The 57,671-nt window shown below is 49.3% G+C and carries 48 protein-coding genes and 4 tRNA genes (2 of these 52 cut by a window edge); 36 read left to right on the top strand and 16 right to left on the bottom strand.

Annotation, left to right across the window (positions count from 1 at the left end; all coding sequences use genetic code 11):
* The 9 genes from HPS53_RS08905 to HPS53_RS08945 all read left to right on the top strand — a co-directional run.
* A protein-coding gene (locus HPS53_RS08905) for a hypothetical protein (RefSeq protein ID WP_172205746.1) crosses the window boundary here: on the top strand, window positions 1-298 show its 3' portion. The gene continues 152 nt to the left of window position 1, outside the view; only the last 298 of its 450 coding nucleotides appear in the window; its start codon lies off the left edge, out of view; the stop codon is at window positions 296-298.
* A complete protein-coding gene (locus HPS53_RS08910; protein ID WP_172205747.1) occupies window positions 279-650 on the top strand; it encodes a hypothetical protein in 372 nt (123 codons plus the stop codon). Before HPS53_RS08905 ends, HPS53_RS08910 begins: the two co-directional genes overlap by 20 nt.
* An 83-nt stretch (window positions 651-733) precedes the next feature.
* A complete protein-coding gene (locus HPS53_RS08915; protein ID WP_172205748.1) occupies window positions 734-1,084 on the top strand; it encodes a hypothetical protein in 351 nt (116 codons plus the stop codon).
* Window positions 1,085-1,321: 237 nt separating this feature from the next.
* The gene (locus tag HPS53_RS08920; protein ID WP_172205750.1) at window positions 1,322-1,681 is read left to right on the top strand and encodes a hypothetical protein; all 360 of its coding nucleotides are present in this window, start codon (window positions 1,322-1,324) and stop codon (window positions 1,679-1,681) included.
* A gap of 34 nt (window positions 1,682-1,715) precedes the next feature.
* Window positions 1,716-2,222 (top strand): hypothetical protein, encoded by a 507-nt coding sequence (locus HPS53_RS08925; RefSeq protein ID WP_104370071.1) that lies wholly within the window; start codon window positions 1,716-1,718, stop codon window positions 2,220-2,222.
* Between the two features lie 7 nt (window positions 2,223-2,229).
* Entirely contained in the window at window positions 2,230-2,571 is a 342-nt protein-coding gene (locus HPS53_RS08930) for a hypothetical protein (RefSeq protein ID WP_104370070.1), read from the top strand.
* A 387-nt stretch (window positions 2,572-2,958) separates the two neighbouring features.
* Window positions 2,959-3,786 (top strand): glycerol acyltransferase, encoded by an 828-nt coding sequence (locus tag HPS53_RS08935; RefSeq protein ID WP_172205752.1) that lies wholly within the window; start codon window positions 2,959-2,961, stop codon window positions 3,784-3,786.
* Window positions 3,787-3,845: 59 nt separating this feature from the next.
* Window positions 3,846-4,847, top strand: coding sequence for a GNAT family N-acetyltransferase (locus HPS53_RS08940; protein WP_172205820.1), 1,002 nt, complete (start codon window positions 3,846-3,848; stop codon window positions 4,845-4,847).
* On the top strand, window positions 4,844-7,438 hold the full coding sequence (locus HPS53_RS08945; RefSeq protein ID WP_172205754.1) for a hypothetical protein: 2,595 nt from the start codon (window positions 4,844-4,846) through the stop codon (window positions 7,436-7,438). Before HPS53_RS08940 ends, HPS53_RS08945 begins: the two co-directional genes overlap by 4 nt.
* A 69-nt stretch (window positions 7,439-7,507) precedes the next feature.
* Here the strand turns inward: HPS53_RS08945 and dgt are convergent, their stop codons facing one another.
* Window positions 7,508-8,845 (bottom strand): dGTP triphosphohydrolase, encoded by a 1,338-nt coding sequence (dgt, locus tag HPS53_RS08950; RefSeq protein ID WP_104370092.1) that lies wholly within the window; start codon window positions 8,843-8,845, stop codon window positions 7,508-7,510.
* A 317-nt stretch (window positions 8,846-9,162) separates the two neighbouring features.
* On the opposite strand from dgt, the gene dut reads away from it, so the two are divergent.
* The 4 genes from dut to HPS53_RS08970 all read left to right on the top strand — a co-directional run bounded on the left by dut (window position 9,163) and on the right by HPS53_RS08970 (window position 13,966).
* Window positions 9,163-9,600 (top strand): dUTP diphosphatase, encoded by a 438-nt coding sequence (gene dut / locus HPS53_RS08955; protein WP_172205756.1) that lies wholly within the window; start codon window positions 9,163-9,165, stop codon window positions 9,598-9,600.
* 76 nt (window positions 9,601-9,676) lie between these two features.
* Entirely contained in the window at window positions 9,677-11,500 is a 1,824-nt protein-coding gene (locus HPS53_RS08960; RefSeq protein WP_172205758.1) for a tetratricopeptide repeat protein, read from the top strand.
* Window positions 11,497-12,345 carry a DUF4292 domain-containing protein gene (locus tag HPS53_RS08965; RefSeq protein ID WP_172205760.1) on the top strand — a complete coding sequence of 283 codons (849 nt, stop codon included), beginning with the start codon at window positions 11,497-11,499 and terminating at the stop codon, window positions 12,343-12,345. Before HPS53_RS08960 ends, HPS53_RS08965 begins: the two co-directional genes overlap by 4 nt.
* 46 nt (window positions 12,346-12,391) lie before the next feature.
* Window positions 12,392-13,966 carry a murein hydrolase activator EnvC gene (locus tag HPS53_RS08970; RefSeq protein WP_172205762.1) on the top strand — a complete coding sequence of 525 codons (1,575 nt, stop codon included), beginning with the start codon at window positions 12,392-12,394 and terminating at the stop codon, window positions 13,964-13,966.
* Between the two features lie 70 nt (window positions 13,967-14,036).
* Here the strand turns inward: HPS53_RS08970 and HPS53_RS08975 are convergent, their stop codons facing one another.
* Window positions 14,037-15,083 carry a M20 family metallo-hydrolase gene (locus HPS53_RS08975; RefSeq protein ID WP_172205763.1) on the bottom strand — a complete coding sequence of 349 codons (1,047 nt, stop codon included), beginning with the start codon at window positions 15,081-15,083 and terminating at the stop codon, window positions 14,037-14,039.
* A 651-nt stretch (window positions 15,084-15,734) separates the two neighbouring features.
* On the opposite strand from HPS53_RS08975, the gene HPS53_RS08980 reads away from it, so the two are divergent.
* The 4 genes from HPS53_RS08980 (at window position 15,735) to HPS53_RS08995 (ending at window position 19,534) form a co-directional block, all read left to right on the top strand.
* Window positions 15,735-17,540, top strand: a complete 1,806-nt coding sequence (locus HPS53_RS08980) for a long-chain fatty acid--CoA ligase (RefSeq protein WP_104370061.1) — start codon at window positions 15,735-15,737, stop codon at window positions 17,538-17,540.
* A gap of 44 nt (window positions 17,541-17,584) precedes the next feature.
* Window positions 17,585-18,706: a peptide chain release factor 2 gene (prfB, locus tag HPS53_RS08985; protein WP_172205765.1), complete on the top strand. Its 1,122-nt coding sequence runs from the start codon at window positions 17,585-17,587 to the stop codon at window positions 18,704-18,706.
* Window positions 18,707-18,868: 162 nt separating this feature from the next.
* Window positions 18,869-19,006, top strand: coding sequence for a hypothetical protein (locus HPS53_RS08990; protein ID WP_172205767.1), 138 nt, complete (start codon window positions 18,869-18,871; stop codon window positions 19,004-19,006).
* Window positions 19,007-19,018: 12 nt separating this feature from the next.
* On the top strand, window positions 19,019-19,534 hold the full coding sequence (locus HPS53_RS08995; protein WP_172205769.1) for a CYTH domain-containing protein: 516 nt from the start codon (window positions 19,019-19,021) through the stop codon (window positions 19,532-19,534).
* On the opposite strand, the gene HPS53_RS09000 is transcribed toward HPS53_RS08995, so the two are convergent.
* Window positions 19,479-19,871: a VanZ family protein gene (locus tag HPS53_RS09000; protein ID WP_172205771.1), complete on the bottom strand. Its 393-nt coding sequence runs from the start codon at window positions 19,869-19,871 to the stop codon at window positions 19,479-19,481. The two genes, HPS53_RS08995 and HPS53_RS09000, sit on opposite strands and share 56 nt — an antisense overlap.
* A 108-nt stretch (window positions 19,872-19,979) precedes the next feature.
* On the opposite strand from HPS53_RS09000, the gene HPS53_RS09005 reads away from it, so the two are divergent.
* From HPS53_RS09005 to priA, 4 genes are all read left to right on the top strand, one after another.
* On the top strand, window positions 19,980-21,341 hold the full coding sequence (locus HPS53_RS09005; RefSeq protein WP_104370057.1) for a sodium-dependent transporter: 1,362 nt from the start codon (window positions 19,980-19,982) through the stop codon (window positions 21,339-21,341).
* Between the two features lie 40 nt (window positions 21,342-21,381).
* Window positions 21,382-22,362, top strand: coding sequence for a helix-hairpin-helix domain-containing protein (locus tag HPS53_RS09010; protein WP_371741824.1), 981 nt, complete (start codon window positions 21,382-21,384; stop codon window positions 22,360-22,362).
* 3 nt (window positions 22,363-22,365) lie between these two features.
* Complete coding sequence (locus HPS53_RS09015; RefSeq protein WP_172205775.1) at window positions 22,366-23,559, top strand: anaerobic sulfatase-maturation protein; 1,194 nt, start codon at window positions 22,366-22,368, stop codon at window positions 23,557-23,559.
* 182 nt (window positions 23,560-23,741) lie between these two features.
* A complete protein-coding gene (priA, locus tag HPS53_RS09020) occupies window positions 23,742-26,018 on the top strand; it encodes a primosomal protein N' (RefSeq protein ID WP_172205777.1) in 2,277 nt (758 codons plus the stop codon).
* A gap of 233 nt (window positions 26,019-26,251) precedes the next feature.
* Here priA and HPS53_RS09025 read toward each other — a convergent pair whose 3' ends face one another.
* On the bottom strand, window positions 26,252-27,760 hold the full coding sequence (locus HPS53_RS09025) for an OmpP1/FadL family transporter (protein WP_172205779.1): 1,509 nt from the start codon (window positions 27,758-27,760) through the stop codon (window positions 26,252-26,254).
* 751 nt (window positions 27,761-28,511) lie between these two features.
* Between HPS53_RS09025 and HPS53_RS09030 the strand changes: the two genes are divergently transcribed.
* The 3 genes from HPS53_RS09030 to HPS53_RS09040 all read left to right on the top strand — a co-directional run bounded on the left by HPS53_RS09030 (window position 28,512) and on the right by HPS53_RS09040 (window position 33,428).
* Window positions 28,512-30,560, top strand: coding sequence for an HD family phosphohydrolase (locus tag HPS53_RS09030; protein ID WP_104370090.1), 2,049 nt, complete (start codon window positions 28,512-28,514; stop codon window positions 30,558-30,560).
* Between the two features lie 139 nt (window positions 30,561-30,699).
* The gene (gltX, locus tag HPS53_RS09035; protein WP_172205781.1) at window positions 30,700-32,217 is read left to right on the top strand and encodes a glutamate--tRNA ligase; all 1,518 of its coding nucleotides are present in this window, start codon (window positions 30,700-30,702) and stop codon (window positions 32,215-32,217) included.
* On the top strand, window positions 32,217-33,428 hold the full coding sequence (locus HPS53_RS09040; RefSeq protein ID WP_172205783.1) for a 3-deoxy-D-manno-octulosonic acid transferase: 1,212 nt from the start codon (window positions 32,217-32,219) through the stop codon (window positions 33,426-33,428). Before gltX ends, HPS53_RS09040 begins: the two co-directional genes overlap by 1 nt.
* A 221-nt stretch (window positions 33,429-33,649) precedes the next feature.
* Here HPS53_RS09040 and HPS53_RS09045 read toward each other — a convergent pair whose 3' ends face one another.
* The gene (locus tag HPS53_RS09045; protein ID WP_104370051.1) at window positions 33,650-34,198 is read right to left on the bottom strand and encodes a gamma carbonic anhydrase family protein; all 549 of its coding nucleotides are present in this window, start codon (window positions 34,196-34,198) and stop codon (window positions 33,650-33,652) included.
* A gap of 34 nt (window positions 34,199-34,232) precedes the next feature.
* A complete protein-coding gene (locus tag HPS53_RS09050; protein ID WP_172205785.1) occupies window positions 34,233-34,835 on the bottom strand; it encodes an epoxyqueuosine reductase QueH in 603 nt (200 codons plus the stop codon).
* 286 nt (window positions 34,836-35,121) lie between these two features.
* Between HPS53_RS09050 and HPS53_RS09055 the strand changes: the two genes are divergently transcribed.
* Window positions 35,122-35,496 carry a thioesterase family protein gene (locus HPS53_RS09055; RefSeq protein WP_104370049.1) on the top strand — a complete coding sequence of 125 codons (375 nt, stop codon included), beginning with the start codon at window positions 35,122-35,124 and terminating at the stop codon, window positions 35,494-35,496.
* Between the two features lie 79 nt (window positions 35,497-35,575).
* Here the strand turns inward: HPS53_RS09055 and HPS53_RS09060 are convergent, their stop codons facing one another.
* On the bottom strand, window positions 35,576-36,568 hold the full coding sequence (locus HPS53_RS09060) for a malate dehydrogenase (RefSeq protein ID WP_104370048.1): 993 nt from the start codon (window positions 36,566-36,568) through the stop codon (window positions 35,576-35,578).
* Window positions 36,569-37,035: 467 nt separating this feature from the next.
* Here HPS53_RS09060 and HPS53_RS09065 point away from each other — a divergent pair, with 467 nt between their 5' ends.
* From HPS53_RS09065 to HPS53_RS09075, 3 genes are all read left to right on the top strand, one after another.
* A complete protein-coding gene (locus HPS53_RS09065) occupies window positions 37,036-38,838 on the top strand; it encodes an aminopeptidase P family protein (RefSeq protein ID WP_172205787.1) in 1,803 nt (600 codons plus the stop codon).
* 308 nt (window positions 38,839-39,146) lie between these two features.
* Window positions 39,147-42,110, top strand: a complete 2,964-nt coding sequence (locus HPS53_RS09070) for a TIM-barrel domain-containing protein (RefSeq protein WP_172205789.1) — start codon at window positions 39,147-39,149, stop codon at window positions 42,108-42,110.
* Between the two features lie 99 nt (window positions 42,111-42,209).
* Window positions 42,210-44,399, top strand: a complete 2,190-nt coding sequence (locus HPS53_RS09075) for a glycoside hydrolase family 3 C-terminal domain-containing protein (protein ID WP_172205791.1) — start codon at window positions 42,210-42,212, stop codon at window positions 44,397-44,399.
* Between the two features lie 154 nt (window positions 44,400-44,553).
* On the opposite strand, the gene HPS53_RS09080 is transcribed toward HPS53_RS09075, so the two are convergent.
* From HPS53_RS09080 to HPS53_RS09120, 9 genes are all read right to left on the bottom strand, one after another.
* Complete coding sequence (locus HPS53_RS09080; RefSeq protein WP_172205793.1) at window positions 44,554-46,341, bottom strand: hypothetical protein; 1,788 nt, start codon at window positions 46,339-46,341, stop codon at window positions 44,554-44,556.
* 61 nt (window positions 46,342-46,402) lie between these two features.
* A complete protein-coding gene (locus HPS53_RS09085; protein ID WP_172205795.1) occupies window positions 46,403-46,651 on the bottom strand; it encodes a hypothetical protein in 249 nt (82 codons plus the stop codon).
* Between the two features lie 162 nt (window positions 46,652-46,813).
* Window positions 46,814-48,556: a lipopolysaccharide assembly protein LapB gene (locus HPS53_RS09090; protein ID WP_104370042.1), complete on the bottom strand. Its 1,743-nt coding sequence runs from the start codon at window positions 48,554-48,556 to the stop codon at window positions 46,814-46,816.
* 137 nt (window positions 48,557-48,693) lie between these two features.
* Window positions 48,694-48,834 (bottom strand): hypothetical protein, encoded by a 141-nt coding sequence (locus tag HPS53_RS09095; RefSeq protein WP_172205797.1) that lies wholly within the window; start codon window positions 48,832-48,834, stop codon window positions 48,694-48,696.
* Window positions 48,835-48,841: 7 nt separating this feature from the next.
* Complete coding sequence (locus HPS53_RS09100; protein ID WP_172205799.1) at window positions 48,842-49,672, bottom strand: leucine-rich repeat protein; 831 nt, start codon at window positions 49,670-49,672, stop codon at window positions 48,842-48,844.
* 6 nt (window positions 49,673-49,678) lie between these two features.
* Window positions 49,679-49,858, bottom strand: a complete 180-nt coding sequence (locus HPS53_RS09105; protein ID WP_172205801.1) for a hypothetical protein — start codon at window positions 49,856-49,858, stop codon at window positions 49,679-49,681.
* A gap of 75 nt (window positions 49,859-49,933) precedes the next feature.
* Window positions 49,934-50,848 carry a hypothetical protein gene (locus tag HPS53_RS09110; protein ID WP_172205803.1) on the bottom strand — a complete coding sequence of 305 codons (915 nt, stop codon included), beginning with the start codon at window positions 50,846-50,848 and terminating at the stop codon, window positions 49,934-49,936.
* Between the two features lie 22 nt (window positions 50,849-50,870).
* On the bottom strand, window positions 50,871-53,192 hold the full coding sequence (locus tag HPS53_RS09115; protein WP_172205805.1) for a C25 family cysteine peptidase: 2,322 nt from the start codon (window positions 53,190-53,192) through the stop codon (window positions 50,871-50,873).
* A gap of 74 nt (window positions 53,193-53,266) precedes the next feature.
* Entirely contained in the window at window positions 53,267-54,514 is a 1,248-nt protein-coding gene (locus tag HPS53_RS09120; protein WP_172205807.1) for a T9SS type A sorting domain-containing protein, read from the bottom strand.
* 1,040 nt (window positions 54,515-55,554) lie between these two features.
* Here HPS53_RS09120 and rpsU point away from each other — a divergent pair.
* The 8 genes from rpsU to tuf all read left to right on the top strand — a co-directional run.
* Window positions 55,555-55,746, top strand: coding sequence for a 30S ribosomal protein S21 (gene rpsU / locus HPS53_RS09125; protein WP_104370089.1), 192 nt, complete (start codon window positions 55,555-55,557; stop codon window positions 55,744-55,746).
* An 81-nt stretch (window positions 55,747-55,827) separates the two neighbouring features.
* Entirely contained in the window at window positions 55,828-56,715 is an 888-nt protein-coding gene (locus tag HPS53_RS09130; protein WP_172205809.1) for a tyrosine-type recombinase/integrase, read from the top strand.
* A 23-nt stretch (window positions 56,716-56,738) separates the two neighbouring features.
* Window positions 56,739-57,038: a ribosome hibernation-promoting factor, HPF/YfiA family gene (hpf, locus tag HPS53_RS09135; RefSeq protein WP_104370036.1), complete on the top strand. Its 300-nt coding sequence runs from the start codon at window positions 56,739-56,741 to the stop codon at window positions 57,036-57,038.
* Between the two features lie 99 nt (window positions 57,039-57,137).
* A tRNA-Thr gene (locus HPS53_RS09140) sits at window positions 57,138-57,211 on the top strand.
* 32 nt (window positions 57,212-57,243) lie between these two features.
* Window positions 57,244-57,326: transfer RNA gene (locus tag HPS53_RS09145), tRNA-Tyr, on the top strand.
* Between the two features lie 24 nt (window positions 57,327-57,350).
* Window positions 57,351-57,423 (top strand) — tRNA-Gly (locus tag HPS53_RS09150).
* A 7-nt stretch (window positions 57,424-57,430) separates the two neighbouring features.
* Window positions 57,431-57,502 (top strand) — tRNA-Thr (locus HPS53_RS09155).
* Between the two features lie 47 nt (window positions 57,503-57,549).
* Window positions 57,550-57,671 carry the beginning of an elongation factor Tu gene (gene tuf / locus HPS53_RS09160; protein WP_104369375.1) on the top strand. Its footprint extends 1,066 nt past the window's final position, so 122 of the gene's 1,188 nt are visible here — the first part of the coding sequence; its start codon is at window positions 57,550-57,552; its stop codon lies off the right edge, out of view.

Below are 57,671 nucleotides of genomic sequence, written 5' to 3' on the forward strand. Positions count from 1 at the left end.
GGCACATGACACCTATAATAGAACAGTAGATTCCTCTTTGTATAACGTCGATGATCCTGTTCTTGCATCAGAAATGAAGTATAGGGCAAGTAAGGTGTTTCATGAGTCACTGATGGATGTTTTTACGGAAAAACAGCGTAATAGATATATAGAGGTCACATCTGCTCCCGAGGTGCGTATGAAGGCTGATTATAAAGTCGGACTTTTGCGGGAAAGTAATAAATATTCAGAAAGAGAACTTGAAGCGAAGCGTACGGCTATATATAATTATATGATGAGTGAGAAAAACCGGCCGTGATCCATTGTCAGATGGTGTAAGTCCTGATGATATTGGCAAATTCATTGAATCCGAGTTTGATTCTTATCAAGTAGATACCAAAGAAGAAATTAAAAAAGCAATAGATAACAATAATTGTGTGTTAGGTACGATTGAAAATTCAGTAGGCTACCACGAAGTTTTGATAATAGGATATAAAGAAGACGATGATGATAAAGATGAAGGAAGCAAAACTGACAGCTCAAATGATGATGATAAGAAAGATAAGGAAGAAGGAGAATTTATATATGTAGATCCAGGAACTGGTGATTATGAAAATGGAGATTATGAAGATTTCCATTTTAAAAAATATGCAGTAAAAAGTATTAAATAATAAAAACAAGTATTATGAAGTTATTGTATTTTATTTTTATGTGTTTACTTACGTGTATTCCGGCCATAGGGCAAAGTTTTTCAGTGTCTCAGTTAAAGGATATTGTGTGGCTTCGCACGTCGCCGAAAACAGACTATGTCTTTAAAATAAAATTCACGGATACGGAATTACAGACTACGGAAATCAATGAACACACGGGTAAGACGTGGATTTTTAAATATCCATATTATATGTCTGACGTGCGAACTGATGATTTTGACTCCACGATGGTTGGAAAGGATACGAAAGGGGAGTTTATATTAAGATTATCGAATGGGAAAGTTCATATAGTCAGGATATTAGGAGTGTCAAAAGATTCCTTGACTGTCGTGTTCGAACTGCGTAAAGGATTTATCGGTGGTGATACAATTATGAAGTTTGAACGTGAGGAATAGACATGCATTAAGTCCGTTTTGTCTGGCGTTATATAGTTTAAACATTGAAATGTAGTATTGTAATATGATGGTATACCAACGTGTGAATATAGTATTTAACGTGAGTTCGACGAACTCACGTTATTTTATAATAGGAAGTGGGAGAAAATAGTAATAACAAAAAACTTTTAGTATTATGAGAAGACTATTTAATCGCATTTTTTTTCAGTTACCATTATTGGGGTATTGGCATTTTGTGTGAGTTGTAGTAATGACGAAGAGTTTTGTAATGAATATGTTGGTACAGATGAGCCAAAAGTAAACCAATCGACACTTATTAGTACCTTGCAGGACTTAAATGCGCAAATCTTGGAGTCTGATGAGACACGTGGTTTTCGTGATTGGTCCACAAAAGAAAAATTAGCAGTTGCACATGCAGATGTTGCCGGTATGGCTGCCGGAGGAAAGGATGGCTGTGTATTGGGTGCTAAATTGGGAACAGTGTTGGATAGTCCAATCACTGGAGGAGTTTTTGGCGCTTTTTTGGGGCGGAGTAATTGGGGGTGCATATTCTTCTTGGTTGGCATCTCCGAATACACGAGCAATCCCAAGTCTTAACGTTCCCGGATGTAGCTTTATGGCTAATGAATGTATGATATTAGTAAAAGAAGATTTGTCAGTCAATACAGCGGCTGTTATTGTAAAAGATGATAAGATATTAGAAAGGTTGAATGTTGATGAAGAACTTTTAGAACGGGTTAATCTTGATGAAGAATGTTTGACAGTAGGCAGTATTCATAATATTCTTTTATCTTCATTAGATGGTTCTGTTGTTGTTGATTCTAATGTAAAAAATGAAAGTTTAAATATTTATTGTGATAAACTTCTTAATTCGAAAGAATTTATAAATGAGTGTAAATGGGTGGGAGAAAGTGTTAATGCTGGAACTTTATCTGATGATTTAGTAAATAGTGTTATTTCTCTTTTTAATGATGTCTGTTTAAAAAGCTCTGCAACATCACTAGATGTTGTTTATATAATAAATGAGTATGTTAGGGTAGTTGATGCAACGGACGAACTGACGGACATAGAAAAGAAATGTGTAAAGTACGGTCTTGCAACAGCTTTATATAGCTATCAATATTGGGGCGTGATATAGAATTAATATGAAGTACTTAAAAGTAAATATAGTATTTAATACAGCTCTTTTACTGTGGGCGTTGTCTCCTGTATTTGAAAAGAATGATTTTATATTTTACGCCACGTCATTATTGAGTGTTGCTCTGGCATTGTTTTGGATAGGTGTAATGACTGTTTCTGCTGTAAAACACAAAGATTCTATTTTAGATAGAATTTTGGGTAATACTGATAATGATATGTACACCATTGTGATTCTTCTTTGCGGCGCGTTGGTTCAGTATATAGAAGGTACTCGACCGATGCTCTACCTCTGGTCGACACTGCTTGTGATTGCTGTCATCAACTTCTTTTGGCGGGTAAAGAGATAAAGGTAATTGGAACGATAGAATGGAGAAACTTTGTTGATGGCGATTAATAGGACGTGTTTTAAACGAGATACAATACATTCTTGGGAAAATTAATGGTGATTATGCTTCGTTTATTGAATTTGGCGTAATAATCCGATGAAAATAATCTTGCGGTATCGGTAAGTTGTATGCGGTTTGGTGGTACGATTGCCGGTACTGCAATTCTATTGTGACCGAATGATAAATCGAGCAGTTCTCGTTACGGCAACAACATGTTGGGCAGGTTGATAGGCTGCAAATAAACAATAATGACGATAATAATAAATAATGTAGCCTGTTTCTTGACATTTTATTAGCTATTATCAAAGATTTGTTTTACTTTTGCAGTTTGTTAGCATGTAGAGAGAAATGAAACAGATTACGGAGAAAACCATTGACATCGATAGCATACTGCGCGAGAAAATGGGAGCGAAGGCGAAATTCGTGCCGGCTCCGTTCGTGCGCTGGCTCCGCCATATCATACATCAGGACGAAGTGAACCGCTATCTGTGGGAGAGCCGTCACCTCAGCGGGACGGAGTGGCTCGAAGAGTGCGTGCGCTATCTCGACATGACACTCATAGTGGACGGAATGGAAAACCTGCCCGATAAGGATGACGGCAGGCTGTATACGTTTGTGAGCAACCACCCGCTCGGCGGTGAGGACGGTGTGGCTCTCGGGGCGATAATAGGTCGGCACTACGACGGACGCTTCCGTTATCTGGTCAATGACCTGCTGATGAATCTGCCGGGACTTGCACCTGTATGTATTCCGATAAACAAGACGGGCAAGCAGAGCCGCAATTTTCCGGCAATGGTGGAGAGCGGTTTCAGGAGCGACAACCACATGCTTATGTTCCCTGCGGGGATATGTTCGAGGAGGAGGAAGGGCGAGGTGTGCGATGTGGAGTGGAAGAAGACTTTCGTGGTGAAGAGCGTCGAGTATAAACGGGATGTGGTCCCGATACGTTTCGGCGGTGAGAACTCCGATTTTTTCTACCGGTTGGCAAACTTCTCGGACAGGTATGTGAAGAAGGTTAACATAGCGATGCTCTTCCTCGTTGACGAGATGTACAAGAACGCGCACAAGACTTTCCGTGTGGCGATAGGCAAGCCGATTCCATGGCAGACGTTTGACAAGAGCCGCACGCCGGCGCAGTGGGCGCAGTATGTTAAAGATAAAGTATACGAGCTTTGAAAAGCTGCAACGTGATAATTATTGAAAAAGAGAGAGACAAGAAACTGATTAAACCGGAAATGGAACAGGAAATAATAAGACCGATAGACAAAGAGGTGCTCAAAAGCGAGCTTACGCCGGAGAGACAGCTCCGCATGACAAACAAGAGCAATAACGAGATATACATCATCGATGCCCACAACGCCCCCAACGTGCTGCGCGAGATAGGCCGTTTGCGTGAGATCGCATTCCGTGAGGCGGGCGGCGGTACGGGAAAACCGCTTGATCTCGATGAGTTTGACACGATGGAGAACTGCTATAAGCAGCTTATCGTGTGGAATCCGGAGGCAGAGGAGATTATCGGCGGATACCGGTATATACTCGGCAAGGATGTGGATGTGGACGAGAAAGGGCAGCCTGTATTGGCCACGAGCCACATGTTTCATTTCTCCGAGAAGTTCATGCGCGATTATATGCCATACACCATAGAGTTGGGACGCAGTTTCGTGTCACTCGGTTATCAGAATACGAGCAAGAACGGCTCTAAGAGCCTCTTCGCTCTCGACAATCTGTGGGACGGCCTCGGGGCGCTCACCGTAATACAGCCCGACGTCAAGTATTTCTTCGGCAAGATGACGATGTATCCCTCTTACATACGTAAAGGCCGCGACATGATTCTATATTTCCTGAAAAAGCATTTTGAGGACAAGGATAATCTCGTGATGCCGATGAAACCGCTGATTATAGAGGAAGATCCCGCTGAGTTGGATGCGCTTTTCTGCGAGGAGTCATTTAAGGAGGATTATCGTATACTCAACCGTGAGGTGCGTCGGCTGGGATATAACATACCACCGCTTGTTAACGCTTACATGGGGCTCAGTCCTACGATGAAACTGTTCGGCACGGCAATAAACTATGGTTTCGGTGATGTGGAAGAGACCGGTATTCTGATTGCTGTCGATGAAATTCTCGACCAGAAGCGGGTGCGGCATATAGACTCGTTCATAAAGGAGCATCCGGAGGCACTCGCCATAACGAGCGGTGCCAATAAGGTTATATATAAGGAAAAGGTAGGGGCGTGATGTGCGTTTGGCCGGTGGCAGTCCGTATGTTCAGGCGTTTCATGACGTTTCTGGCGGTCACTGCGCTGCTTGTCACTGTCATTCCTGTTTTCTCTGCCGACTATAAAGCTTACCGGTCGCTCGACAGTTCGGACCCGATAATCTTTTTGGGAGACAGTATTATATATGGCGGCCGCACGATAACACTCGGCGAGCGTACCATATTTGTAGACCCGAGGCTTGACAATGCCTTGGCGGATAATTACCGATACGTTTATAATTCAATACGGGATGCGGTGGCGCATCTTGTCGACGGGACGGAGAATGACCCCATGCGGGTGCTCTTCGCTCCCGGAGTATATTGGGTGGACGATCCCGACACACCGGCGGTTGTGACAGGGAAATACGGCAGGGAGCCGTTCGGAATGGTGATAAGATGTGAAAATCTCCATTTCATCGGACTCACGAGGGATGCCCGTAATGTGGTACTAGCCTCTCAACGAGGCCAGACACAGGGCGCGGTCGGTAATTTTACGATGTTCGATTTTCATGGTGACGGACTGCGGGTGAGCAACCTTACCATGGGCAATTTCTGTAATGTTGATCTCGATTTTCATCTTCTTCCGTCGCTCGGACGCAAGAAGCGGTCCGCGACCATAACACAGGCTCATGTGGCTTACTGTCATGGTGACCGTGTGGTGGCTCGCAATGTCAGGTTTATAAGCAGGCTGAATATGAACCCTCTCAATGGGGCAAGGCGCATATTGTTCGACCGTTGCCACATGGAGTGTACCGATGACGCGCTGACCGGAAACGGGGTATATCTCAAATGTACCCTGTCGCTTTACGGGCAGAAGCCGTTTTACACTACCCATAGGTGCGGGGCGGTGTTTCTCGACTGTGATTTCACTGCCGGCGGTTCCAATAGGGATATGGTTTTCTGTAAAGCTCCCGGTCAGGTTACGCTTGTGAATTGCAGGTATCATACAGGTGATTCGGTTTATGTCGGGTGGACAAACTACCCCGAGACGTGGCAGAGATGCTATCAGGCGGGATTTACTATGAACGGCAATCCGTATAAAATAGGTGCCCGTAACCCGGAAAATACCGTTGAAATGGATGATTTGCCGCTTTTGTCCGCTTTTTATGAGGTATGCGGCGGAGATACGGTATATAATGTGTACAATCTTTTGCGGGGCGATGATGACTGGGACCCGACGGGTATCAGGGGTATGGTGGGATGCGGCAACATGGGCACGGCCCTCGTGTTGAACCGTAAAATGGCTTCGATTGTCACCGGAGGCGGCTCCATTTGTCTCTCTGCCGAGGTTATGAGGCACGGTGGTTATGAATTGTTGAAAGAGTCTTCTGATAGCAATGAGAACATACATTGGCGTGTACGGCCTGGCTTTGAGGATATGGTGGAATTATCGTCTTATGATGGCGACTCAATAACGGTGACACCCCGGAATAATACCGATGAAACGGCGGTTTTTTACATAGAGGCATATACCGATTGCGGTTTGCGCGGAGCTGTGGGCGTCAGCGTAAGTCCGTCGGTTCTTCCACCTCCTGATTTCGTGGGAAATACTCGGTTGACGATGAAAGGCGGAATGCTTGTCGCTGATTATACTCTCGGTTTGTGCGGCAGAAAAGACGAGTCTCTTGTCACATGGTACCGTTGTGTGGATGGCAGGAAGAACGGTGCCATACCGGTTAAAGTGAGCCGTGGGCGTGTCCCGGAGCGCTCGTACAGGCTGACGACGGCGGATAACGGATATTTCATAATGGCACGTATAGAGCCGAAGCACCGGCGTAGCGAGGCGGGGAATGCAGTCGATCTGATTATGAAAAGAGCGGTGAAACCGTCGGATTTTGGAGAAACGGATATTTCACGGACCGGGGGGTCGGATATATACGAGACAGATTTCCGCACGTTTCCGACCGTAAATCAGGTTCGGGTAATACCCGGATTCTGGACTGTCGACGGGTATAAGCCGGCTGATACCGCTGAATTTCCATGGACGTTTGATACGGATAAAGACATGTGGGCCTATGGACGAGGGTTTAACGGTGCGGTCGGTGAAGGGCTGTTGCAGGCTCAGCGCGGTGCGAGACTGATGTATACTCCTGTTAACGGACATTACGGGGATATGTCGTTGACACTTCAAGTCGATCCCACCAAGACTGCGGGTCAGGGTTTCGGAAGCGCCACGGGGCAATATATGGATATTTGTTTGAAATTTGATACGCGCACGCTGACAGGCTACGGGCTTAGGATAATACGCACGGTGAAGCATGCCAAGGCAGTGGATTTCATGCTTGTGGAATATGCCGGTGGTACCGTAACGCCGCTTACAGACCCTGTTTCGGCTATATGTTATCGTACGGGCTGCACGATAGAACTGCGGATGAGGGGTGGCAGTCTTGCCGCGCATGTGGAAACGTCGACCGTATTGCCGTCAAATTCGGGACTGGCCACTGTCGTGGACCTGTCGGCTACGGTGACTCCTAACGCTTTCGGCGGAGCGGCCATACAGCATACAGGTACTTGCGGTGAGAGTACGACAATGCTTCATCGCCTCAAAATAGAATGGTTTGGCCCGGGATGAACAGGAATGTCAATGCGGCAGTTTCCGTCTCATGCCGTATATCGGTATCGGGCGGATTTTAAACCGTTGTCAGATGATAGGCAGGCTTATTCCGCTTATCTTTTGATAAACGTCGAGTGCGTATACGTCCGTCATGCCGCTGATATAGTCTATCACCGCCATCAGCCTTGTCTCTATGTCGTTCGCCTTTATTTCATATTGGCTGCTGACCCTGTCTATCAGTTGCTTGGAGTAAAACCTGTCCGGGTGTGCGGCCGCCTCGATCATCTGTTCCATTAGTGTTTCCATTATTTTGTAACCCGATAGCTCAACGTCAAGTACAGGTTTGCTGCGGTAAATCTTGTTCTTTGATATTCTTGAACATAGCGTATAGGCGTCACGTTGACGGTCTGATATATGGTCTATGAGGCAACCGGTGAACTCCCCTGAGAGTATTTCGTCCTCATGCTCCACGAACGCTTTCACGCATTCGCGTTCCAGTGTTCCTATCACGCATGCCCTTATGTATACTATTTTCTCGTTGTCGTCTGTCAGCTGTTCTTCCTCTATGCGGCTAAGGATTTTATTCTTGTCCGTTTCGTCGAAGAAACCCAGAAGCAGTTCGATTGTTTCCTCAAATGAAAGAATCATCAGTTTGTTCGCATCCTCTATGTCCATGATCTCATAGCAGATGTCGTCAGCGGCCTCTACGAGATATACCAGCGGATGACGGGCATATCTTAATGGCTCTCCCGGTCCTGACAAGCGTTTTATCCCCATTTCATCGGCAATTCTTTCATATATCTCTTTCTCTGTATTGAAGAAGCCGAACTTGCCGTGCCGTCCTGCCGCTGATGCCTCGAAAGGGTATTTCACGATGGCGGCGAGTGTGGAATACGTCATCACGAAACCACCGTTGCGTCTTCCTCGGAATCGGTGTGTGAGCAGCCGGAAGGCGTTTGCGTTGCCTTCAAAGTGGGTTATGTCTTCCCATAGCTTGCTGTCTACTTCCGCCTGGAGGCGCTTTCCACTGCCTTCCGTGAAAAACGACTGTATGGCTTTCTCGCCGGAGTGCCCGAAAGGAGGGTTGCCAAGGTCGTGAGCGAGGCATGCCGTGGATACAATCTGCCCTATTTCGTTTATCATCGAGTCTTCCAGTTCCGGATGAATACGCAGCAACTCACGTGCCACATCGTTTCCGAGAGACATGCCCACGCTTGCCACTTCAAGGCTGTGCGTGAGCCTGTTGTGCACGAAAACGCTCCCCGGGAGCGGAAATACCTGTGTCTTGTTCTGCAAACGGCGAAACGGCGCCGAGAAAATCAGCCGGTCATAGTCTCGCTTAAACTCGCTGCGGTCATCGCGCTTTCCGATGTGCTTGTGTTCCTGTCCGAGTCTTTTATTGGTGATTAGCCTTTTCCAGTTCATCATAATGATGCAAAAGTAGTGCTTTTTTATATAAAAATACCATAATTTAGAGGTAAAAGTGTGGGCGTTTGGATATTAATCATTACTTTTGCACATTATAATAATGCGAAAACAACGGTGCGACGGCATGTTGCCCACAGTGTGGCAACCGTGTGACAGCGATGAAACAATTTCCCGGCAGTCATGTGATTATATTATAACGGCCGTATCGCAAAATTATCATGCCCGCTTGTAATGCTTGTGACGGTTGCCATATTGATATGCCGCGGCCATGTAGTGAAAATGATAATGACTGTACATAGACAAACAACATACAGATGATAGATATAAAAGTGATAAACAAGGGCGGTCAGCCGTTGCCTGCTTATGCAACAGGGCAGAGTGCCGGAATGGATTTGAGGGCGAATATAGATGAGCCGATTACACTCCGTCCGATGGAGCGTTGTCTTGTCGGTACGGGGCTTTATATAGCTCTTCCGCCGGGATTTGAAGCCCAGGTGCGCCCTCGCAGCGGTCTTGCCTTGAAGCACGGACTGACCGTTTTAAACTCCCCCGGAACCATAGACGCCGATTATCGAGGTGAGATAAAGGTGCTGTTGGTAAATCTTTCAACCGATGATTTTGTTGTCAATGCCGGCGAGCGGATAGCCCAGATGGTGATAGCGAGGCATGAAACAGCCCGTTTCATCGAGGTTGACGAGCTTGACGAGACCGAGCGCGGCGAGGGCGGATACGGGCATACGGGAGTGAAATGACCCGGAGTATAGTGGTGTAATCAGTTAAATAGTATAGACAGGCCGGCAGATGTGTGCGGATAATAAAGAGGATGAGATGTTGAGGACATTGTTTCTTTTGTTGGTTTCATTGTTTTCGATGCCGTGGTGTGTAGCCAATGCGTCGCAACGGGATGTCATGGCCGACTCGGCACGCAGTGCTCTTTCTGCCGGTAATTCTTCGGCTGGCACGGTTTCGCCCTCATCGGGCATATTGCATATATCGGATGAGTCGGCCGTTGCCGACAATTCGAAACTCAGATACGACTATTTTTTTCTTCAAGCGATATCCGAGCGTCAGAAAGGTAACAGTTCGGCGGCCTTTGACCTGCTGCGTCACTGCATCGAGATAAATCCCGGTGCGGCCGAGGCTTATTTCTATCTGGCCCAGTACTATATGGCAATGAGAGAAAAGGAGAAGTCCATGAGCATGACGAAACGTGCCGTGGAACTGAGTCCCGACAATATATCTTTTCTCGAGACACTTGCCAATCTGTATGCCCAAAACGGTAAATTCGTCGAATCCATCGATGCTTTCGAACACATTGTGGCTATAGACAAAAGCCGTGAGGACATTCTTGAAGTCCTCGTGAGGCTCTATCAGCAGCAGGCCGATTATGACAATGCCATACGGACATTGGAACGTATGGAGGAGATGGAAGGTAAAAGTGAGCGCCTGTCGCTGATGAAATGCGAGATATACTCAAACCAGAACAATACGGAAGCCGAGTTGTCGGAGATGATGAAGTTGGCCGAGCAGTATCCAAACGACCTTAATTATCGTGTGATGTACGGAGAGATATTGCTTGATAACGGGCAAAGCGAAAAGGCTTTGGATGTTTTCAACTCCGTGCTTGCCCAGGAGCCGGACAACAGCAGGGGGCAAATGTCTTTACGACTATATTATAAGAAACTTGCGGACACCCTCAGGGCCGATTCCATGACAGTCGGAATATTGAAAAACAAAAACATGGCCACTGTCGCCAAAATATTCGTGCTTCGGGAGGAAATAAGCCAAAGTGAGAACAACGGCGGCGACAGCACTAAGATATTGGCGTTTTTCGATACTCTGCGCAATATGCCCCAGCCGGACAGCGAGATACTCATGCTGCACGCCACATACATGAACTTGAAGAAAATGCCCGCCGACAGCATACGTCCCGTGCTTGAAAAGATACTGTCGATAGAGCCAGACAAGTCTGCCGCGCGACTGCAACTGCTTGGCTATGCATTCACGGATGATGACGCCGACAGGGCTATTGCCATTTGCGAGGCCGGCCGTCAGTATAATCCCGATGAGATGGCGTTTTATTATTACGAGGGTATAGCCCGAAACAGCAAGGGCGATGAGGATGCCGCGATAAGCGTGTTGAAAAAAGGGGCGGGCTTCATCACCGGGCAAAGTCCTCCCGATATAGTGTCCGACTATTATTCCCTGCTCGGCCAGTTGTTCTCGGCCAAGGGACTGATGAAAGAGGCTTTTGCGGCATACGACTCATGCCTGCAATGGAAAAGCGACAATGTCATGGCTTTGAACAACTATGCTTATTACCTCAGTGTGGCCGGAGAAAACCTTGATAAGGCCGAGAAGATGAGCTACAAGACCATAAAGGCCGAACCGCAGAACTCCACCTACCTTGATACCTACGCCTGGATACTGTTCATGCAGCAGCGCTATGCCGAGGCCAAGGTGTATATCGATCAGGCTTTGCAGAGCGACAGCACCGTTAGCGACATCATCGTGGAACATGCCGGAGACATATACGCAATGAACGGAGATGCCGTAAAGGCCGTGGAGTACTGGCAGCGGGCATTGAAAGATACTCCCGACAGGAAGATATTGATAAGGAAGATAAAGAAGAAAAAATACATAAAGGAATGAAGCCATTAAGTTTTTTGAAGATTGCGGTCATTGCGATGCCGTTTGTTATGGGTTCGTGCAAATCGTCGAAGACCGTGGAGAAATCTGTGGAGAAGGTGGCCACGGACGATGTGGCGCAGCATCAGATGATTCAAAAAGTATCTGATAATGCGCAGTATGCCAAGTTCATCACTTCCAAAGTGAAGTTTCAGGTGAAAGTGGGATCGCAGGACCTAACACTCACCGGCAACTTGAAGATGAAGCGCGACGATGTGATACGCCTTCAACTCATGGCCTTCGGTTTTGTGGAGGCCGGCCGTCTCGAATTCACGAAAGACTATGTGCTCATCATGGACCGCATAAACAAGCAGTACCTGAAAGTGCCTTATGCCCATCTTGACTTCCTGCGCAACAGCGGTCTCAACTTCTATTCCCTCCAGGCGCTTTTCTGGAACGAGCTTTTCCAGCCGGGACGTTCCAAGCTGACCGACGAGCAGCTTAAAGACTACAAGGCGAATATTGGAGGCGACGATGTCGTAATATCCTTGGAGAAAGATAAAATGTCGTATAAGTGGCTGGCAGCGCAGAGCACGGGCCTCATCAAGATGGCCAACATATTATATAAGGACAAGTTCCGCGGCAATACACAGCTCAACTGGGACTACATGGAGTTCAAGAAAATGGGTTCCAAGAAGTTTCCTACCAACAACATGATAACCTTCACCACCGGCGACAAGGAAGTGAAACTGGGGCTTATGCTCAACTATCTCGGCAACGACAGCGACTGGGAAACGCGTACCGAGGTGTCCGGCAAGTATCGCCAGGTGAATGTCGATGAAATTCTGCGCAGGTTCATGGCCTTGTGATTTTCGACACCTTTTCTTTGTAAAATCATTGTATCGGCTTTATAAAATGTTGAAGACAGTATTCGGGATATTCATTTTTCTGTTTGTCTTTGCCGTGCCGGCAGAGGCGCAGAAGCGCAAGACCACTACCAGAAAGAGGCCGGCTGTGACTACGGCCCGCAAGCGGACGGCTACGGCAAGGAGCGCGGCGGCCAAGCCAGCGTCGATAAAGGGCTTGCAGAGCGAGCGCGACAGGATAAAGAAGCAGATAAGGCAGCACGAGCAACGGTTGCGCATCAACGAGCGCGACGTGAGAAAACGGTTGCAGAGCCTGATGATGCTCAATACCGAGATAGCCGACAAGCGCAAGAGCATCGATACGATAAAGCGTGTGATCAGCGAGCTTGACTTCAATATAATACAGCATGAGGACCGTCTTGACGAGTTGAATGCGCAGCTCGACGACAAGAAGCAGAAGTATGTCAAGTCCATGCGTTACATGCACCGCAACCGCTCGCTGCAAAATAAGCTGATGTTTGTTTTCAGCGCGAAGAATTTTACCCAGATGTACCGCCGCCTGCGTTTCATGCGAGAATATGCCACATATCAGCGGGTGCAAGGCGAGATGGTAAAGGCCAAGGAACAGGAGGTGAGGCGTGAGCATGCCGACCTGGTGGCTGCCAAGCAGCAGAAAGATGCCATGCTCGACCGTGACGAGCGTGAGCGGCGTGCCTTGGAAACCAAGCAGAGCGAGCAGCAGACCGTTGTATCCACGTTGCAGAAGCAGCAGAAAGAGATACAGAAGATAATCGAGACGCAGCGCAAAAAGGATGCTGCCCTCAATGCACAGATAGATCGCCTCATAGCCATCGAGGTGGAGAAGGCCCGTGCCCGTGCCGCCGCCGAGGCCAAGCGCAAGGCCGAGGCCGAGGCAAAGCGTAAGCGTGAGGCGGAGCTTGCCCGCAAGAAAGCGGAAGCCGAGGCCGCAGCCCGTGAGAACGCGCGCCGCATAGCCGAGGCGAAAGAGCGCGAGGAGAGACTGAAGGCCGAGGCGCAGGCGGCCTCGCGCAAGAGTGCCGCCGAGAAAGCGGCGGCCGACAGGGCCGCGCGCGAAGCCGAGAAAGAACGTGAGGATGCCGAGCGCAAGGCCGCGCGCGATGCCCGTGAGCATGCCAAGGAAGTGGCCGAGGCCAAAAAATCGGCCGACATGGTGTATAAGTTGGATTCCGAAGACCGCAGGATCAGTGGCAGTTTTGAGAGCAACAAGGGGCGTCTGCCAATGCCGATAGCCGGTCCTTACCGCATAGTGAGCCACTTCGGTCAGTATAACGTGGAGGGGCTTAAAGGCGTGCGGCTCGACAACAAGGGTATGAACATACAGGGGCATGCCGGTGCGCAGGTGCGGAGCATATTCGACGGCGAGGTTAGTGCCGTGTTCAGTTTCGGCGGAACCACCGGTGTCATGGTGCGTCACGGAAGTTATATATCGGTATATTGCAATCTGGCCTCGGTAAGTGTGCACCGCGGCCAGAAAGTGTCTGCCCGACAGGCTATCGGCACCGTGGGGCAAGACCGCATACTGCAATTCCAGTTGCGCCGCGAGACAGCGAAGCTAAACCCGGAGGTCTGGCTCGGAAGATAAAATCTTTTTCATTTTAGATAGCAGGGTTTGGGACATCGGTTGGGCTTATTCGATGTTCCAAATCCTGTTTTTATATCAGCATCAGGTATGTCTCTATCGCTTGGGCGATCTCGCTTATGCAGATGAATTCGTCGGCAGAGTGGGAGCGGCACGACTCGCCCGGTCCCAGTTTCAGCGAGGGGAAGGGCATCAACGCCTGGTCAGACAATGTCGGAGAACCGAACGGACGCATCCCCATGTCCGTCATCCGTCTCACGAGCGGATGGCAGGCATCTATCCCCGATGAGTTCAGACGGAAAGAGCGTGCCTTCACATCGCTGTGCAGGTGACTGCGTATGATGTCGAACACCTCGCGGTTGTCGTACAGTTCGTTTGTGCGCACGTCTATCACGAAGCGGCACTCGTCGGGCACCACATTGTGCTGTGTGCCGGCGGTGATCATCGTCACGCTCATTTTTACGGCTCCGAGCAGCCTGCTCACCCGCTCGAACCGGTAGTCGCGCAGCCACATCAGGTCGTCGAGCGCCTCGTTTATGGCGTTTATTCCCTCGTCGCGTGCGGCGTGTCCCGAGCGGCCGTGCGCCGTTCCGTCTATCACCATCAGTCCTTTTTCGGCTATAGCTGGCTGCATGCCGGTAGGCTCGCCCACCATGGCTATGTCTATTTCTGGCAGCAACGGCAGCACACGCACTATGCCCTCGCTGCCGGATACCTCCTCCTCGGCCGATGCCACGTATACGATGTTGTATTCACGCTTTCGCCTCAGGCCGGCTCTGTATGCCTGTAAGAGCGCGGTCAATCCGCCTCCGCAGTCGTTGCTGCCCAGTCCGTACAGCCTGTCGCCGTCAATCTCAGGCGCAAAAGGGTCTCTTGTCCATGTGGCTACTGGTTTCACCGTGTCTATGTGGGCGTTGAGCAGCATCGTAGGTTTGCTTTCGTCGTAGTCGTCGCATACGGCAAACACGTTGTTCGCCTCCCTGCGCGGAGCCAGTCCGCGGCTCGTCATGTAGTCCTCTATTATGTCAGCCGCCCGGCTCTCGTCCCGGCTTACCGACGGAGTGGCTATCAGCTTTTTGAGCAGTTCCACCGCTTCGTAAACATAGTTGTCATGTGTCATAGTGGTAGCAAAGATACGAAAAAAAACACTTTATGTAGATATAAATACGGGAAAATATAGTGTCGGAAGTATTGGAATGTTGTTGCGCAAAGTAAATAAAAAGTCAAGTATTTAACACTTCGCTTTTCGTCGAAATAGAATACGAATACGATACCGATTGCTATACGATAGGCGATATGCCGCTTAAAACAATGCCGGCGAAAAGCGTGTTTTTCCGCAACGGGATGCCCGTTGGACTGCGATTGGTTGCTTGTTGCGTTGCGTTTAGCGTCCCGTTGGCTTCCGTTTGGCATCTAAACGCGAGCCAACGGGACGCTAAACGGAAAAAAACGGGAGTGATTTCAGGCGGTTTGATGTGGGTGATGCGGGTGGCGGCTGTAAGGCTCTGTATGCCAGCGACTTGCGAAGGTGTCAAAATACGGTGGTATTTCGAGTCACGGGATTTTAATTTCAAAACAATCGGAAATTTAAACATGTTTTGTAAATATTATTGACGGCCGGGCGGCCGTTGCCCAGTACGGTCGCATCGTCCGGTGAGGCTGCCGGCATTACCGTGCCGCAGCCGTGTGTCAGCCGTCAAAAAAAACGTCATTTGTTTTGTGTTGTGATATATTTGGAGTATTTTTGCATTAAAATAAAAAACGACATATTATGCATGCATTCAGTCATCTTTCCGTGATGGTTCACGAACAGGCAAAGAAATACGGAAGCCGTGAGGTCATGATGTACAAGGACTTCGGCGGCACGGAGTGGAAGTCGTGTTCGTGGAGCGAGTTTTCCGACACGGTAAAGACAGTGTCAAACGCCCTTCTCAATCTCGGAGTCAAGCCTCAGGAGAATATCGGTATATTCTCTCAGAACTGTGTGCAATATCTCATGTGCGATTATGGCGCGTGGGGAGTGCGGGTGGTGACGATACCTTTCTACGCCACGAGCAGTGAGCAGCAGATACAGTTCATGATAAACGACGCCCGGGTGAGGATACTCTTCGTGGGCGAGCAGGAGCAGTATGACAAGGCACGGCGGGTGTTCTCCCACTGCCCGTCGATGGAGCGCATAATTGTTTTCGACGGTCAGGTGCGCATTGCCGAGCATGATGCCAACGCCATGTATTTCTCAGACTTCCTTAAACTCGGCGGGGGGCATCCGCGCCAAAGCGAGGTGGACAATATGTATGCCCAGGCCTGCGACGAGGATATTGCCAACATACTGTATACAAGCGGGACCACGGGCGACAGTAAGGGTGTCATCCTGACCCACGGCCAGTATAATCATGCGCTCACGGCCAATCATCACTGCGTGCCGCTGACGGAGAACGACCGGGTGCTCAACTTTCTGCCATTTGCCCATATATTCGAGAAGGCATGGGCTGTGCTCTGTCTCTGCGAGGGAGCGTCGCTGATAGTGAACACCTATCCTCAGGAGGTGCAGAAGTCAATGCGCGAGACGCATCCTACGAGCATGTGCGCCGTGCCCCGTTTCTGGGAGAAGGTGTACTCGGGAGTGCTCGAAAAGATAGAGAAGTCGAACCCCGTGCAGCGCAAGGTTTTCAAGAACGCGCTGGCTGTAGGCCGCAAGCATAACATCGAGTATCTGAGCCGCGGCAAGCGGCCTCCGGTGGCGCTGCATTTCGAATACGAGATGATAAACAAGACGATATTCAGCCTTGTGCGCAAGGAACTGGGGCTTACACACCCCAATATCTTCCCGACGGCCGGAGCGGCGATAGCCCCCAAGGTTGAGGAGTTCGTGCATTCCATCGGTCTGAACATGCTTGCGGGATACGGTCTTACGGAGAGTATGGCCACGGTGAGCTGCAACCACTTGGGAAAGCCCTATTCGATAGGGTCGGTAGGCTATCCGATAGACAGTATAAAGGTGAAGATCAGCGAGGAGGGCGAAGTGTTGCTCAAAGGGCCTACCATCACTCCCGGCTACTACAACCGCGAGGACCAGACGAAAGCGTCGTTCGACGAGGAAGGGTATTTCCGCACCGGCGACTCGGGATACATGAAAGGCGGGGAGCTGTTCTTGAAGGAGCGTATAAAAGACCTTTTCAAGACATCAAACGGAAAATACATCGCTCCGCAGATGATCGAGACCACGCTGCTTGTAGACAAGTATATAGACCAGATAGCGGTCATAGCCGACATGCGCCAGTTTGTTTCGGCGCTGATAATCCCCGAGTATTCGCTGCTCGAAGAGTATGCCCGTGAGCACGGCATCGCTTTCGGCAGCCGTGAGGACCTTTGTGCCGATGAGCGTATACGAAAGATGATGATGGAGCGCATAGACACGCTGCAACAGCAGCTCACGCACTACGAGCAGGTGAAGCGGTTCACGCTGTTGCCCAATCACTTCACGATGGAGCGGGGCGAACTGACGAACACGTTGAAGCTCAAGCGTCGTGTCGTTGCCGAGAACTACAAGAAAGAAATAGACAGGATGTACGAGTAAACAGGTGGTTTGCTTATAACAGTCCATAACACATATATTGGAAAATGATAACTTCTGATCAACTGAAAGATATTATCGAGCGTGCCGACGCCTTGCGCCGCTATCTCGACATAGACAGGAAAAAGATAGAATTTGAGGAGGAAGACCTGCGCACGCAGGCGCCCGACTTCTGGGAAGACCCTAAGCGTGCCGAGGAGCAGATGAAGAAAGTGAAGGGCATAAAACGGTGGATAGACGGATACGCCGAGGTGCGCACTTGTGCCGATGAGTTGCAGCTCGCTTTCGATTTCTACAAGGAAGAGATGGTCACCGAGGAGGAAGTGGACGACAACTACGCCAAGGCCGTGGCGGCGATAGAGAGTCTCGAGCTGAAAAACATGCTCCGCCAGAAAGAAGATCCGATGGACGTGGTGCTGAAGATAAACAGCGGTGCCGGCGGCACCGAGAGCCAGGACTGGGCGTCGATGCTGATGCGCATGTATCAGCGCTGGGCCGAGGCTCACGGCCATAAGGTGACGATAAGTAACCTTCAAGACGGCGACGAGGCCGGAATAAAGAGTGTGACCATGCAGGTTGAGGGTGGAGAGTATGCCTACGGATACTTGAAAAGCGAGAACGGAGTGCACCGCCTCGTGCGGGTATCGCCTTTCAACGCACAAGGCAAGCGGATGACGAGTTTCGCGAGTGTGTTCGTTTCGCCGCTTGTCGACGACACGATAGAGGTATATGTGGATCCGGCCAAGGTGAGCTGGGACCTCTTTCGAAGCGGCGGTGCCGGAGGTCAGAACGTCAACAAGGTGGAGACCGGCGTGCGCCTGCGCTACCAGTATGTGGATCCCGACACGGGAGAAGAGGAGGAGATACTCATCGAGAACACTGAAAGCCGCAAGCAGCTCGAAAACCGTAACAACGCCATGCGGCTGCTCAAATCGCAGCTCTATGACCGGGCTATGAAGAAACGTCTCGAGGCACAGGCCAAAATCGAGGCAGGAAAGAAAAAGATAGAGTGGGGAAGCCAGATACGAAGCTACGTGTTTGACGACCGGCGGGTGAAAGACCACCGCACCAATTATCAGACAACGGATGTGGACGGCGTGATGGACGGTGATCTCGACGGGTTTATCAAGGCTTATCTGATGGAGTTCCCGGTAAACGATGAGCAGTGATTCGGCCGGTGAAAAGTCGTCTGACGCCATTGCGGCAGGCTGTAAGTCCGCACATTATTTGCAGTGACCAGTCAAAGGGTGCGGTGCCATCGGGATGTGTACAGGCGGCAAACGGCATGCAATGAATAAAAATCCGATAACAAAATAAAAACCGAAAGAACTATGAGTAACAAGAACAATGCACGCCGTGCGGCATACAGGGCACGGCAGGAGAAAGAAGGGCGGAAAGTCATAATATGGATAGCGGTGGTGCTCATGTTGCTGGCCGTGTGCAGTTTTGTGGCATTCTCGGCAATTTGACGGCCGCAAATCATGAGTGGTCTTGAAATAGAGCGCAAGTTTCTTGTGCGCGGTGATGCCTACAAACGTCAGGCGTCGGGAAGCAGCCGTATAAAACAGGGGTATATATGCAGCGGCCGCGGGCGCACGGTAAGAGTGCGTATCCGTGACGGCCGCGGCTATCTTACCATCAAAGGGCCGTCTGACGGGCATGGCATGACACGCTATGAGTTTGAGAAGGAGATCACGGCCGGTGAGGCGGAAGAACTTTTCAAACTGTGTGAGCCGGGGGTGATAGACAAGACCCGCTATCTCGTCAGTGCAGGCCGGCATACATTTGAGGTGGATGAGTTTTATGGAGAGAACACGGGACTCGTTATGGCCGAGGTAGAGCTTGGCTCGGAAGACGAGGAGTTCGACAAACCGGAATTCATCGGTGATGAGGTGACGGGCGACCGGCGGTTTTACAACTCAAGCCTCCGCTCGTATCCGTTCAGTCTTTGGGGCGCTTCTTTGCCGCAAGAATACCGAACAGGGCCGCAAGAGTGATGCCAACGGTGTTTGCCGCAAGGTCGAGCCAGTCGCCGCTGCGCCTTCCGTCTGTGCAGTGCTCCTGCAACAGCTCGATGGCTCCGCTCATTATGACCGGGGCCAGCCACGCCATGAGAAACAGTCGGCCGGCATTCAGGGAAGGATGCCGCCGCAGGTATTCGAGCCATATAACGCCGCATGTTCCGCCGTACATTATTATATGTACCCACTTGTCTATGAACTCCACATTGTCGAGTTCTGTTTTTGGCGGAGTGAAGAACGATAAATACCAGATTACCAATATCAGCAATACCGAAAACGGATATTTTCTTATTAATTGATATAAATATTGCATATAAAGTTATTATCAGGATACAAAAGTAAGATTTTTTCCGTATTTTTGCAACTCACAAGTAATCTAATTTTTTATATTCCAATATTTGTAAACTAAGAGAATTGCTATATGGCACAGTTGGAAAGAGCTAAATTCGGCAGCAAGCTGGGCATCATTCTTGCTACGGCGGGTTCGGCGGTCGGTCTCGGAAATGTATGGCGCTTCCCTTATATGGCGGGCGAGAACGGTGGAGCGGTGTTTATAATCATGTATCTGGGATGCGTGTTGCTGCTCGGAATACCGTGCATGGTGAGCGAGTTTATCATCGGACGGCATGGACAGTCGAACACCGCCCGTGCCTACGGCAAGCTTGCCGGTAAGTCCCTATGGCGGTTTGTGGGATATATGGGTGTGCTGACGGGTTTTCTGATAACCGGCTATTATGCGGTCGTCTCCGGCTGGTGCCTTCAATATATCTATGCTTCCTTGCTCGGCCGTCTGCAAGGCGACACCCAGTATATAAAAGACTACTTTGTGGCTTTCGAGCAGGATCCGGTCAAACCGATATTCTGGATGGTGATGTTTCTCTTTGTCACCCATTTCGTAATATCCCATGGGGTGCGCGACGGAATAGAGAGGGCATCGAAGGCGCTGATGCCCACGCTGTTCATCCTCCTGCTGTTCATCGTCGGAGCTTCATGTACGCTGCCGGGAGCGGAGGCTGGTATCGCGTTTCTTTTCAAGCCCGACCTGGCCAAGCTGAATGCGGATGTCTTTTTCAGTGCTCTCGGTCAGGCGTTTTATTCTCTCAGCATAGCCATGGGTTGTGTATGCACGTATGCGTCTTATTTCAGCAGGCACACCGATTTGCCGCGTTCCGCCATACAGATAGGGATTATAGACAGTATGGTTGCCATTCTCGCCGGCCTTATGATATTTCCCGCTGCGTTTTCCGTTGGGGTAAATCCTGATTCCGGCCCGTCGCTGATATTCATCACGCTGCCCAATGTCTTCCATCAGGCTTTTGCGGCGATGCCTGCCGTCGGTTATGTGGTGTCGTTGCTGTTTTATGGCCTTCTGGCGCTTGCGGCCCTCACGTCGCTTATCTCCTTGCATGAGGTAAGCACGGCGTTTTTCCACGAGGAGTTTCACATCTCACGAAGGCAGGCCGCTCTTTTCGTCACGATGGCATGCTCGGTGATAGGCGTTTTCTGCTCGCTATCGCTCGGACGGTTCGACGGTTTGCAGTTGTTCGGCATGCCGTTGTTCGAACTCTTCGATTTCGTCACAGGCCAGATATTCCTTCCGGTCGGCGGTTTCCTCACCTGCCTGTTTGTCGGTTGGTTTGTACCTCACAAGATAGTACGCGACGAATACACCAACAACGGTACATTGCGTACCCGTTTCTTCCACCTCTATCTGTTCTGCGTGAAGTATGTATGCCCCGTGTGCATAGTCATAATATTCCTCAATCAGTTCGGACTTATATAGTTGCGGGTGGATGACGGATATAGTCGCTTGTTCCTGACAAATGAAAATGCGGTTGAAGCCATATTATAATAAGTCAGACCGTAAGTCGCTGTTGGGGCTTATTGTCGTTGCGGCGGTCGGATTGGCTGTTGTGGTTTTCATGGGAAATGACAATCGTTTGTCGTCCGGTTTGCGGGAAACGGCGGTTTCATCGGATGATAGCGGAAGCAGTGTAAAAAGTGTATCCGATGCCGGCAGTGGTGAGGCGGGGTTTGTAAAAAGTGTACCCGGCATCGAAAACGGGCGGTTTCATCGGCAAAATGATAGTTGTTACCGGCAGGATGGAGAGTATTATGCCGTTGAATGTCGGAAAACCGAACTATTTTTCTTCGATCCCAATACCGCCGACAGCACCGCTCTGTTGCGTCTCGGACTACAACCGTGGCAGGTTCGCAATATATATAAGTACAGAGCGAAAGGCGGAATATATCGCAAGGCATCGGATTTCGCCCGTCTTTACGGTCTGACGGTGGCCCAATATAAAGCTCTAAAACCTTATATCCGCATTTCTCCCGACTATAATCCCGCTTCCACGCTTGTCGAAGCGGAGCGATACGTGCGTGACACCGTGAGATATCCGGTTAAGATCGGCGAGTCGGAACGTATCGTATTGAACAGCTCCGACACATCGCAGTTGAAACGGGTGCCGGGTATCGGAAGCGGCTTTGCCCGTGCGATAGTGGATTACCGTGAGCGGCTCGGAGGATATCTAAGCATTGACCAGCTCGATGAAATCGACGGTTTCCCGTCCGAATCGAAGCGTTTCTTCATTATCGGCAGTCAGGATGTGGCAAAACTGAATGTCAACAAAAGCACGCTTACCCGTTTAAAGCGTCATCCTTATATTGGATATTTCCGTGCGAAAGCCATTGTCGACTACCGACGTTTGCACGGAACGCTGTCGAGTATCGATGATTTGAGCCTTCATCGCGACTTTACCGAGGATGCGATAAAACGCCTTAAACCTTATATAGAGTATTGAACGATGAGCATACTGCAACCATTCTCCCGTCCGTTCTATGTGATGGCGAAGCCGACCGGCTCTCGGTGCAACCTTTCATGCAGCTATTGTTATTATCTCGAAAAGAAGAAAATGTACGATGAAACGGCCGATTTTTGCATGTCGGACGACCTTCTCGACCTTTTCACCAGGCAGTATATAGAGGCTCAGGCCATGCCGGAGGTGCTTTTCACGTGGCATGGCGGTGAGCCGTTGCTGCGGCCGTTGTCTTTCTATGAGAAAGCGTTGGAGATGCAACGGCGCTATGCCGGCGGCCGCCGGACAGACAATTGCATCCAGACCAACGGCACGTTGCTCAACGATGAGTGGTGCCGCTTTTTCAGGGACAACGGTTTTCTCGTGGGAATATCGATCGATGGTCCACGGCGTTTTCATGAACCGATGCGCGGCGCGTCGTTCGACAGGGTGCTGCGAGGCATCGATCTGCTTGAAAAACACGGTGTGGAGTGGAACGCGATGGCCGTGGTCAACAGTCAGAACGCCGATTGTCCGGTAGAGTTCTATCGCTTTTTCAAGAGCATCGGGTGCCGTTTCTTGCAGTTTACGCCTGTCGTTGAGCGTATGGACTGCACCCATTCTTTGATGCCCGGCACGGTGGAAGGCGGCATGATGACAAGCGCTTCCGTATCGGCGGGGCAGTGGGGACGTTTTCTCTGCGGGCTTTTTGACGAGTGGCTGCGTGCCGATGTGGGTGAGATCTTTGTTCAATTGTTCGATGCTACGCTTGCAAACTGGGCGGGGGTACCGCCCGGAATATGCTCGTTGGCACCGGTGTGCGGCCATTCCGCCGCCTTGGAGCATAACGGCGATCTTTATAGTTGCGACCATTTCGTGTTTCCCGATTATAAGCTCGGCAACATACGTCGCGATACCATTACCTCGATGATGTACGGACAGAGGCAGATTGCTTTCGGCAACGCCAAGCGGCTGTCGCTTCCCCGGCAGTGCCGTGAGTGCGGTTTCCTTTTCGCCTGCAATGGCGAGTGTCCTAAAAACCGATTTGTCCGCGACCGTTACGGCAATCCCGGACTGAACTATTTATGCTCGGGATATCACCGCTTTTTCTCCCATGCCGCTCCTTACATGGACTATATGAAAGCCGAACTTGACGGAGGCCGTGCTCCGGCAAATGTCATGTCTGTGGCCGGCAAGCTATGAGTAGCGTCGGCTTGCGTCTGTTCATATTGCCGTGATACTAACTTCAGTGTCCGTGCCTTTGGTTCTTTACCGCCAAATGCTTACCTTTGCATATCGTAACGGGGATTTTCAGATATGCGAACGGAGCGTGAAGCATTCGTGGTGTCGCATGTTTCCGTATGCTCCCGACAAGACATCAGGTCATGATTTACGCAGATATAATATTGCCGTTGCCTCTCGACGGGCTTTTCACTTACTCCGTGCCGGAAGGACTTGCGGCGCAGGTGCGTTTCGGCGTGCGTGTGGCTGTGCCGTTCGGAAAGACCAAGATACACGTCGGTGTCGTGGTCCGAGTGCATGGCGACGCTCCGCAGGGCTATAAGGTGAAGCCCATCATGCGGGCGCTCGATGCAGAGCCGGTGGTGACGGAAGGGCAATACGGCCTCTGGCGTTGGATATCCGATTACTATATGTCGCCTGTCGGAGAGGTTTACAAAGCCGCTTTGCCGTCGGGCTTGAAGGCTGAAGACGGTTATAAGCCCCGAAAAGAAATCTATGTGCGCCTCACTTCCCGGTTCAGCACCGCCCGTGCGCTGCATGCCGCATTCGATATGCTTCGCCGTGCCGACAAGCAGCGCCGTGCGTTGACCGAATATGTATCGCTCGCTTACGGCGAGGATGCCGCCGGAGATACGCTGCCTGCCGTGCCGGCCGAAATCACCCGTGAGGAGCTTATGAACTCGGCGCATACGGACGTCTCGGCAGTCACGGCTCTGGTGAAGCGCGGTGTGCTTGAGACATACGAGCGAGAGGTGGGGCGCCTCAACAGCGGCGGCATCCCGCATCCAGAGAGAATAAAGCCCCTGAGCGGCCCGCAGCGGGATGCTTACGACAATATAGTGCTTTCTTTTCTTCAGAAAGACGTGACCTTGCTGCACGGAGTGACGTCGAGCGGCAAGACAGAGATATACATACACCTCATACAACAGCAGATAGACAGTGGCCGGCAGGTGCTTTATCTGTTGCCCGAGATAGCCTTGACGGTGCAGATTATGGAGCGTCTGCGCAGTGTTTTCGGCAGTCGTCTCGGCATATACCACTCCAAATACTCCGATGCCGAGCGGGTGGAGATATGGAAAAAACAGTTGTCGGCGGCTCCATACGATATAATTCTCGGAGCCCGTTCGGCCGTCTTGCTGCCTTTCAGCCGTCTCGGTCTGGTGATAGTGGACGAGGAGCACGAGAGCAGCTACAAGCAGCAGGACCCAGCTCCACGCTATCATGCCCGCAGCACGGCCATCATGCTTGCCCACGCCATGGGGGCGAAAACTCTGCTGGGCACCGCCACTCCCTGCATGGAGACATACCATAACGCCACGGTCACCGGCAAGTATGGCTATGTGTCGCTCACCGAGAGATACAAGGGGGTGGAGCTTCCCGAGATACAGGTGGTCGACGTGAAAGACCTGCGCCACCGGAAAATGATGAGAGGCCCTTTCTCTCCGTTGCTTTTGACGAGAATACGGGAGGCTATAGAGCGGGGAGAGCAGGCCATATTGTTCCAGAACCGCCGCGGGTTCGCGCCGATGATAGAGTGCAGGCAATGCGGGTGGGTGCCCCGTTGCGAGCACTGTGACGTGAGTCTGACGTTTCACCGCAACATGAACACCCTCACCTGTCATTACTGCGGGTTTACGTACACCGTGCCTCACGAGTGTCCGGCATGCGGAAACACAGAGTTGAAAAGCCGTGGAGCGGGCACAGAGAAGATTGAGGATACAATCCGTGAGATTTTTCCCGAGGCACGTGTTGCGCGCATGGACCTCGACACCACCCGCACACGTAACGCTTACGGCAGGATAATAAGTGATTTTTCGGCCGGCAAGACCAATATTCTTGTAGGCACGCAGATGATAAGCAAAGGTCTTGATTTCGGTCGGGTCAGTGTCGTCGGCATACTCGACGCCGACTCGATGATGAACTATCCCGATTTCCGCGCCTACGAGCAGGCATATATGATGATGGCGCAGGTGGCCGGGCGGGCCGGCCGTCGCGGGCGCCGCGGGCTTGTGATCCTGCAAACCAAGAGTCCCGACGTGCCGTTGATAGGTCAGGTGGTGAACAACGATTACGCCTCTCTATATGCCGACCTGAAGTCGGAGCGCACGGCATTCCGCTATCCGCCGTTTCGCAATCTTATATACATATACCTGAAACACCGCAACGATGATACGGTGAACACTGCCTCAATAGAACTCGGAAGCCTGCTGCGCTCGTGGTTTGCCGACCGTGTGCTTGGTCCCGACAAACCGGCGGTGGCGAAGGTGAAGACGCTGAACATAAGGAAAATAGTGCTCAAACTCGAACCCGGCATAGACCGCCGTGAGGTGCGCCGCTATCTTCTGATGGCGCAAGAACGCCTCACCACGGACAAGCGTTATGCCTCGTTGCAGATATATTTCGATGTGGATCCGGGGTGAGGAGTGTACTTTCGAGGAGTGATGAGTGTGTAGCGGGGGTGGGATTACCAACATAAAGTATATATGCAAAGGAACAGAAGATAGTCTCACTCCCCGCTACACACTCATCACTCCTCGAAATCCCGCTTACACTCCTCGAAAACACATTCTTTTCTACACGAATATCCCTATATTTAAAAGCGGAAAGGGCACCCACCGGGTGCCCTTTCCGCTTTTAAATATAGGAAGAATGATTATAATTTAATGTCCACTCCGAGACCAATCACACGGTTTGTGCGTGTAAATGAGTTTGTAGTCATGGCCGGTGCCGTGCCTGTCGACATGTCGTAGTCGTCGTAGAGAGTCTGGAACCATGCGGCGTTCAATTTCACTTTCTCATTTACGTTGAAGCCTATGCCGAGTCCGTATGAGTATGAGCTTACGTTGAAACTGATGTCGTTCATGCCTGCGTCTTTCATGTCGTATGCCGTGCGCTGCATTCCAGCGCTCACCTGCACACGCTTGCAGATGTCGTATTCCGCTCCGAAGAGATACTCGTTGCTGTCGCCGAGCATGTCTTTGGTGTATTGTTTTGTGTCTGCGTCGAAGTAGTGATGCCATCCGGCCATTACCCTGAACTTCGGCGTGAACTCATATTGCGCGCCCACGGCGAGCAGCGCCGGTGTGTCTTCGGCCACTGTGTTGCCGTCGGCATATTTGTCGAGCAGAGCTATTCCCTTTGCGCTTGCGCTGTTTGCCGACTTGTTTTCGAGGCGCATGCGGGTCTTGAACTCATATTTCGCCGCAAGGTTCAGCTTGCCGGCTTTGTAGTCGATGCCGATAATCGGAGCCACGCCCCAGCCTGTCTGGTCACAGTTCAGTTCGATGTCTTGCGTGGCCGCGGCGAGGGCACCCGTCTGTGCGGCAGCCTGTTTCAGTCCTGCTGCTGCCTGTGTGTTGCCGGTTCCCTCCATCATGCCGGCGTATTGCAGCAGTCGCGATGTGAGGTCACCGAAGTGCTCTGTCGCCGATACCATGCCCGACGTTCCGTTGTCGATATGCTCAATGCCTATGTTCTTTACGTATCCGTAGTAGTTTGCCGAGCCGTAGAGCATGCGCACGCCTCCGTATACCGACAGGTTGTCCGTCACCTTGTATGCCGCTCCGAGCGTGAAACCGTAGTAATATTGGCGTCCGCGCATGTAGGAGTCATACTGATAGCCGTTTCCCATGCTGTGGCCGGCCATGTCGGGGATACCCAGTGCGCCCAAAGCCTGATACATCCCGTTCACCGCATTCTTATATGTTGTCACTCCGGCAACCACCTGCTCGAAAGAGCCGAGACCGTTGTCGAACTCACATTTTCCGCCGCCGCCGGTGATTGCGAAACCGAACTGGAAGCTCCACTTGCCTTTGTTGTATGCCGCTTGCAGCGAAGGTATTATGGGGGCATCTGCCTTTCCTTCAAATTCATGCACCATGCTGCCCGGATTTTTCATGTTATATGCGAAGAGCGGGAAGCCTGTCTTTATTTTTCTCGTCTGGTGGGCATTCTGCAAGTTGAGCGACAGATGGATGCCCTCACCGAGGAATACCACACCCGCCGGGTTGCTGTATACTCCGTCAATGCCTATTGCCGCGTCGCGTGCCGGATTTCTCAGGAATGCCACGTTTTGGTTGGTGTTTGTCAGCAGTCCGCCTGCCATTACGGTCTCTGTCACCGCCATCAGTGTGGCGATAAAAGCGATTTTTAACGTTTTCATTACAAATATACTTTAAAATTGGTTGCAAAGGTAAATATATTGTTCTTTATTTCCTTAAAATAGGTGTTTAATTAAATTTAATTAACTATTATACGATTTCCGATTAACAATCGGATAATAACGTTTAGAGACGTAAAACTGTATTTAATCGCAGTCTTGATTTTTTTGCTTTCCCACTTTCTTTATTCTTTGAAATGTAATGATAAAGTCACGGATTTAACGTTTCGTTTTTCATCGAAATAGAAAACGAAGGCGATACTCACCGCTATATGCAATGCGATATGCCGCTTTTCGCCATAGACGAAAAGCGGTGTTTTTCCGCAACGGGGTGCCCGTTGGAGTGCGTTTGGTTGCTAATCGCGTTGCGTTCAGCGTCCCGTTGGCTTGCGTTCAGCGTCTAAATGGAAGGCAACGGGACGCTGAATGGAAAAAATAGTGAGGGTAGGTGGGGTGAGTTTGGTAGGGGGGATGTGGGCGTGGTAGGCGTATTGAGTTGATGCACAGGCACTTGCGAAAAACGACTCATAATTCGCTTATTTCCGGCCTTTGGCTTTTAATTTTGAAACAGGCGAAATATGAGAGGCAATCTGTAAATATTGTTGATGGACGGCGTTTTTTCGACAGGTTCGGTCGTTTTGCCATCCGTGATGCTATGTGCCCATGCAAAACTCTAAAAAATCACCGCTCATCCGGTGTTTGTCGTTTTTTTTATTTATCTTCGCACCTTATAAGCACATATTTTAATATACTTATGAGTAATTTCAGACTTAGATACGACTTGACATTGCGCAGCATCTTTATGCGTGTGGCTATTGTCGTGGGCGCCGTGGTGCTGACTGTTTGGGCGATGCCCGGCGACAGTGCGGCCAACTTCTATGCGGAGCAGGGGCGGCCGTGGAGATACGGTGATCTCACCGCTCCGTTTGATTTCCCGATATACAAGTCGAAGGAAACGGTGAAGCACGAGCGTGACAGTCTGATGCGGCAGTATGAGCCTTATTATAATTTGGACAAGGAGGCAGAAGGCCGGCAGGTGCGTAAGTTCGTATCCGACTACTCCGACGGCATACCCGGCCTGACGGACGATTTCATCAGTATCATAGCCAACCGCCTGCACAATATTTACCGTCGCGGGATAATCAGCTCGTCGGCATACGCCAATCTCGGCGATGACACACTCAGGGTGATAAGGGTGGTGAACGGAAAGAATGCGGTAGCCGTGAGGCTGAGGGACGTATACTCCGAGAAGACGGCATACGAGCAGCTCTTCCTCGACAAGACGTTGTCGTCCCATAAGCAGGCGTTGCAGCGTTGCAACCTCAACTCGTATATCGTGCCCAACCTGGTGTATGACAAGGAGCGCAGCGACGCCAGTCTGGCAGATATGCTCAACACCATTCCGCTGGCCAGCGGAATGGTACAGAAAGGTCAGAAAATAATCGGTCGGGGTGATATAGTGAGTGAAGACGTATACCGTATACTCGAATCTTTCAAGCTCGAAACCGAGAAACGGAACCGCAACACGGTGCAGATGAGGCTCACAATGATGGGTGAGACCATATACGCCGCTCTCTTCCTTGTGTGCTTCACTATATATCTCACGCTTTTCCGCAAAGACTATTTCGAGAAGCCGAGGAGCATAGCGATGCTCTACTCGCTGATATTGGTGTTCGTCTTGCTCACGTCGGTTTTGGTGCGCAATAACATAGGGCATGTCTACATACTGCCATACGCCATGGTGGCGGTGTTCGTCCGTGTGTTCATGGACTCCCGCACGGCCTTCATCACCCACTTCACGATGGTCATGATATGCGCCTGCATGCTGCAATACCAGTTTGAGTTCGTGGTGGTGCAGTCTCTGGCGGGGCTTGCCGCCATCTACTCGCTGCGTCAGTTGGAGTATCGCTCGCAACTGTTCAAGACGGCCCTGCTGGTCGGTGTGGTGTGCATGGCCGTCAACGCCGCTTTCGATCTCATACGGGCATCCGCGCTGAGCGACTTCGACGCGAGTACGTATAATTATATAATAGTGAACAGCATCATGCTGCTCTTCGCTTATCCGCTGCTCTATCTCATTGAGAAGACATTCGGTTTCACGTCAGACATCACGCTGATAGAGCTGTCCAACACAAACAACGCGCTGCTGCGGAAATTGAGCGAGGTGGCTCCCGGCACTTTCCAGCACTCTATAATGGTGGGAAACCTGGCCGCCGCCGTGGCAAACAAGATCGGGGCCAAGAGCCAGCTCGTGCGTACCGGCGCGCTGTATCATGACATAGGAAAGATGTCCAACCCGATATACTTCACGGAAAACCAGTCGGGAGTGAACCCGCACAACAACATGTCGTGCATAGAGAGCGCGCAGGTCATCATCAGCCATGTGACGGAGGGACTGAAAATGGCCGAGAAAGCCAACCTTCCGGCAGTGATAAAGGAGTTTATCAGCACCCATCACGGACTCGGAAAGGCCAAGTATTTCTACATGAAATACAAGAATGAGAACCCGGGCACCGACGTGGACGAACTGCTGTTCACTTATATCGGCCCCAACCCGTTCACCAAGGAGCAGGCCATACTGATGATGGCGGACACCGTCGAGGCCGCGTCGCGCTCGTTGCCCGACTATACCGAGAAGTCGATACGCGACCTTGTGAACCGCCTTGTGGACGGACAGCTGGCCGACGGCTATTTCCGTGAGTGCCCGATAACGTTCAGAGACATAGCATATGCCAAGACGGTGATGATAGACAAGTTGAAGACCATGTACCACACGAGGGTAAGCTATCCGCCGGCCAAGTAGTAGGCGACGTGTCGGCGTGGCACTTTCGGGAAGCCCAAAAACAGCCGTCGGCGGTGAAAAAAAGGTAAAAAGGGATATAAATGAAAAAAAAAGTGTAATTTTGCAAAAAATATCTACTTGTCTTTAAGTATATTAACAAATGGCAGAAAGAAAAGTAAGGGTGCGTTTCGCACCGAGTCCTACCGGGGCATTGCATATCGGCGGCGTACGCACCGCGCTGTATAATTACCTCTTCGCCAGAAAGCACGGCGGCGAATTTATTTTCAGAATAGAAGATACCGACTCCAACCGCTTCGTTCCCGGAGCCGAGGTGTATATCATAGAGTCGTTCCGTTGGCTCGGCATCAATTTTGACGAGGGTGTGTCTTTCGGAGGCAGCCACGGCCCGTATCGCCAGAGCGAGCGGCGCGGCATATATAAGGAGTATGTGAGGCAACTGCTTGACGGGGGCAAGGCATACATAGCTTTCGACACCCCCGAGGAACTGGAAGCCAAGCGTAAGGAGACAGATAATTTCCAGTATGACGCCCATACCCGCATGCAGATGCGCAACTCGCTGACCATGACGAAAGAAGAGGTGGACAGGCTGATAGCCGACGGGCATCAGTATGTAGTACGCTTCCTAATCGAACCGGGCAAGGCCGTACACGTGGACGACCTCATCAGGGGCGATGTGAGGATAATGAGCGACATTCTCGACGATAAGGTGCTTTACAAAAGCGCGGACGAATTGCCTACGTATCATCTGGCAAACATCGTGGACGACCATCTGATGGAGGTCACGCATGTCATACGCGGAGAGGAGTGGCTGCCCAGCGCGCCGCTCCATGTGCTGCTCTACGAGGCTTTCGGATGGACAGATACCATGCCGCGTTTCGCCCATTTGCCGCTCCTGCTCAAACCGGAAGGCAAGGGTAAGCTCAGCAAGCGCGACGGCGACAGGCTCGGGTTTCCGGTCTTTCCGCTTGAATGGCACGACCCGAAGACGGGCGATGTGTCTGCGGGCTTCCGTGAAAGCGGCTATTTCCCCGAGGCGGTTATCAACTTCCTCGCTTTCCTCGGATGGAATCCCGGCACCGAACGGGAGATATACAGTCTCGAAGAGCTCGTGTCGCTGTTCGACATATCCAAGTGCGGCAAGGCCGGAGCACGCTTCGATTATCAGAAAGGAATGTGGTTCAACCACGAATATATACTGCGCAAGAGTGCCGGCGAGATAGCCGAGGCATTTGCGCCGATAGTTCGTGAGCACGGTATTGACGAGCCGATCGAGCGTATTACTGCCGTCGTCGCCATGATGAAAGACCGTGTCAGCTTCGTCAGCGAGCTGTGGCCGCTGTGCTCTTTCTTTTTCGTAGCTCCTACGGAGTATGACGAGAAAACACGCAAGAAGCGCTGGAAGGAAGACTCCGCGGCCGTGATGACCGAGCTTGCGGATGTGCTCTCCGGACTGGACGACTTCTCGGTGGAGAACCAGGAGAGTGTGGTCGAACGGTGGATAGAAAGCAAGGAGTATAAGCTCGGCAACATAATGAATGCCTGGCGGCTCACCCTCGTGGGAGAGGGCAAGGGTCCCGGAATGTTCGACATATCGGCTTTCCTCGGTAAGGATGAGACGATAGCCCGGATGAAACGTGCAATCGAAGTGCTTGGCTGATGTATAATATAGCGATATACTTGTATCTTCTGGGAGTGGCGATAGCCGCTTTGTTCGACAAGAAGGTGCGTACGATGTGGCGCGGAGAGCGTGCCGCTTTCGACAAGTTGCGCCGTGAGGTCGACCCCGAGGCAAGTTATGTGTGGTTTCATGCCGCCTCTCTCGGCGAGTTCGAGCAGGGACGGCCGCTCATGGAGCGGTTGCGCAAGCTGCATCCGGAGTATAAGATACTGCTTACGTTCTTCTCTCCATCAGGATATGAAGTGCGGAAAGACTACGACGGGGCGGATATCATCTGCTATCTGCCGCTTGACACGCCTTTCAATGCCCGCCGTTTTCTGCGTCTTGTGCGTCCGGTGAAGGTGTTTTTCATAAAGTATGAGTTCTGGTACAACTATCTTCACATCCTCAAACACCGCGGAGTGCCGGTATACAGCGTATCGAGCGTGTTCCGCCCGGATCAGATTTTCTTCCGTTGGTATGCCCGTGAGTATGCGAAGGTGTTGAGGTGCTTCACCCGTTTCTATGTACAGAACGATGTCAGCCGTGAGCTTTTGGCCAAGATAGGCATCACCGATGTCACTGTTACGGGCGATACTCGTTTCGACAGGGTGCTGAGCATCCGTGAGCAGGCCAAGGACCTGCCTGTCGTAGAGGCGTTCAAGGGCGACGGCAAGGTGTTTGTCGCCGGTTCGAGTTGGGCTCCCGACGAGGATATTTTCATACCGTTCTTCAACAGTCACAAGGATTGGAAGCTGGTCATAGCGCCACATGTGGTTGCGGAAGAGCACTTACGGCAGATTGCCGATAAGTTGGATGGCCGTGTGGTGCGTTATACTCAGGTCACGCCCGATGAGGCACGGCGCGCCGATTGCCTTATAATAGACTGCTACGGACTGCTGTCGAGCATATACCGCTATGGCGATGTGGCATACGTTGGCGGCGGGTTCGGCGTAGGAATACACAATGTCCTTGAAGCGGCGGTATGGAACATACCTGTGGTCTTCGGTCCGAACAACGGACGTTTCATAGAGGCTCAGGGGTTGAAAGCTGCCAACGGCGGCTTTGAAATATCCTCGAAAGACGATTTTGACCGTATAATGACACGCATGATGACAGACGGCAAGGCACTGGCCTGTGCGGGCAAGGCTGCCGGCGACTATGTGGCCTCATGCACCGGGGCTACGGAAAAGATACTGGACGCTATCTGAGTCAAGAATATCGGGTTATGACCCGTTTGTTTGCTAATTGTATATGACGATATAACGGGTTGCCTGTGGTAAGGCAACCCGTTTTCTTTCCGGAACATTCACTATGCTGTTGTGTAAAGCAATATTGGTTGTATCATTTTACGTTATAAGTTTCTCACTTTACGATACAAGCAAGTATTGCTTTGCAATATGCTCTTTTTCACTCAATGACATAAGCCGCGTCACTTAGCGGCGGAATCCCCGTCACAATCATAATCACAATCCATCTCGTTCAGATACCACTTCGAATACTCTATGTAATGGGCTGAGAAACTTTCTGCCTGGTCGGGTCTTGTGGTCTTGATATACTTTGCCGGAACGCCGCCCCATATCTCGTGAGCCCCGATTTTCGTGCCTTGCAGCACGAGCGCGCCTGCCGCAACCACCGCTCCTTCTCCTATCTCGCAGTGATCGAGAAGCGTGGCTCCCATCCCTACGAGCGCTCCGTCGTGGATCGTACATGCGTGTACGGTGGCATTATGCCCGATGGATACGCGGTTGCCGATATGCGTCGGGCCAGTGGTGTTGGTCACATGTATGCACGCTCCGTCCTGGACATTGACTCCGTTGCCCATCGTTATCGGAGCCACATCGCCTCTGACCACGGCGTTAAACCATACGGAACACTCGTCGCCCATTGTCACTTCGCCCACGATAGTGGCGTTCTCGCTGAAATAACAGTCTTTTCCCCACTTCGGAGTGAGGCCTTTTATTGATTTTATCAGTGCCATATATTTGGTGTATTATAATTTTAAGCTCTCCGCGTCACGGTTCCGGTTTCGATATGTTGGGGTTGCCGCGCATGCTGAACTCGCATCCGCAGTACTGTTGATTATAAAAGTCATACTCTTTGATTATAGCCGCGCGTCGTTCGCTCAGTCCGCCCTTGCGCCAGTTCTGCTCCCAGAATGTCACGTCGGGATATGCTGCCGTGGCCTCGCGTCCGGCCTCGTTGATCTGTTCGAGGCTCTTCCACCGGCTCGATGCCAGTGTCGTGGTTATCACGCCCAGCCCATGCTCATGGGCATATCTTGCCGTATCGAGCAGGCGTGCTTTGAAGCACAGCAGGCAACGACCTCCCCTTTCCGGCTCGTTTTCCATTCCGCCTATCTCTCTTAGCCATGCCGCATGGTCATAGTCGGCATCCACTATTTCGAGACCCAGCGCCTGTGAATATCGTGTGCATTCGTCTTTTCTGGCGATATACTCCTCAATAGGATATATGTTGGGATTGCAATAGTATATCACGGGGGTGATTCCGTGCTGCATCATACATTCTATTATCGCCGACGAGCATGGCGCGCAACATGTGTGCAGCAACACCCTGTTGGCTCCTCCAGGCACTTCTATGTTGAATTTCTTTTTCATTGGTGTTGTGTCTTACCCTGCAAAGTTACGTCTTTTTATGCCGATAAATCATTATTTTTTGTGCTTTTAGCGTTTTGAGGTCGTCTTTTGAATGTTTTTGTGTTATCTTTGCAGAATACAGGTTGCCCGTCTGCACAGGCTGGCGGGCATAGCGATTGAATTGAATCGGGTTTTCCTCGCATTCGGTTTACTTTCTTTTTGATGGGATAACAACATGCTCACGGATTATTTTTTACGGTTATTGATAGTAGATTGATATTAAGTTGAACATAAAACGAATTTAACCATGCTTGAAAAAGGATTAACTCACACGAGCCGTATCATTGTTGCCAACTGTGATACAGCTGTCGCTTTGGGCTCAGGCGACCTGCCTGTGCTTGCCACTCCACGTATGGCTATATTGTTGGAGAATGCTGCAATGGTCGCCGTGGCGACCGAATTGCCCGACGGCAGCACTACTGTCGGCGGCCATATCGATGTGTCTCATCTTAAACCGACACCGATCGGAGCCGTTATCGAAGGCACGGCCACTCTTGAAAAGATAGACGGCCGGAAGCTGTACTTTAATGTAAAAGCCGTTCAGGAAGACGGAACAGTGATAGGAGAGGGCACCCACCTGCGCTTCATCGTAGACAGGGAAAAGTTTATGGAGAGGTTGTGACCGGTGCTTTTTTTATTTCCCAATAACCGAAATCGGGGCGCTTCAAACAGAAGCGCCCCGATTTCGGTTATTATTTGACTTACAGATTCGGGTTGATCTTGCTCCACTCGCTGATAGCCGGAACGATGTTCAATGTAACCAGCTCGTCGCGCATCTTGCAGAGGTGCTCATAGCTTGCGTCGAGTTTGGCGTTCTCCTCGTCTGTTCCCTGCGGCACGTTGTAGTGGCAACCGTCTGCGTCGATGGTCGTGTCCATCGCCATCATGATGTTATTGTACTTGCCTGTGTTCACGTATGTTCCTGCGGGGAAGCGGAAAGCCTCGCCACCCATTGCCGAGCGAATCATCTCGACAGACAGGTAAGAAGGACTCTGGAACGAAGAGCGGCCGCGCAGCTTGATGATTGCGGCTCCGCCCTGTGTCACGTCTTTCTTCATCTGCTCCCATTCCTCGGCTGTGAACTCGTCAGTGCCGATGATGTCTGTCAGGTTGCGGCCTGCCACTTTCACATGGCTGCCGAACACCGCCATCTGCTCGCCGTGTCCGCCGTATGTCGCGCAGCCGGTGATTTCGGTCTGCATCACTCCGAACTTCTTTGCCAGGGCACTTTGCAAGCGTGTGGTGTCGAGCGCTGCGAGAGTTGTCACCTGACCCGGTTTCAATCCTGAGTAAAGCAGTGTCACCAGACCGGTCAGGTCGGCGGGGTTGAATATGATTACCACGTGCTTCACGTCGGGGCAGTATGCCTTGATGTTCTTGCCCAGTTCCTCCGCAATCTTGCAGTTGCCGGCCAGCAGATCCTCGCGTGTCATTCCCTCTTTGCGGGGAGCGCCGCCCGAAGATATGATGTATTTGGCGTTTGTCAGAGCCTCTTTGACATCTGTGGTGGCCGTGATTTTCACGTCACCGAAACCGCACTGGCGCATTTCCTCGGCCACGCCTTCGGGTGAGAACACGTCGTAGAGACAGATTTCACTTGTCAGACCCATCATCAGGGCTGTCTGAACCATGTTTGAGCCAATCATGCCGGCAGCGCCGACGATTGTCAGTTTTTCGTTAGTTAAAAATGCCATAATCTCTTGTTGTATTTTAATTATTCAATGTTTCGCTTGTGCGTAAAAGCACCGCAAAGTTAGCAAAAAAATGCTAATAGCGTTAATCTGCGGCTCATTTAAAATTGTTATTAATCTATAAACGGTGTCTTTTGCCGGTTTCCGGCATAGTCTTTCAATTGTTATTGCTATCTGAGGTTTGCATAAAGTGAATGGGAAGCCGTTGGCCCGCAAGGTGTAAATGGATATGTATGATTACTTGCCGCTCAGAGTCAATATGATATCCGTTATTCAAATTCCTTGCGTTTTTCTACAGGCTTCCCTGTTTGTATTTTTAATTCCTTTTTTCAATGATATTGTTTTCTTTTGTCAAATATGCCTTTTTGTTTTGTCATTAGCGGGAATATCCGTATATTTGTCATTTTTAGAGTAAAGATTATCATAAGCGGCAAACAACGGGATAAGAAGCATTTATATAATTTATCGATATGTCAGATACAACAAAAGACACAATAGCCTCGCGTCTCTCCGATTTGCGTGAGGTGATGCGCCGCGAGCGTTTGGCGGCATTCATCTTTCCGAGTACCGACCCGCATTGCGGCGAGTATGTGCCCGACAGGTGGAAAGGCCGGGAGTTTATCAGCGGGTTCGACGGCTCGGCCGGCACGGCGGTGGTCACGATGAGTGAGGCTGCGCTGTGGACAGACTCACGCTACTTCCTCGCTGCGGGCGAACAGCTTGCCGGCACGGAGTTCGTGTTGATGAAAGAGCGGGTGGAGGGCACTCCCACCATCGCCGAATGGCTTGGGCGTAAGCTCGCCGTGAGCGACACGACCGAGGTCGGCATCGACGGCATGACATGTCCGGCGGCGGATGTCGACACCCTGAGAGCCGGGTTGAGAGCCAACGGCGGGCTGACGCTGCGCACCAATTTCGACCCTCTCGCCTTGATATGGAAAGACCGCCCCGAGGCTCCTCTCGCCCCTGTCGAGCTTCATCCCGTGGAGTATGCCGGCGAGGATTGCCCGTCGAAACTCGCCCGTGTGCGTGCCGCCATGCGTGAGCGTCACGCCGAGGGCATGCTCGTGTCGTCGCTCGACGATATCGCATGGACGCTCAATCTGCGTGGAACCGATGTACACTGCAATCCCGTTTTCGTGTCGTACCTGCTTGTCACCCATGTGTCGGCAGTGCTGTTTGTCGACAGCAGGAAGATAACAGACGGTGTGGCCGCCTATCTCGAAACCTGTGGTGTTGAGTTGAGGGAGTATGGCGACATAACATCGGCACTTAGGGCATACGGTGAGTACAATATACTCATGGACGGTTCGCTGACGAGCCATACGTTATATAATAGCGTGCGCACGCACGGGCGGATAGACACGGCGTTGCCCATAACGGCGATGAAAGCCGTGAAGAACGCCGTAGAGGCCGACGGCTTCCGCCGCGCCATGGTTCGTGACGGCGTGGCCATGGTGAAATTCCTGTGCCGTTTGCGTGCCGAGGTGGAGCGTGGCGGTCTGACCGAACTTGGTGTCTGTAGGCTGTTGGCCGGATATAGGTCTGCGCAGCCTTTGTTCCGCGACCTCTCTTTCGACACTATCGCCGCCTACGGGGCGCATGGAGCCGTTGTGCACTACGAGCCGACGGAAGGCACGGATACGCCGCTCGAACCTCGCGGCCTGCTGCTCATCGACAGCGGGGCACACTATCTCGACGGTACGACAGACATTACGCGTACCGTCGCGCTCGGGCCTGTCGACGATGAACAGCGCCGTGTGTATACGCTCGTGCTCAAAGGTCACATCGCCCTCTCTATGCTGAAGTTCCCTCATGGTGCCGCCGGCACGCAGCTCGATGCCGTGGCCCGTGCCGCGATGTGGCGCGAGGGCATGAACTTCATGCACGGCACGGGACACGGAGTGGGCTCTTATCTCAACGTACACGAGGGACCGCACCAGATAAGGATGGAGTGGCGGCCGGCACCGTTGCTTCCCGGAATGACCGTCACCGATGAGCCGGGTATATATATTGCCGGCCGCTTCGGTGTGCGGATAGAGAACACGCTGATAGTCGTCCCTTATATGGAGACAGGCTTCGGGCGCTTCCTGCAATTCGAGCCGCTCACCCTATGCCCGATAGATACCGCGCCGATTATACCGGAAATGCTCACCGACGAGGAAAAACGGTGGCTCGATGATTATCATGCCCGTGTGTTCGGTACTCTGTCGCCGCATCTTGAGGCGGAAGAGACCGACTGGCTGCGCCGCGCCACCTCTCCCATTGGTTGATATGGGTTTGCGGCCGGAAGCATGCCGGCCGCAAATCATTTAAGCATGAGGTCCTGAAACCTTCATGTTCAGGCTGTTCGACATTCGTGTTTTTTTGTCACTCTTGTGTTTGCATGTTGCCGCAATGCAATAGTGTTTCATTATCGGAGCAATGCAAGCCTATCTTATCCATGCTGCTGTTTATACTGCTCCTTGCATCCGCAATCGGTCTGGTTTCCCGCAAGTTGTAAAAAGTATCCGGCGTATCCCGTCGATTGGATACTTATTAGTATCTTTGCAGAATAAACAGCAATACTACTTATATAAAAATGAATAAAGCGAAAATATTCATCGCGGCGATGCTTATCGCTGGTGCGTCGGCCGTTTACGGCGCAGGGTTTGTAAAATCCGGGCAGAGCGTGACCGTGTCTTTGCCGCAAGCGGATGCCGGTTGTGCGCGCACGGTGAGGCTGACGGTGATAAACGAGAGAATTATAAAGGTGGAGGCAACACCCGACAGCGAGATACCTTGCAAGCGTAAGAGCCTCATCGTGGTGCCGCAAAAGGGTAAGACTGCATATACCGCCACGGAGAGCGACACGGCAGTCACGGTGGAGACAGCCTCTCTCACCGTCACGGTGGATAAGCGCACGGGGAAGACGGCATACCGTGACCGCAGGAACGGAAAGACTATACTGAGCGAGGCCGACGGCGGAAAGAAGTTCAAGAGATTTATTTCCGGACAGACAGTAATGCCCGAGAGCTATCATCCCACATCGCCGGACGAGATAAACTGGGGCAAGACAGGCGACCTCACGCGGATATCGCTCGACGACAGGTCTGGATATACATGGCATTTGCAGTTCGATGGCAACGATGATGAGGCCATATACGGACTCGGTCAGCACCAGTCGGAAGACATGAACTATAAAGGAAAGAATGAAGAACTGTTCCAGTACAACACCAAGGTGAGCATACCTTTCGTCGTTTCGACAGCAGGCTACGGTCTGCTCTGGGACTCGTATTCATACGGGCGTTGGGGAAATCCGGATGATTACGTGCAGCTTGGAGAGGCATTCACATTGTATAATAAAGACGGGAAGCTGGGCTGTCTCACAGGGACGTATGCCGAAAAGGGCGGTAGAAGGATAGTGCGTGACGAGGATTCGCTGTATTTCGAGAATTCGAGAGAGATAGTGAACCTGCCACGTAAGTTCAGGCTTAACGGCTCGCGGGTGCTGTATGAGGGATGGCTCGAAGCCCCGGAGTCGGCCGATTACCAGTTTATCCTTTACTATGCTGGATATACCAAGGTATATATAGACGGCCGTCCGGTAATGCCGGAGATATGGCGCAAGGCGTGGAACCCCAATGCGCGCAAGTTCAATGCCACACTGTTGAAAGGCCGCAAGACGAAAATAAGGATAGAGTGGCAGCCCGACGGCGATGTGAGCTACTGCGGACTTCGTGTGGCCACACCCCGGAGCGAGTCCGACAGGCGTCGCGTCAGCATCTGGAACGAGATGTCCAAGGATATGACCTATTACTTCATTGCCGGCGATGACATGGACGAAATAATATCGGGCTACCGTGCTCTTACGGGGCGTGCGCAGGTAATGCCGCGCTGGGCGCTTGGTTTCTGGCAGAGCCGCGAACGCTACAAGACGCAGCGGGAAGTGGTAGACAATATGTCGGAGTTCCGCAGTCGCGGCATCCCGTGCGACGTGATAGTGCAAGACTGGAACTACTGGCCGGATCCGGAGTGGGGCAGCCATAAGTTTGAGGCTTCGCGATATCCTGACCCGCAGGCAATGTACGACACGATACACGCCATGCACGGGCGGTTGATGATCAGTTGCTGGCCGAAATTCTATGAGTCGACCGCCAATTTCAAGGAGCTTGACGCCAACGGGTGGATGTATCGCCGTGCGGTAGAAGACAGCATAAAGGACTGGGTGGGGCCGGGCTATGTCGGTTCGTTCTATGATGCCTATTCGGCCGGTGCCCGCAAGATGTTCTGGCGGCAGATGGATGAGAACCTTTATTCCAAGTATGGCAAGGGGATGGACGCATGGTGGATGGATGCCAGTGAGCCGAACGTGCGCGACTGCACGCCCATCGACTATCGCAAACAGCTCTGCGGCCCTACGGCCATGGGCACGAGCGACGAGTATTTCAATGCCTATTCCATAGTGAATGCCGACGCGATATACAACGGCCAGCGATCGGTTGACCCCGATAAGCGTGTGTTCCTGCTTACGAGGAGCGGTTTTGCGGGCTTGCAGCGTTACAGCACGGCCACATGGAGCGGTGACATAGGCACGAGGTGGGAAGATATGAGGGCGCAGATAACCGCCGGTCTCAACTTCTCCATGGCCGGAGTGCCCTTCTGGGGAATGGACCAGGGGGGCTTCACGACCGAGGACCGCTATGTGAAAGCGCAGAAACTGTTTGACAAGACGGGCCGTGAGAACGACGATCTGCGTGAGTGGCGTGAGCTGAATGCCCGCTGGCACCAGTTCGGTTGCTTCGTTCCGCTGTTCCGCACGCACGGTCAGTGGCCGGCGCGCGAGGTGTGGAACATCGCTCCAGAGAACCACGAATGCTACAGGACGATAGTGGAGTATACAAAGCTGCGCTACCGCATGATGCCCTACCTCTATTCCATGGCAGGCTGGGTGAACCGCCGTGACTATACTGTCATGCGAGGACTGGCGATGGATTTCGCCGGCGACAGGAATGTGTTTGACATTGCCGACCAGTGGATGTTCGGTCCCGCTTTCATGGCTTGTCCGGTCACCGAGTACAAGGCGCGTGAGCGACAGGTATATTTCCCGGCCGGATGCGGATGGTATGACCTGTATACCGGAAAACATATCGACGGAGGGCAGGAACAGACGGTAGATGCCCCGTATCACCGTATGCCGGTGTTCGTGCGGGAGGGGGCCATCATTCCCTTCGGCTCCGATATTCAGTGGAGCGACGAGCGGCAGGCCGATACCATCGACCTGTATGTGTATGCCGGTGCCGACGGCCGCTTCGAACTGTATGAGGATGAGGGTACAAACTATAATTATGAGAAAGGTCGCTTCGCCACGATAGACATCTCGTATGAGGATAAGACCAAGACTTTGACAATAGGCAGTCGCCGTGGTTCTTTCAAGGGGATGCTGAAAGAGCGTGTGTTCAATATCGTTATGGTGGGAAAAGACCGTGTACGGCCGCTGAATCTTGACAATCCGGAGGGGGTGAGGGTGAGCTATGACGGACGGCGGGTGAGCGTCGCGCTGTGACCTGCCGGCGTGCATGTAATCTGCCGGGAGGCATATATTGTCATACGGCATTCGAAAAACAATCAGGATCAAAACCGATAAAATAAAAAACAGGACTATATGAAAAAACAAATCATTGCCCTTGCGCTGTTGGCTGGCTCGTTTGTAGCAGCTGGTGCGCAAGTGTACCTTGACCCGAAAGCACCGATAGAAGAGCGGGTGAAAGACGCATTGTCGAGAATGACGACCCACGAGAAAGTGCGGATATTGTATGCACAGAGTAAATTCTCCTCTCCGGGAGTGCCCCGCCTGGGCATACGGCAGCTCAACATGGCCGACGGACCTCATGGAGTACGGGAGGAAATAGAATGGAACTCATGGAGTGCTGCCAAATGGAACAACGACTCTATTGTGGCGTTCCCCTCGCTGACGTGTCTCGCCGCCTCATGGAACAGAGACCTGAGCAGGGCTTACGGAAACGCGGTGAGTGAGGAGTTTGCCTTCCGCGGCAAGGACATCATGCTCGGCCCGGGCACCACAATCGCCCGCATGCCGCTCAACGGGCGCAGTTTCGAGTATATGGGCGAAGATCCGTATCTGGCCGGAGAGATGGCCGTGCCCTACATACAGGCGGCTCAGGCCAACGGCGTGGCATGTTGCCTGAAACACTTTTTCCTGAACAATCAGGAGGTAGACCGTTTCGGGGTGAACGTCAACGTCAGCGAACGGGCCGTCAACGAGATTTATCTGCCCGCTTTCGAGAAGGCCGTCAGGCAGGGTGGTCTGTGGACGATAATGGGCTCTTACAACAAGTGGCTGGGCGAATGGTGCTGTGAGAACGACTCGCTGCTCAACGGGATATTGAAGCGCCGGTGGGGCTTCGACGGTGCCGTGGTGAGCGACTGGGGCGGCACGCACACCACCATGGGAGCCGCGCTGGGCGGTCTCGACATCGAAATGGGAACAGACACCGACGGCAAGACGAAAGACAAGAGCAAGGGATACAACACATACAAGCTGGCCGATGCCTTCGAAAGGCTTATCAACGAAGGTAAGATACCGATGAGCGTGCTTGATGACAAGGCGGCACGCGTGCTGCGCACGATATTCCGCACGTCGATGAACGCCGGCAAGGTGATTGGCTCGCAATGCTCAGAGGCTCACTACGATGTGTGCCGGCAGATAGGTGAGGAGGGCATCGTGCTGCTGCAAAACCGTGGCGGCGCGCTGCCGATAGATGTCTCCCGCTGCGGACGCATACTTGTGGTGGGCGACAACGCCGTGCGAAACATGAGCGAGGGCGGTGGCTCGTCGGAGTTGAAAACAAAGTTCGACATATCACCGCTCGATGGACTGCGCCGTGTGTATGGCGACAGGGTGGACTTCGCCCGTGGCTACTATGCCGGCCGGGCACGCTACGGCAGCGCGGACAAACTCAGTCCTGATTCGCTCGCCCGCTTGCGCGCCGAGGCATTGGATAAAGCCAAGAGTGCCGACATTATTATCTTCATAGGTGGAATGAACAAGAATTTCAGGCAAGACTGCGAGAACAACGACCGTGAGGACTATAACCTGTCGTACGGCCAGAACGAACTCATTGCCGACCTTGCACGGGTGCAGAAAAACATTGTCGTGGTCACCTTCGGCGGCAATCCTTATGCCATGCCGTGGGCGCAGGCCGTGCGTGCGATCGTGCACTGCTGGTATCTCGGCTCGATGTCGGGAGAGGCGCTCGCCGGTGTGCTGTCAGGCGCAGTGAACCCGAGCGGCAAGCTGCCCGTGACATTCGCTGCGCGGCAGGCCGACTACCCCTGTTTCCAATACGGCAGGGAGGGCTATCCCGGCGTGGACATGCAGGTATACTATAATGAAGGCATATTTGTTGGATACCGTTGGTTCGACACCAAAGGCGTGCGCCCCCGCTTCCCGTTCGGCCACGGACTGAGCTACACCACGTTTAAATATGGCAAGCCGGTGCTCTCTGCCACCTCGATGACCGCCGGCGACAGCCTTACGCTCACCGTGCCGGTGACCAACACTGGCAAGAGGGCAGGCAAAGAGGTGGTGCAACTGTATATCGGCGATGAGAAAACAAGCGTGGAACGGCCGGCGAAGGAACTCAAAGGATTTGAGAAAGTGGCTCTCGAACCTGGTGAGACGAAGACGGTGTCGTTCACGATAATTGCCGACGATTTGAGCTTCTACTGCGAGAAAACCCATGGTTGGGTGGCCGAGCCTGGTGTGTTCCGGGCTTATGTCTGCGCATCTGAGACTGACGTGAGGGGCACTGCGGTGTTTGAACTGAAATAAAAACGTTTAAATGGTAAAATGGTAAAAATCATTGCAGATGATTTTTACCATTTTCTTTATCTTCAAATACCGTCCTTTCTCTTCTTTATTATCGTCAGTTATTATAATTTAAGTTTGTACATTTGTCTGGTACATTAGTGGCGCATATCTTTATTCATTTAAAAACCCTCACGTAACAAGTGTCGTCTTTCTTTCTGTATATGGCAAACGGTGATATAGCCCCGTTGTTGTTGCGCAGTCCGTAGGCGAGGGCTTCCATGTCCGGGTATCTGGGGATGTATGTTTCCGTGGCCTTGCCCGTCTTTCGGTTTATCTTGATTACCGAATGGTCGCACTCCGCCAAACTGTTGTCCATGTCCGGGTCGGAATATTTTATCAGGCAGTATATGTATTTGCCGTCGGTTTTCATCGATTCGACAGTCTTTCGGAATGTCATGTTGTAGATTTTCAGTATGTCGTAACTGTGGAACAAAGTGGTGTCCGGTTCGGGAAAATTGCCCGTGTCTATCTCGAAAGCGGTGTATTTTTTGTACGGTTCGCCATAAATATCCTTCGTGACGTATATATATCCCGAGTAGCCGTCGGTGTAAAACAGGTCTTCGTCCGTGGCGCAGGCAACGGGACTGTTATAGTAATATCCGGTGAAACTCTTTTTGTTGCATGGTTCCAAGTTGCCGAAACGGTGTTTCATCTTGCCGTCTTTCAGGCTGAACGCCGCGAAATAAGGTTTCTGCGAGTCGTAATATCTTGCGTCGAAAGGATTTTTGGAAAAGTCATTTTCATATTCTTCCCTTGAATATTGCAGTGGCCATGTCTGCTCCTGGCATGGATAGAGTATGTAATCCTTAAACTTGCAGAAAGTGAAGTGCTTATAGAAAAACGAGTCGGTGAACAGCTCGAAGTCGGGTGCGAATATCTTTTCTTTCTCTCCCGTCTGCGCGTTTCTTATCAGTATGGCCGGTGAATTAATGTAAGAGTAGTTTTTTTGTCCCGGAATATTAATGCTGTCTAAAAATATGTGGGGCAGAGAATACGAGATGCCTATCCTTTCGCTGTCGAGAATGGCGGGGCTTAGCGGGATGTAAAATACCTGTCGTGTGTTTTTTAAGTGCCGGTAGTTCTCTTCCGGAATTTCTATAAACGCCCTTTTCTCGATGCTGTCCGGCTTGATTATTTCCGGAGAGGCAAACCGGTTGTTGTCCAGTTTGTAGTGCAGGATGCCGTTTTCAAGGTTATCGTTGAACAGCAGGTTGTCGTTTTCAAAGGCGGGTAATCCGTATATGGAAGAAATCGGTTGGTCATCGGTGTCTATCGGGTATTCTTTGAATTTAAGCCTTGCCTTTCGGGATTTCGATGTTGCTGTCGTCACAAGTTTGTGGGTGGCGGCATCTGTTTCTATGTCGAACGTCTTGCATTCCAATTTTCCCTGATATGCGATTATCTGTTTGGCAAAGTTGGGACTTATCTCGGTCGGGTCGCCTCCTGTAAGCATCTCACCCGTGCTTCTTTTCAATTTGAGAATATAAGTGCCCTGTAAATCGTGCATGTTGAAACTGAAAATCCCCTTGTATTTAAATCCCGTGTCGTATATATAGTGGTCGGCGATATGCCCGTTGTTTTTGTTGTATCTTTCGGCAGTGGCCTTGTCTTTATATACGGTGATGAGAAGAGTGGTTTTTTTGCTGTCGATGCTCTTCAAGTTGTTATGGAAATTAGGGATGTATGCTTCGCACCTCAGGCACATCGTGGGTGAATACATGGCTGCATAGATGGTGTCGTTCTCAGTGTCTACCTCTTGCAGCAACTCTTTCAGCCGCTGCTCGCTGCCGGGTATTTGCCGTATTTGGAAATCGTTGTCTGTCATTTCTCTCACCAGGTCGCGATCCTGTGCGTGAGAGAAATGTACAGAGCAGAGAAAGGATATTATCAATAATATTCTCATGGGGTATGATTGTCAATCGTTTTTATATATAGGGTTCTCTTCCAATTCTGGTTTTTCCAATTCATCTGTGATTGTCATGCTTGAACCGGTTAATTCTAACTCTTCCAACAAAATATAACGTATGTCCTGCCGAATATACGGTCGGAGCCTTGGCCGGAGCTTTGGGCTTTGGATTAGAAAGTGTTTTGCTTTGTTCATAATAAGTATGAAATGAAATCATTTCGAATACATTGTTGTCTGCCTTATTGTCTGCCACGCAAATTGCGGAGACGAGGAACAGAAGCGTGTAAGCGATAATTCTTTTTGTCATAATGTCGTGTATTAAAATTTTACTGCTGCAAAACTACGGAATAATTAATCGTTTGCCAAATAAAACGAGTACACTTTTTACACACCCGTTCGCTTCGTTTCTTGTAAGTGCTGTTTAATCAACGGATTACAGCGAAAGTACATTTTTTACACACCTGCACTTTTATATGGATTTGATGTTATGATTGAGAGATTTTGTTCCTTCACAGTTGAAAAGTTTTTTGTTTATGCTGCTCCTGATGTTCGTTATCCTTTGTTTGGACACGTTCATCAGCACGGAAGTCTCGTTTGGAGTGAACAGAAATCTCGTGAGTATGGATACGTTTTTTTCATAGCTTGTGAGATTGGCTTGGCTGTCGTTTATTCTTTCGTAGAAGCGGGGCATGTTTTCCTCTGTTATTCTGTACAGTTCTTGCCATTCTTCGGCCGAAGGTGTTTTCAGCTTGCCTGCGTATATGTGCATCTGTTGTATTATGGCACAGTTTAGCAGAGCCTGTCCCGCGGTGCAGGATTCCGGCATGTTGTTCTCTTTGCATATCACCGTCATGGTTTGCCGCAATTTTTCCACCTCGTTCTCTTTTATATCTTTGTATGTGGTGAAGTCGTCTCTCAGCATCCTGGCTTCTGTCTCAGCCTTGTTCAATCGGGAAAGAATATCAAAGTATTTTCTGTTTGCGGTCGCTGTCTCTCTGTTTTTCTTCCGTTTGTACCGCCTTATACTTATATATAATATATAGATGCCGGCCAAGAATATCACGGAGAAAAGGGTTGCCATGTATTTGTAGCGTTCAGCTTCTCGTGTCTTGGCTTCCGCAATCTTCCGGTTCTCTGTATAGTTGTAAAGTGCCTGCATCTTTATTATGTTTTCCGAGGAGCTGAGAAATGATGAGGAATCGTTTATTTGGGCAAACAAGGACGCATATTTGACCGTGGAGTCCGCTATGCCGAGTTTTTGATATACACGCATAAGGCCATGATACCCGCATTCGAGATTGTTTATGTTTGATGGATAAGACAATAGTTTCCGATAGAAATGTTCTGCGGAGTCAAGTTTTCCGATGCCTTCGTAATACTTGCCTTTATTATCGTAATAAACTTCTCGTCCTTTTATAATGTTTCCGTTGCAGTCGAATAAGCTTGGGTTTTGTTCGCATTCATCCATTGCGGCTTTTGCTTTGCCGTATAATCCCTTCATCAGATATATATTTATTGCTTGCGGCAATGCTCCTGTGGCCAAATCGTCGAGTCCCAATTCCTTATATTTTTTGTATGCGTTCATACATATATATAATACGGAGTCGTATTTACCCCGCATGTGATAGGTGGATCCGAGATGCTCATAGAATATTATCGCCGCTATGGTGTCCTTTGCTTTTTCGGCGTATGCCACGGCTTTCAGCTCGGCCTCATGTGACAATTCGGGCGTTAGCTGGTGGTAAAAGAGCGTGGCTATCTGCCCGTATATCCTGCTGAGCGTTCGGAAATCGCAGTCGACGGCACTCGTGTCGGCAAACGTCGTTGCGTTTCGGAAGTGGAAGAGGGCGGTCGGGGCGTCTCCCCTGTCCCGATACACGCATCCGAGCATGTAGTTCGCTTTCATCTTGTCGTTGCTGTTGCCGTGGCTATTGAAATGCTCTGCCATTTCCTCTACCCCGGCCATCGTGTCCAGCGGGATGTCGGTCTTGTTCATGGCCTGTGTCAGCAACAGCATGTACCGCATTCTCCTGCTTTCCGACATATTGCCGGCCTCATCCCCGATGCTGCTGAGAAGTATAAGGGTTGAGTCGGGATTGCTTTCTATTATTTCTTCCGCATGCGTCAGTATGTTGTCGGTTTTTCTATGGCCTGTACACGACAGTGACAATGTTATGGTCAGCAGGTATATCAGTTCGGGGATATATTTCATTACCTTTGCTTTTGTTTTGTAACACAAAGGTAATGAAATATTTTCTTATTGGTAATATATTTTGTCAAAAAAGCATCGGATGCCCGTGATGTGGAACTTGCAGATAATCCGTAGTCACAGGCTTACAATACACTTGTTCATTTGTCTTTCCGCGGCATCAGTTTCACGGTCTTTGTCGTTCCGTTTTCAAGCGATACTTTTGCAATGGCGTAAGGCTTTGGAAGCGTTGCTTTGCCTATGCTCGTTTCTTTTGCCTTAACTGTTATTCTGTCAGCCAACCGGCCTTTAACATCGTAAATATGAATACCTTTTATTTCTTTTTCGGATGTTATTTTGATATGTCGTGCCGGCATCTGAAATGTGGAAACAGTTATCGGTCGTATTGTCAATACCGGCAGTTACGAATACTTTCCCCTCTAAATGTAAGTCTTTCCATCCGTCGGCCGCTTTGTAAAGTTCGAGGCTTTCTTCCGGAACGTACATCGTGCATGTTGTCAGTTCTGAGTTCAGGAAAACATCCTTTCCTAATCTCGGTGGGACGAGTGCGCGGCAATTAACCGACTGATCTTCGTAATAGGAACTTCTTGTATACCACGTTTTAGTAACATAGGCGAACGCCCTATCTCCTATTGAATCAACTGTTTCCGGTATCAGTAAGCCGAGAACCTTTTTGCCTTCAAGTGCACATGGGGCTATTGTTTTCAGTTTCTCATCAGAATATTCTATGGCATTGCCATCGCCGTATATATAATAGTATAGCACACTGCCGTCTAACGAATATATTGAACCGTCATATGTTTTTTTAAGGCATGGATTGTCTTCTGATATTTGTGGCATATAATTATTGTACGGCTCTTCTCTAAAAACATTATTCCCTAATGTCGGAAAGTTACCTGTTATAATGAAATTACGTATATGCTGCTCAAAGAATGCTCCATCTGATACGTGCTTTATTCCCTTTGGCAGAAGGAGATTGTCTAACGTGCTGGATTTGTCGCATGATTTGTCGCATTTAAATCCGTATGCCGGAATGGTATCGATGTCGGCTTCTTTCAGATTAAGCTCTTTCAACTTTGTTATGAGCTCTTCCCTTATATACTCATAGTCTTCATCCAACAGTGTTCAGGTGACAGTCAGATATTTTATTGTTTCTTTTTGCTCATCCGTCAGCAAAAAATCCAGCGGTTCCTGCCCGGCATGTACACTTACGGAGTCGGGTCTCGGCTGTGCGTTCGCTTGCATTGCAAATGCCATGCAGGCAACCATGCAGCACTGTATAATGATAAAAATTCTCTTTCTCATGATGTGTCTGTTCTATTGTCGGTGGTTAGTAGTGCTGTTTCATCCATTTAATTTTGGTCTCACCATGCCGTTTTTTTACTTCACAACAATCTTTTTCCTGTTATGAATATATACGCCCGGCTTCAATGTCCCCGTCATTTTGCGCCCGCTCAGGTCATGGAAAACATCTTCGTCGGCCTTATTGCTTTCAGCCGTAACACTCTTTATACCCGTCACAAAGCCGCCTAAGAATGGGTCGTCCTTATATGTGGTGTGCGAGAGATGCTCCTCTGCCGGGTCGCCTGTGTAGCTCGGAGCCTTGTATACGAGCCGGTCGTCTTCCACGTATGCGTTCAGGAAGTGCTCTGTTTCACAGGGTGGTAAAGAGGGAGAATAGATATAAGCGTCAAGGTAATGCAACAACAAGCCCTCCCCATAAAGTGAGCCTATCCCGGAAATCATGTTTCGATATAAAAACTCGGGCTTGTAACTGGGATGCTGATTCATTCTGGCCGTGACGTCCAAGATGCGTTCTTCTTTCCCGTTTTCAAGCGTTACGGGTTGAATGCCGCTTATAAAATATGTTATCTCGTTGTCCGGACTTCCGATAAACTCGCCGACATTTAAGTTGAAGTCGTATAGTATAATTTCATTATCGGCCATTGAATAAGGAAAACCGTAAATATCGTATTCGAATCCGTTGCTTTCGCTCATTTCCATGTATTCGTCGTGGCTCGCATATACTATTCCGTCTTTTTCGCGCAGTCCGATAATGTATTGCCGTTCGCCCCTGTTGCCTTTTTCGTCGATATTCGTCCTGTACAGCTTGTAATAAGTATTACCGTTAAGCTCGTAAGGCTCGTCAAGTTCGAACAATGAGAATGAATGTGTTTCGTGACAATCGTCCCAATGAGCGTACGACCACTTGCATCCCGTAGTGAACGGGCGCGCCGAAACGTTGCCGGCGACGGCCAGCAAAACGGCAGATAGGGTAATTAATAAATACTTCATATTGGTGATAGTTTTATAATTGTTATTGTTCAATGATGAATTCCGCTCCTTGTCTGACTTCAAAATCACCTTTGATGGTGACATCCTCACATTCCTTTAATCTCAGACTGCCGCCGGCTTCAACAGTGACCGGTCCCAAAGGTTTATTGTCTGTAACGTTGCTGCCTATAACAACACTGTTTTTATATGGATAAACGACTCTTTTGCTTATTGTCTCATTTTGTATAAACTTTATATAGCTGATATATCTGTATGGTTTATAACCTTCTTTTGTAACACAAATGTCTATTTCGCCATCGCATAAGTTTGTAAAAGTTGCTGTTTTGGTATTTGATACTACTTTATAATAAGATTTACCGGAGTTTGAACTCATAACGCATATACGGCATCCTTCTTCCCCTGTATCTACGGTTAATTTGTTTTCGTCAAACTTTAAAGTTATATTTTCAAAAGAATTGGGCGTTTGGGTGTAAATGGGCATTTCTGGATCTCCAATAGGATTAAGTCCAAACATTATCCATCTATGTGCACCTTCTTTTTTACATTTACCTAAAAAAGCCATTTTAGTTGCAGCGATAACATCGCCAAAGTTTCTACTTCCTGGACTATTTTTAAACAAAGACTTATAAAATAGTCCATTATAATCTTCTGATGGTCCGTGGAAATATATATTGGGCCATCCCCAACCTTCTCTTGAACAACCTAAATATGCAATAACTCCATTGTTTTCATTCCGAATAAAAGCCTCACTTAAACAAGGTTCCGTATTATTGTCAAAATGATTAGTATGGCAAGCTGTGGTTGCAATAACCGTAGGAACTTTATTGTATAATGTTGATGCTTTTGAAATATCATATAAATCATTTTCTAATACGAAATATTTAGAATCGCCATGGGACATCATATGTATGAAATTATAACCTTGTGAAAGTTTTTCTTGTAAATGTACTGAGTTTAAATCGTAATCTGCTCCACCTGAAAAATCTGTATGGGTATCATAAAAACGAACTTTCTCTCCATCCCAGAAATCTTCGATATACATCCTATATAATTCTTCACTTTTGTTTTGTGAATCGCTTACAAGGTTTCCGTTTATATAGCCAGATTTAAAAGTCTGAACTCCACACATTAGAATTCTATTTTCCCATCCACGTGTAGATATAAATTGTTCATAATTAATGGTTTTATTGACAAAGTCATAAGTGTCATTAGTATTCTGTACAGGAACTCTTGATATAAAAACTTCTGGGGCAATGTCAATATCATCTTCAATTTCACCGTACAAACTATTACCATTTGCATTCCAATCAAAGCTATTGTCAAAGCATGCATAAAATAGATCTGTTGGCATCTTGTTTTCAATGACATCATATTTTTCTTCGCTTTGGGGAACTTTCGCATAGCACCCCATCACAGGTACGACAGTATCGTCACCTCCCAGCAATACATATTTAAGTCCATTATTTTCATAATATTCTTTCAAGCAAGTCTTTATTTTCAACTGCATTGTCGCACCACTGTAATTATTATTTATATACTCTGTCGTTATTATTTTAGCGGTAACACCTTTTTCTTTTTTCCATTCTACCAATGGGGAAAAGGATTCTGCTAATTTTTCGTTGGTTATAAGCAAGTACTCTACATTGTCATCTGTATAACCGAGAGATTTTAATCCATTAATCTGCTTGGTAGAAGAATAAAGGTGGGCAAGGTCATTGGGGTTGTCAATAATATCTTTTACCACATTATACATAACAGCACCTGTTCTGTTAGAATGGGGTGCAAGGCTGATTTTTTTATTTTCGTCAAAAGAAACATTTATAGTTAATGATTTTACCAAATATAAATCTTTATTCTTTACGTCATAAATGAAAGGACAGATGTTGAGAGCTAATATTTTATATCCATCCATTTTGTTAATACCGGAATATTCGACTTCCGTGATTGGATATTTTGCTTCTTTATAAAAAGGTGCTTTATATTCTATAATATCTTTTGTAGCACTAACATTGGTGGGACATACCTCCGGATTAGGAGCTACTATGACATTCGATTTTATCTTTATTTTCTTATCAATAGAAAAGGTTAAATTTTTATAGTTCTGATTAGAGCCAATCAGAATATTCATAGGAATATATGGTAATCCGGGTGTTGATGTGTCTTCACTATATGCAGTCAAACGTTTTGATGAGCTGATAATAATATTATCATTGTCATCAGTATTCAAGTTAAAGTCACTTTCGTTGAAGTTAACAGAAAATGTTTTTGTCTCTTGTGCCACCGTGGGAACAAATAAACAGCCAACGAACAGATAGGTTATTATGATGTTTTTAATCGTGTTCATATTTCTCCATAATTAAGGTTGATGAATATTGATAACACAAATGCGTTCATACTTTTTGGTGTATGAATGATTTGTCAATCACTTATCACCATTCTTTTTGTGCATATCAACTTGGAATCTATAATAAGAGAGTATAGATACATTCCTGCACTCATCATGTCTGCGGAGAACGAAAGAGATGTTTCGCCACGGTTGGGAATGCTTATTTGTTTTATTTGTTTTCCGTTCAAGTCATATACGCATAGCATGGCGGCCTTTGCGGATGCGGGGATATTCATTTTTATTGTTGTTGTGCCGGTAAAAGGATTAGGGACGTTCTGTTGCAGCGAACCCGTATCATTCGTGATGTCGTCCAACCCTGTTGTCTCATTTGCTTTCGGCGCAGTTCTTTTTGATATGCCGGGCGTTTCGAGTTCGGCAATTTTTGTGTTCAGTTCGTTGATGGCCTGTATGAGTAATGGTATCATCTCCATATAGTTGATGCTTTTAGTGCCGTCGGTATTTGTATATACCAAATCAGGGAAAATCTCTTCAAGTTGTTCTGCGGAAATCCCGTAATGCTTCTTTGATAGTTTTTGAAGTTCAATATCGGTTTTGCCAACCTCAACATTTGCCGTATCTTCCGCTATGGCCTGTGCTTTAACCGGAATATCCTTATAGTAAGATATGGTGCTTATGCCGGTGAGCATGTCTTTCACGGGAACATTTTCTTGTGTCGTACTGTTGCCGCGAGCCGTTTCCATTTGCTTTAAATTTGCCGATTCATAGAGAAGAACACCGTCTATATTTCCGTTTACGGTAAGGTCTCCGTTGACTCCTACATCTCCATTGAAATATCCTGCATATCTTTGAAACAGTTGTGTTCCATTTTCCGTAATGTTTGTCGTACCATATACGGCCGCACCGTTAGCACTGCCGGCAAGTCTTCCATAAACTCCATAGTTCCAGCCCTGCGTGGCGTTTCCGGCGCTTCCTATTACACCAAATGAACGTCCTTTGTTCTTGTATAAATTGTTTGATGTGACGGCTTCTCCTTTTAAGCCGACATTGAAGTTCATTCCGTCTGAGATTGATTTCATTTCTCCGCCAAGCGTCCATTGTATCGTATTGCTTTTTGCCTGGCTGAAAATTCCGTTGCGTGAATCGTGGGTGGAATAAATGGTAAAATCGGAATTTCCGTTGTTGCCGATCGAAAGAGGTGATAATGGAGTTCCGGACGCATTTTGAATGGCAACATTACCGTTTGTGTTTACTTTAAGTTGGGCGAATGACGGACATGCGAAGCAACTTACGAGGATGATGTGTGATAAAGTTTTTTTCATAGGTATTCTGTTTTATTATGTTATCAATTGCTTTTTGCAAATATATTAACAAATCGACTGATTGTGTTTCTTTTTCGCACATGTTTTATGAAAGATTAACATATATACGATTCTCTCATCCCATCGTATCGCCAAATGTATCGTGATAATCCTTGCTATGTGGGTGTTTTTGTGGTAACTTTGTGCAGTACGAATATCCCGACATTATGAATAATATGACATTCTTATTACAAAAACACTATCTGTGCCTGCATATTTATGCAATAATCGAAGACTATAAAATATGACATTGTCGTGCGGCAGACTGCCATACGCATCTTTTTACACCTATTTTTAGATATACGGCGACTGCCGGATGCCGTGTTTGCGGGGCTTCACCACTGTGTGAAGCCCCGCAAACACGTTTATACCGGGATGTATATTTATGCAAAACGTGGCCTCACCGGTCTCTGGTATGTGTCGCCACGCCCCGCAACGGGCTATCCGTTGAGCCGCATTTAGATGCCGAATGGACGGCGTTTAGCCGTTAAATGCATCGCGATTGGTATCCGAATGCGATATGGTTGGTTGCCCGTTGTGGGAAAACGGCCTTGTTATCATGATTTGTCTACGCACCAAGGTGTCATCGGTGACAAACGTGTCATTTTCCAATGGTTATTTCGCCGCTTTTCATTCCGTTTTGCATAAATATACGTTCGTGGAGACGATGCGCATTGTTTGAATAATGTTTACAGAATGCGGATGCGTGGATAAAATATGGTTATCATGTAAGGGTAAAGGCGGATTTAACGGAGGATGCCGTTAAATCCGTCGCCATTGGCTGCCTGTCCTTTTGTCGTCGTTTGCAAATAAAATCGGAGTCATCATGATTATGGTGGGGCAATAATTTGGTGAAAAACATTGTAAGGGTCGAAGAGCAATCAAAAAAGTGTCTGAATATTTGGCTGTTAGATAATTTAATTGTAATTTTGCAGCCGCAAATCGTGGCCTTGGTCTCGATACGTGTAAGTTTAATTAAAAATTTAAAACAAAAAGGCAAAATGATTATTGTACCGGTAAAAGAAGGCGAAAACATCGAGAAAGCCCTCAAAAAGTTTAAGAGAAAGTTTGAAAAGACTGGTGTCATCAAGGAACTTCGCGCACGTCAGCAGTTCGACAAACCCTCTGTCTTGAAGAGACTTAAGATGGAGCACGCCGTTTACGTACAGAAAATGAGAAACACCGAGGAATAAAATAATCTTCGGAAAATTTGGTAGTTTGAATATATTTCCGTAAATTCGTTGCCGAAAGATTGATGTTTGGCGAGGCGTTTTATGGTTATCGAACAATTTTTGAACTACTTGCGCTATGAGCGGAACAGATCGCCGCTGACGGTGCAAAACTACGAAAAAGATCTTCGTGATTTTGAGTCGTATTTCAAAAGATTGGATAATCAACTCTCTTGGCAGTCGGTAGATTCCGATGTTATCCGTAAATGGATGGAGAGTATGATGGATAAAGGAAACGTTGCGACCTCGGTCAACAGAAGACTGAGTGCTCTGCGTTCCTTTTTTCGTTTTGCTCTGATTCGGAATTTGGTGGGCAAAGACCCGACACTTGTCGTGAAAGGACCCAAGCGAGCCAGGCTGTTGCCGCAGTTTGTCCGGCAAGACACGATGGATAAACTTCTCGATGAAGAGGAGTGGTGGGATGATACATCTTTTAAAGATGTCCGTGCACGTACTATTTTATCAGTGTTCTATGAAACCGGTGTGCGGCTTTCAGAACTCACGGGGCTGGACGATTCGGATGTGGATATGGTCGGTCGGCAGATAAAAGTGACGGGAAAAGGAGGTAAACAACGCGTCATACCTTTTGGGGGTAGTCTTGAAAAAGCTCTGAAGAAGTATCGGGATATGCGCGATGAAGTCGTGTTGCCTGTATCGCGAGCTTTTTTTGTAGACGACAAAGGAGAGCGGATGAAACAATATAATGTGCGGACATTGGTGAAAAATCATCTTTCGAGAGTTCTCACTCAGAAGAAACGCTCCCCGCATGTGCTTCGTCATTCTTTCGCTACGGCCATGTTGAACAACGGCGCAGGCATAGAAAGTGTGAAAAAACTGCTTGGGCATGCCGGACTCGGCACAACGGAGATTTATACTCACACAACGTTTGAGCAGTTGAAGAAAGTTTATAAAGAAGCCCACCCAAGGGCATAACCTTATTAAAACAGGAGGTAACTATGGAAATTAAGATTCAGTCAATTCATTTTGACGCTACCGAAAAATTACAGGCGTTTATCGAAAGAAAAATCGCCAAGTTAGAGAAGTCTTACGAAGAAATACAGAAAGTAGAGGTGCAATTAAAGGTTGTGAAGCCCGCAACAGCTCAAAACAAGGAAGCAAGCATAACGGTTACGGTGCCGGGAAGCACGCTTTTTGTGGAAAAGGTGAGTGATACATTTGAAGAGAGCGTTGACCTTGGAGTCGACTCAATGCGGGTGCAACTTCAGAAATTCAAGGAAAAATCAAGGAATTATTAAAAAAAACCTTGAAAAATTTTGGTAATTAAAAAATAATGCCTATCTTTGCAGCCGTTTTCAGACAGGTTGTAACTCGAAAGAGAACGGCTGCAATGAAAAGCCTCTTTAGCTCAGTTGGCCAGAGCACGTGATTTGTAATCTCGGGGTCGTTGGTTCGAATCCGACAAGAGGCTCAGAAGCAGAGGCAAGGGAGAAAACATTTTAAGGGTGGTTACCAGAGTGGCCAAATGGGGCAGACTGTAAATCTGCTGTCTTTCGACTTCGGTGGTTCGAATCCATCACCACCCACTCTCTTTCTGAAAAGGAAGTTTTGCGGAAATAGCTCAGTTGATAGAGCACTAGCCTTCCAAGCTGGGGGTCGCGGGTTTGAGCCCCGTTTTCCGCTCTTTGTCGCTGTAATAGCTCAGTGGTAGAGCACTTCCTTGGTAAGGAAGAGGTCCTGAGTTCAACTCTCAGTTACAGCTCTAAAACAATAAATCAAGATTATTCATTAAAATTAAAACAATAAGCTATGGCTAAAGAAAGTTTTGTGCGTACCAAACCGCACGTAAACATTGGAACTATCGGTCACGTTGACCATGGTAAGACCACTCTGACGGCTGCCATCACAACCGTTTTGGCTAAGGCCGGTCT

The organism is Prevotella sp. PTAC (assembly GCF_013166535.1).
Taxonomy (GTDB): Bacteria; Bacteroidota; Bacteroidia; order Bacteroidales; family Bacteroidaceae; genus Prevotella.

Bases quoted from the DNA above. Each gene is read 5' to 3' on its own strand.
- HPS53_RS08930 (WP_104370070.1), top strand. From the start codon at position 2,230: ATGAAGTACTTAAAAGTAAATATAGTATTTAATACAGCTCTTTTACTG.
- HPS53_RS08975 (WP_172205763.1), bottom strand. From the start codon at position 15,083: ATGACACATGACAACTATGTTTACGAAGCGGTGGAACTGCTCAAAAAG.
- HPS53_RS08965 (WP_172205760.1), top strand. From the start codon at position 11,497: ATGAAGCCATTAAGTTTTTTGAAGATTGCGGTCATTGCGATGCCGTTT.
- HPS53_RS08960 (WP_172205758.1), top strand. From the start codon at position 9,677: ATGTTGAGGACATTGTTTCTTTTGTTGGTTTCATTGTTTTCGATGCCG.
- hpf (WP_104370036.1), top strand. From the start codon at position 56,739: ATGGAAATTAAGATTCAGTCAATTCATTTTGACGCTACCGAAAAATTA.
- HPS53_RS09005 (WP_104370057.1), top strand. From the start codon at position 19,980: ATGGCACAGTTGGAAAGAGCTAAATTCGGCAGCAAGCTGGGCATCATT.
- prfB (WP_172205765.1), top strand. From the start codon at position 17,585: ATGATAACTTCTGATCAACTGAAAGATATTATCGAGCGTGCCGACGCC.
- HPS53_RS09080 (WP_172205793.1), bottom strand. From the start codon at position 46,341: ATGAGAATATTATTGATAATATCCTTTCTCTGCTCTGTACATTTCTCT.
- HPS53_RS09040 (WP_172205783.1), top strand. From the start codon at position 32,217: ATGTATAATATAGCGATATACTTGTATCTTCTGGGAGTGGCGATAGCC.
- gltX (WP_172205781.1), top strand. From the start codon at position 30,700: ATGGCAGAAAGAAAAGTAAGGGTGCGTTTCGCACCGAGTCCTACCGGG.
- HPS53_RS09055 (WP_104370049.1), top strand. From the start codon at position 35,122: ATGCTTGAAAAAGGATTAACTCACACGAGCCGTATCATTGTTGCCAAC.
- HPS53_RS08990 (WP_172205767.1), top strand. From the start codon at position 18,869: ATGAGTAACAAGAACAATGCACGCCGTGCGGCATACAGGGCACGGCAG.
- HPS53_RS09070 (WP_172205789.1), top strand. From the start codon at position 39,147: ATGAATAAAGCGAAAATATTCATCGCGGCGATGCTTATCGCTGGTGCG.
- priA (WP_172205777.1), top strand. From the start codon at position 23,742: ATGATTTACGCAGATATAATATTGCCGTTGCCTCTCGACGGGCTTTTC.
- HPS53_RS09000 (WP_172205771.1), bottom strand. From the start codon at position 19,871: ATGCAATATTTATATCAATTAATAAGAAAATATCCGTTTTCGGTATTG.
- HPS53_RS09075 (WP_172205791.1), top strand. From the start codon at position 42,210: ATGAAAAAACAAATCATTGCCCTTGCGCTGTTGGCTGGCTCGTTTGTA.
- rpsU (WP_104370089.1), top strand. From the start codon at position 55,555: ATGATTATTGTACCGGTAAAAGAAGGCGAAAACATCGAGAAAGCCCTC.
- HPS53_RS09115 (WP_172205805.1), bottom strand. From the start codon at position 53,192: ATGAACACGATTAAAAACATCATAATAACCTATCTGTTCGTTGGCTGT.
- HPS53_RS09090 (WP_104370042.1), bottom strand. From the start codon at position 48,556: ATGAAATATATCCCCGAACTGATATACCTGCTGACCATAACATTGTCA.
- HPS53_RS09050 (WP_172205785.1), bottom strand. From the start codon at position 34,835: ATGAAAAAGAAATTCAACATAGAAGTGCCTGGAGGAGCCAACAGGGTG.
- HPS53_RS09010 (WP_371741824.1), top strand. From the start codon at position 21,382: ATGAAAATGCGGTTGAAGCCATATTATAATAAGTCAGACCGTAAGTCG.
- HPS53_RS09015 (WP_172205775.1), top strand. From the start codon at position 22,366: ATGAGCATACTGCAACCATTCTCCCGTCCGTTCTATGTGATGGCGAAG.
- HPS53_RS08940 (WP_172205820.1), top strand. From the start codon at position 3,846: ATGGAACAGGAAATAATAAGACCGATAGACAAAGAGGTGCTCAAAAGC.
- HPS53_RS08925 (WP_104370071.1), top strand. From the start codon at position 1,716: ATGATATTAGTAAAAGAAGATTTGTCAGTCAATACAGCGGCTGTTATT.
- HPS53_RS09130 (WP_172205809.1), top strand. From the start codon at position 55,828: ATGGTTATCGAACAATTTTTGAACTACTTGCGCTATGAGCGGAACAGA.
- HPS53_RS09065 (WP_172205787.1), top strand. From the start codon at position 37,036: ATGTCAGATACAACAAAAGACACAATAGCCTCGCGTCTCTCCGATTTG.
- HPS53_RS09120 (WP_172205807.1), bottom strand. From the start codon at position 54,514: ATGAAAAAAACTTTATCACACATCATCCTCGTAAGTTGCTTCGCATGT.
- HPS53_RS09105 (WP_172205801.1), bottom strand. From the start codon at position 49,858: ATGAGAAAGAGAATTTTTATCATTATACAGTGCTGCATGGTTGCCTGC.
- HPS53_RS09030 (WP_104370090.1), top strand. From the start codon at position 28,512: ATGAGTAATTTCAGACTTAGATACGACTTGACATTGCGCAGCATCTTT.
- HPS53_RS09045 (WP_104370051.1), bottom strand. From the start codon at position 34,198: ATGGCACTGATAAAATCAATAAAAGGCCTCACTCCGAAGTGGGGAAAA.
- HPS53_RS09060 (WP_104370048.1), bottom strand. From the start codon at position 36,568: ATGGCATTTTTAACTAACGAAAAACTGACAATCGTCGGCGCTGCCGGC.
- dgt (WP_104370092.1), bottom strand. From the start codon at position 8,845: ATGAACTGGAAAAGGCTAATCACCAATAAAAGACTCGGACAGGAACAC.
- HPS53_RS08970 (WP_172205762.1), top strand. From the start codon at position 12,392: ATGTTGAAGACAGTATTCGGGATATTCATTTTTCTGTTTGTCTTTGCC.
- HPS53_RS08980 (WP_104370061.1), top strand. From the start codon at position 15,735: ATGCATGCATTCAGTCATCTTTCCGTGATGGTTCACGAACAGGCAAAG.
- HPS53_RS09025 (WP_172205779.1), bottom strand. From the start codon at position 27,760: ATGAAAACGTTAAAAATCGCTTTTATCGCCACACTGATGGCGGTGACA.
- HPS53_RS09085 (WP_172205795.1), bottom strand. From the start codon at position 46,651: ATGACAAAAAGAATTATCGCTTACACGCTTCTGTTCCTCGTCTCCGCA.
- HPS53_RS08935 (WP_172205752.1), top strand. From the start codon at position 2,959: ATGAAACAGATTACGGAGAAAACCATTGACATCGATAGCATACTGCGC.
- dut (WP_172205756.1), top strand. From the start codon at position 9,163: ATGATAGATATAAAAGTGATAAACAAGGGCGGTCAGCCGTTGCCTGCT.
- HPS53_RS08995 (WP_172205769.1), top strand. From the start codon at position 19,019: ATGAGTGGTCTTGAAATAGAGCGCAAGTTTCTTGTGCGCGGTGATGCC.
- HPS53_RS09110 (WP_172205803.1), bottom strand. From the start codon at position 50,848: ATGAAGTATTTATTAATTACCCTATCTGCCGTTTTGCTGGCCGTCGCC.